This window comes from Acetivibrio mesophilus (assembly GCF_004102745.1).
GTDB lineage: Bacteria > Bacillota > Clostridia > Acetivibrionales > Acetivibrionaceae > Hungateiclostridium > Hungateiclostridium mesophilum.
In genome coordinates this window covers 1-57,671 of the sequence record NZ_RLII01000005.1, presented here as the reverse complement: position 1 = coordinate 57,671, position 57,671 = coordinate 1, and the positions used below count along the sequence as shown (strand labels likewise).

The following is a 57,671-nucleotide window of genomic DNA, read 5'->3' as shown; positions in this document are numbered from 1 at the left end:
ATACTATTAGTAATATAATCAAGCACAAAAATCGATGGGAGGGCACAAGAGATGAATTACAGAAAAATGGGACGTACCGGACTTAATATCAGTGAAATCAGCTTAGGGAGTTGGCTGACCTATGGTAATTCCACAGACAAGGAAATAGCAACCAAAGTCATAGACACGGCTTATTCTCTCGGAATCAATTACTTTGACACTGCCAATGTCTATGCCAATGGAAAAGCGGAAGTCATTGTCGGAGAAGCTCTAAAGAAATATCCTCGCGAATCTTATGTACTCGCAACCAAGGCATTCTGGCCAATGGGTACAGGCCCCAACGATAAAGGTCTGTCAAGAAAACACGTCTTTGAACAGGTTCATGCCAGTCTGAAGAGACTGAACGTTAACTATATAGATCTTTTTTATTGTCATAGATACGATCCCGAAACTCCGCTGGAGGAAACCCTAAGAACTATAGATGATCTTTTGCGTCAGGGGAAAATACTTTACGTCGGAGTAAGCGAGTGGACAGCAACTCAGATGGCACAAGCACTGCATATTGCTGACCGTTATCTTTTAGACCGGATAGTTGTAAACCAGCCTCAATACAGTATGCTTTACAGATATATAGAAGAAGAAGTTATTCCCTTCGGAGAAAAGAATGGAATTTCTCAGGTTGTTTTCTCACCCCTTGCCCAAGGAGTGCTTACCGGCAAGTACAAGCCCGGCGGCAATATTCCTTCGGACAGTCGTGCAGCCGACCCCAACTCTAATATGTTTATGGACAATTTACTTAAGGAAGAGAAACTGTTGAAGGTGGAGAAGCTTAAGACATTGGCGGATGAGTTGGGTATTTCTCTTTCCCAGTTGGCTATTGCATGGGTTTTGAGACATCCCAATATTTCAAGTGCCCTAATTGGAGCCAGCAAACCCGAACAGGTTGAAGAAAATGTTAAGGCCTCGGGAATAAAGCTTTCCGATGAAGTACTCGATAAAATCGAGGCTATCCTCGAATAAGCAATAATACCTTAGTATCTTTCCGGCTACAATATAACTTAAGGGCTATTGGAAAACTCCAATAGCCCTTTGTCAATACTCTAATTTGCAACCAGCTTTTTATATACATCGAGATATTCTTTCGCAGACTTTTCCCAACTAAAATCGATGGACATGCCTTTTTTCATCAAATGTGTCCATGTTGCCCTGTGATAGTAGAAATGAACAGCCTCCTTGATGGCATAAAGCATGTCATGGGCATTATATCTTGAAAAAGTAAAGCCATTTCCTTCATGGGTGATATCATTGTAAGGTGCTATAGTGTCCTTAAGTCCCCCTGTCTCCCTGACTATAGGTATTGTACCGTATCTTAAGCTGAACATTTGGCTTAATCCGCAGGGCTCAAAAAGAGAAGGCATAAGGAACATATCCGCGCCTGCATATATCCTTTGAGACAGGAGGGCGTCATATTTCAGGTTTACTGAAATTTTCCCCGGGTACTTTTCCTGATAATACTTGAACATCTGCTCATATCGATATTCTCCTGCCCCAAGCAATACAAATTGAATATCCATCTTTAAAATTTCATCCATTACACAATCAATCAGGTCAAATCCCTTTTGATCAACCAACCTTGATATTAGACCTATCAGCGGAATATCAATTCTTTCCTGGAGTCCCAAGCTTTTTTGAAGCATTTGCTTGTTTGTCAGCTTGCCCTCAAGGTTATCCTTTGAATAGTTTGCGAAGATTCTATCATCAACGGCCGGGTCATTTCTCTCCATGTCTATGCCGTTTAATATCCCATAAAGGTCATTGGACCTTTTGTTCAACACATTGTTTAAATTTTCACCGAAAAAGTCAGACTTTATTTCCTCCGCATAGGTTTTACTTACCGTTGTTATTATATTTGAATAAACAAGACCTGCTTTAAGATAATTCACCTTATCGAAAAACTCTATTCCGTCAGCATGGAAATATTCCCAAGAGACTCCTAAAACTTCCCCTAAAACCTCCTTTGGGAATACTCCCTGATATTTCAGGTTGTGTATTGTAAATACCGTCTTTATATCCCTATAAAAATCTGAATTCCTATACCATGCATTAAGGAAAAGACTCACCACTCCGGTCTGCCAATCATTGCAATGAATTATATCCGGCTTAAAATCAATTACAGGCAGTATCTCCAGCAGAGCTTTACAAAAGAATGCAAAACGTTCTGCTTCATCGAAGTACCCGTAATAACCGTCTCTTCCGAAATAGTACTCATTATCGATAAAATAATATGTAACTTTGTCCATTTCCAGCTTTAAAATTCCGCAGTATTGCTGTCTCCAAGATACATAAATACCTATTTCACCTATCTTCTCCATTTTCTCAACATACTGCATGGGTATATTCTTGTATTTTGGCATTATAACCCTTACATCATGCCCAAGACCGCATAGAGCCTTTGGCAAAGAAGCTGCCACATCCGCAAGGCCTCCAGTTTTTGCAAAAGGTTCTACTTCCGAAGATGCAAAAAGAACTTTTGTTTTTTTCATAGTATCCTCCCATAATAATTTGGTATAATTATTGGTGCACAAAAAGATCCTTTATTGCTTTTAATATATTATATTATTTATCCATCGATACGGTAAACAATACACATAATAGATAATTGTCTCAAAAATACAGGTCCAAATTTGGTAAAAAAGTCAAAGGGAAATATATTCCTTCACCTTTTTAGCAGTAATCAAATCAGTTTACATCAAACCAATTCCATGGTTCACTTCCGGGAGTTTCGCATGTGAAAACCATCTCTTCTTTTAATACCGGATGTACAAGGGCAATCTCATTTGACCACAAAGCTATCTGCTGTCCGGGTTTGTTTACGCTCTGCCCATATTTCTGGTCACCGTATAAAGGGTGTCCGGCATTTGCCAGTTGGACTCTAATCTGGTGGGAACGCCCCGTGTGCAAATTGACCTTAATCAAACTAAAATCATTATGCATCCCCAGAACCTTGTAATCCAAAATCGCCAACTTACTGCCCGGTGTACCTTCCTTGACAACGCTCACCACATTATTCCTGGTATCCTTTAGCAGATAATCCTCCAGCCTTCCTTCAGACTTATTGAGAATACCATGAACTACTGCCAGATACACTTTTTTAAATTGTCTTGTGCGCACCTGGTCCGAAAGTCTTGATGCAGCCTTTGACGTTTTGGCGAAGACCATTACTCCTCCCACCGGACGGTCAAGCCTGTGAACAAGACCAAGGTAGACATTTCCGGGCTTGTTGTATCTACACTTTATGTCTTCTTTAAGCAGGGTGAGCATGTCGCTGTCGTTGGACTCATCCTTCTGGGTCGGAATATTAACCGGCTTTTTTACCACTAGTAGATGATTGTCCTCAAAAATTACAACAATGCCTTTATCTTCGCCGCAACTCATTTCTTCTCTGCCTCCCAACGACCATAAATGCCACATGGAAGAACAATACCGGAGGCTGAAGCAGGTATCCCAACTTCACCGCAGCTAACCACACCTCCAAATTTTTTGCCCACCGTCATTTTCAGTATATTGGAGACAACCGTAGGTGAAAAACCTGTGGTATATGAATTTATGAGGAAAAATAGAGGTTTAGGCGACAGGACATCAATGCACTCCTCGACAAATCCGTAAAGTGCATCTTCTATCTTCCATATTTCTCCCCGAGGACCTCTGCCATAGGATGGAGGATCCATAATTATGGCATCGTACTGATGCCCCCGGCGTTTTTCCCTCTGCACAAACTTTATTACATCATCAGTAATAAATCTAACACTTCTATCCCCCAGTCCTGATAAAGAAAGGTTCTCCTTCGCCCACTGTACCATCCCTTTTGCAGCATCGACGTGACACACCGAAGCATTTGCATAGGCACAAGCAACGGTAGCACCTCCGGTATAGGCAAAAAGGTTCAGCACGTTAATCTTTCTAGATGCAGAACGTATTTTATCAATCATCCATTTCCAGTTGACTGCCTGTTCCGGGAAAAGGCCCGTATGCTTAAATCCTGTAGGTTCAATGTAAAAGGACAAGCCTTGGTAAGATATTTCCCACCTTTCGGGGAGCTTCTTTTTGAACTCCCAATTGCCGCCTCCGCTTTGACTTCTGTGATAATGGGCATCTGCCTTTTTCCAAAGACCCTTTTCATCCCTGATAGGCCATATAATCTGCGGATCAGGTCTTCTTAGTACATACTTCCCCCATCTTTCAAGCTTTTCCCCATTGCCTGTATCTATAAGTTCATAATCCTTCCAGTCATCTGCCAGTAACATCATATAAAAACCTCCGTTTGTAAAATCAATTATATATATTTTGGCTTAATTTATATTAAATCCGCTAATAGCAATACTTGAAATATTATACCACACTGTTTGCTTTTTTAAATAAAAAACATGGACTTAAGTATAGATAATAGTATTTAATTTCAAATAGTAACAAATTGCTTAAGGCATGAATATTATATATTGACCTGTAAAAAGGAGGCTATACTATCTCCAAGTTCTCTGTAGGGGTCTTTGGAGAAAATAGTGAATTTCTGTTTCTCATTCTTGCATTTTTATTTTATTCTGCAAAGGTTATGGTTTTGTCAATATTATCCAAATTTATAACCGACAGAGCATCAGAAAGGAGGATTAATCATGTCAGAAGGAAGAGGCTTTGGATTTTTTGGAGACAATAGCGAAATATTGTTCTTCATACTGGTATTTTTACTTTTGTTCTTTAACGGAAATAATTACAGCTACAGAGATGAATAGTACCGTAAAGACTAAAGAAGCGGCTTCAATCCCGAAGCTGCTTCTTTTCTTTTGGCCTCTTGAAATGAAATGAAAGAGACAAAAGCAAAGAGACTCGATGTCCCAAGCTTTTATTTGCATATTAGAATTTTTTAAAGCAAAAATATCATTAACATATTCTGTTGCGCTCTTTTTCATGTATAAAGGCCTCAATATTCAATGCTATCTCATCAACAAGTCTTCTTCTTGCTTCAATACTTGCCCACGCAATATGAGGAGTTATAAAGAGCCTATCACTATTCTTTATCTTCAGCAAAGGATTGTCACCATTTATAGGCTCGCTTTCGAGAACATCAAGAGCTGCTCCTCTAATCAAGCCTTCATCCAATGCCCTCGCCAGATCGTCCTCCTTTATGATGCCTCCGCGTCCAAGGTTCAGTATTATGGCTCTTTTTTTCATTAGCCCCATGCGCGTATAGTCAATCAACCCCTTTGTTTCATTGTTTAAAGGTGCATGAATGGATACAATGTCGGACTCCTCTAGCAAGCTATCCAGTTCAACCCTTTCATACTGCGTATTATTGTTTTTCCCCGAGGTTGAATAGTAAACAACCCTGCATCCAAAAGCCTCTGCCGCATTGGCCACGGTTTTCCCAATAGCCCCCAATCCTATGATACCCCAAGTCTTACCGGAGAGCTCATGAAAGGGTCTTCCGTGATGAGTAAAAATACTGCTCTTTGCATATTCTCCTGACTTTACATACTTATCGTAATAAGGGAGGCTTTCCATTAGATAAAACAGCATCGCAAAAGTATGCTGCAAAACACTCATAGTTGAGTAACCGGCTACATTTGTTACGGCAATCTGCTTCTTTGCAGCATAGTCAAGATCAATGTTATTGGTTCCTGTTGCAGCTACGCAAATCAGCTTCAGTTTTTGGGCATGATTAAGGGTTTCTTCCTTGAGCACAACTTTGTTTGTAATAACAATATCAACATCATTAATCCTTTCAATTACTTCATAAGGCTTTGTTTCCGCATAAATCTCCACTGAACCGAACTGTTTAAACACCGACAAATCAACATCTTCCCCAAGAGTCTTTGCATCTAAAATACATATTTTCATCACTTTTCATCTCTCCTGTCTAGATATGTTGCACAGCATAAATTCTAGGTACATTAGAACCTACGCCGCTTTGGGCCTTTGTATAATGTTTGCTCTCTCTGCATAAAAGAATACATCTATCTTAAGCCGTTTTTATTACCAAGCATTATATCATTTTGATATTTTTTCGTAAAGGATACAGGGTTATGGTGCCAATTTACAACTTCATCTTTTTATCTGTCACAAAGCAAGAATCTCACCCACTATTTACAAAATATAATTATGAAACTATAATAATATCATAAAATAATAGAGCTAATAGGAAAAGGAGACAGAGATGGAGATAAAATCATTAAAAAAACTTAAATTATACGGATTCAACAATCTTACAAAGACACTGAGTTTTAATATATATGATATCTGCTATGCCAAAACAGCAGAGCACCGTAAGGGCTATATAGAATATATTGACGAGCAGTATAATGCCGAAAGACTTACCAACATATTAACAAATGTTTCTTCTATAATCGGAGCCAATATATTAAACATTTCCAGCCAAGATTATGAACCTCAGGGAGCAAGTGTTACCATGCTCATTTCCGAAGGAAAAATTAACCCGTCGATGGAGGACGACTCTTCGCAAACTGAGACTCCAGGGCCATTGCCGGAGACTGTTCTTGCCCATCTGGACAAAAGTCACATAACAGTCCATACTTATCCTGAAAGTCATCCCGATGACGGTATTAGCACCTTCAGGGCAGATATCGATGTTTCTACTTGCGGCAAGATCTCGCCTCTTAAGGCGCTAAACTATTTGATACACAGCTTTGATTCAGATATCATTACCATTGACTACAGAGTCAGGGGCTTCACCAGAGACGTTGAAGGCCGAAAACTCTTTATCGACCATAAAATCAACTCAATACAAAACTATATATCTAACGATACCAAGGAATTATACCATATGATTGATGTCAACGTGTATCAGGATCACATTTTCCATACAAAAATGCTCATTAAGGACTTCGACCTTGACAACTACCTTTTCGGTATCACAAAAAAGGAATTATTACCCGGTGAAAAGAGGAAGATAAAGCAAAAACTCAAAAAGGAAATGTACGAAATATTTTACGGTAAAAACATGCCAAAGCTCTAAATCTCTATCAAAAAAAGAAGCTATCCAAAACTTCGGATAACTTCTTTTTTCTTATACCTTATACAGTTTTTTATCCCATAATTACTTCAACATTGTGAGTTTTTCCGTCATTAAATACCGGAAGAATAGTTCCGCTAATTTCGTTGCCGTCAACAGTAATTTTAGCCACACCTTTTGATACATGGTTTGGATTCTTTATTGAGATATCGTAAGTTGAACCTCTATAATATCTTGTTACCTTATATCCATCCCATGCTTTAGGGATACATGGATCAATTTTCAATCCTTCGAATTCAGGCTTTATACCCAAAATCCACTGTGAAATTGCAACAAAGTTCCATGCTGCTGTACCGGTCAACCATGAGTTCTTTGCTTCTCCATGGCGTTTTGCATCCTTACCGGCAATCATCTGTGCATAAACATATGGCTCAAGTTTGTGTATTTCACTTATATCCTCAGTATAAGCAGGAGCTATTTTGGAGTAGTATTCAAAAGCCATGTCTCCTCTTCCAATAGCTGCTTCAGCACATATTATCCATGCATTGTTGTGGCAGAATATACCTGCATTTTCCTTGTATCCGGCAGGATATGTTGAGATTTCACCATACTCAATATAATATTTTGTGAATGCCGGATTTTGAAGTACAAGACCGTATGGAGTGTCAAGATATTTCTTAACCGAATCCATAGCCTTTAATGCCTTGCCGTCTTCAACGCCAACTTCAGCCATTACGCAGAAGCCTTGGGATTCAATAAAGATTTTACCTTCTTCATTTTCGTTGCTTCCGATCTTTCTTCCAAAGTCATCGTATGCTCTTAAGAACCATTCACCGTCATAACCGTGCTTGATGATGGTTTCCTTCATTGTATCAATATGCTGCTGAGCTTTCTTAGCTTCTTCTTCAAGACCCATGTATTTACAAAGCTCGACATAGTCTTTTCCGATAAATACAAACATACCGGCAATCATAACTGACTCTGCAACTTTTCCATCCTTGCTTGTTGTAGTCTGGAATGGCTCGTCCGGAACATTAGAGAAGCAGTTTAAGTTGAGGCAGTCATTCCAGTCTGCTCTACCTATAAGCGGCAACCCATGAGGTCCAAGGTTGTTTACTACATGATAGAAGGAACGAGTCAAATGCTCAAACATAGTGTCGGCTTTGGACGGATCATTGTTGAACGGTACTTGCTCCTTCAGTATTGTATAGTCTCCTGTTTCTTTGATATAGGCAGCAGTTGCAAGAATCAGCCACAATGGGTCATCGTTGAAGTCTCCTCCAATTTCATTGTTACCCTTTTTGGTAAGAGGCTGATACTGGTGGTATGCGCCACCGTCTTCAAGCTGAGTTGCTGCGAGGTCAAGAAGTCTTTCTCTTCCTCTTTCGGGTATCTGGTGTACAAATCCCAATAAATCCTGGTTTGAATCTCTAAAGCCCATACCTCTTCCTATACCGGATTCAAAGTATGAAGCACTTCTTGACATATTGAATGTAACCATACACTGGTACTGATTCCATATATTAACCATACGGTTGAGTTTTTCATCGTGGCTTTCAACCGAGTATTTTGAAAGAAGGGAGTTCCAGTAGTTTTTCAGCTCCTCAAAAGCACTGTCAACCTTTGAAACAGTGTTGAATTGCTCTATCATTTCATAAGCCTTTTTCTTGTTGATAACACCCTTTGATTCCCACTTTTCTTCGTCTTTGTTTTCTACATAACCTAAAACAAATACAAATTCCTTTTGCTCTCCCGGATTCAATTCCATTTCTATGCTGTGGGATGCAACTGGCGACCATCCGTCAGCAACAGAATTGTTTGACTTGCCGTTTACAACAGCCTGAGGAGCTTCAAATCCGTTATAGAGTCCTATGAAGCTGTCTCTGTCACTATCAAAGCCAGTGATTTCTGCGTTCACCGAGTAGAATGCATAATGATTTCTGCGCTCCTTGTACTCGGTCTTGTGATAAATCACCGAACCTTCTATCTCAACTTCTCCAGTGCTGAAGTTTCTCTGGAAATTAGTCATATCGTCATAAGCATTCCATAAGCAGAACTCAAGGAAGGAGAAGAGAGTTATTTTCTTCTTGTCCTGTCCTTCATTTTTTACTACAACCTTCTGAACTTCGCCGTTGTAGTTCTGTGGAACAAAGAAGGTAACTTCTGTGTTTATTCCGTTTCTTTTTCCGGTAATCTTTGTATATCCCAAGCCATGTCTGCATTCATAGCTTTCAAGGTCCCTCTTTACCGGTGACCATCCCGGTGACCAGAAATCTCCGTTATCATATATGTAGAAATAACGTCCTCCCATGTCAATCGGAACATTGTTGTATCTGTATCTTGTTATACGTCTTAGTCTTGCATCCCTGTAAAAGCAATAACCACCTGCTGTGTTAGAAATCAGTGAGAAGAAATTTTCTGTACCCAGATAGTTTATCCATGGATACGGTGTTGTAGGTACGTTAATAACGTATTCCTTGTTTACATCATCAAAAAAACCGAATTTCATCCTTAGTCCTCCTTAAAATTTTCGTTTATTTGTATTCTATAAATCGTGCTAAAAAGCACCATCTCGTACATTCGTGCATGTATCCCTTATTATTAACTGATCGGGGATACTTTCATAATGGAATTTTCTAACTTTGCTTTCAATTTTGCTTATGACTAGCTCCGTTATATGCCCGACCATTTCATATCCAGGAACCTTTACTGTAGAAAGAGCCGGCTTTATATGAGCAGCCAGTGGAATATCATCAAAGCCAATAATTGAAATATCTTCGGGAATTCTAATACCGTTTTCGGAAAAAACCTCCATGGCAGCCAATGCCATATCATCATTGCATGCAAACAGCGCTGTCGGAAGCTTTTTTGAATCCACAAGATTTCTTACCTCGTCATAGGTTTTCTTCTTATGAAATTCGCCCTTAAGTACAAATTCGGGTTTAATCTCTATTCCATTTGATTCAAGCACATTTATATATGCTTCATATCTCTGCCTTCCCGAGTATGTCTCCATTCTCCCGGTGATAATACCTATTTCCCTGTGTCCTAGTCCAATAAGGTAGTTTAAAGCATCTGTGGTGCCCTCATAATCCTTTGAGTTTACTACTATCAAATTAGAGTCATCAAGGTCATATTTTTCTATATCTTCCGGATCGTAGTCTACAATACCTATGGGATAACCCATCCGGCTTATTTCTTTCAGCGCACTGGATAGTTTCTCATTTCCAACCAAAATTCCAGCACATATTCTCTTCTGTAGAAATGACTGCTTCACTTTTGAATAATCTTTTTCCGAATAGATAGTATGTACCAGAACATAATATCCGTTGTCATTTGCCACATCAACCACTGCATTTATAAATGATGAATAGTACGCATTCTGATATATTCGTCTTTCCTTTTCCGAAACGCTGATAACAAATAAACCTATAGTATTGTTGGATTTGCCCGCCAGTATCCTTGCCGATGTGTTTGGTTCGTAGTTGTACTTTTCTATAACCGCCAATACCTTTGCTCGTGTAGCTTCAGGAACATTTGCGTAGTTGTTTATAACTCTCGATACAGTGCTCCTGGATACACCCGCTAATCGGGCAATATCTTCACTATTCATATTCACCTCCATGAACGCGTGTTTACCAAAATATTATATCTGCTTTGTCTCATTAATTCAAGTAGTCATTTTCACATTTTACCTCTTAAAAATTTTTAATCTACTATCCTTGATAATTTAACAAAAACCTTCAATTACAAGAACAGTTATGATATAATTTAAGTAGAAAAACTACTACCTTATTATTTGAAAGTTAATAGAAAATAATAATAAAATCGGAAAAACTTTTTATCAAATTTAATATATAAGCTAAAAGAACAAAATATTTCAATATGTAAATCAATGTCCTATTGTACCGATAAGATTTTATACCAATGGATGCCACATATATTGGTAAGCGGCATCGTATCTTTAATTAAAATAGGAATTGATTTTTTTATTTGTTAACAATAAATAGTTTTCATATCAATTTTCTGAAAGGGGAAAAAACATGAAAAAAACTGCAGTATTACTAATTATTTTCACATTTTTAATGACATCCTTATTTGCAACATCAAATTCATCGGCAGCTGCAAGTCACGATTACGCTACCGCTCTTAGGTACTCAATACAGTTTTACGATGCCAACAAGTGCGGTCCGGATGCAAGCATTGACAATGTTTTTGATTGGAGAGGAGCATGCCACACAAGTGACGGGAGCGAGATAGGCTTAGATTTAAATGGTGGATATCATGATGCAGGAGACCATGTCAAATTCGGCTTGCCTCAAGCCTATACGGCAGCGGTACTGGGCTGGTCGCTTTACGAATATAAAGATGTGTTTGATTCAACCGGCAACACCGCCAAAATGCTCAGTACTCTCAAATATTTCACCGATTATCTTCTAAAGTGTCATCCCGACCCGGATACCTTCTACTATCAAGTAGGTGATGGTCAGGAAGACCATACATACTGGGGTGCACCGGAAACCCAGCCAGGTTCAAGACCTATCCCTTACGTTGCAAATGCTTCAAATCCGGCTTCAGATGTATGCGGTTTGACATCCGCTGCCCTTACAATAATGTACTTAAATTATAAAGATATAGATTCAAGCTATGCCAATAAGTGTTTACAGGCTGCAAAAGAGCTTTATACAATGGCAAAAACCAATCTGGGTTACTACGATGAGAATGCTTTCTATATTTCCCATTCCTATTGGGATGATTTGTCTTTTGCCGCTGCATGGCTCTATGCTGTAGAAAACGACGCAAATTATTTAAAAGAAATAGACAACTATCTTTCATATAAAACCCTCTGGGGAGATAGTCCTTTCCAGAACAAGTGGACAATGTGCTGGGATGATATGTACATGGCTGTTTTCTGCAAGCTTGCAGAGTTAACAGGCGAGCAAAAATACATCGATGCAATGAACTTCAATCTCGATTACTGGATGAATTCCCTTGCAAAAACACCCGGGGGCCTCAGGTATCTGGACAACTGGGGAGCTTTAAGATATGCATCCGCCGAGGCTTTTATTGCTATGAGATACTATGAGCTTACCGGAAATGAATCGCTAAAATCTTTTGCAAAGTCACAGATAGATTATATCCTTGGCAGCAATCCCCTTAATATGTCCTATGTCATAGGTTATGGATCCAATTATCCAAAATGTCCTCACCATAGGGCTGCCAATGGCTATACTTACGCAAACGGAGATAATGCAAAACCCGCCAAAAACCTTCTATTGGGTGCTTTGGTCGGTGGTCCGAATTTATCTGACGGTTTCACCGATGATGTTAACCTCTATCAGCATACAGAGGTAGCAATCGATTATAATGCTGCTTTTGTGGGCGCTCTTGCAGCTGTAGAGAAATTCTCCGGTAATATCATAATACCAACTCCTTCTCCAACTAAGCCTTCCCCATCTCCCACATCAATGCCTTTAGTATGGTGTGATGTTGGAGACTTAAATGCTGACGGCTCAGTAAACTCAACAGACATTACATATATGAAAAGATATCTTCTGCGCATTATTAATCGTCTTCCATACCAAAATAAGGAGGAAATTCGTATACCGGCAGGAGACCTCAACGGCGATGGTTCGATCAATTCAAGTGACATGACTCTGTTGAAAAGATATGTTCTTCGCATAATTGACCAATTTCCTGTTAAGTATGACATTTACGGAAATATTATAAATTAGTGTTTTTACTAACAAAAACTACATCTACCCTTCCATTACCTTACTAAATGCAGCCTCTAAATATAAGAGGCTGTTTTCTTATAAAAAATTTAATTGCCTTAAAATGCTTATTTAATGCCAGAAAACATATTTTACATATTGATAGTTTGCATTTTTTTGTATAAACTTATATTAGGAAACACAATATGTTCTTTCATTTGATTATCTATTATATATATATAAATATTAATTTGATTATTATAGTTTAAATTGTTTTAATGGGGAGTTTTATGAAATGCAGTATAAAGGAAAGAAAATTAAGATTATAGATTTTTTTAATAAACATATTCTTAATGCATTATTTACATTTTTAGTTGTTATATTGTCGATATATATGACCTATGAAACAGGTCATATTTTCCCGACCATACTTTATATGAGCGGATTTGCAACAATGATGCTTGTGGCTAAATTTTTTGTTAAACATAAGCCGGTTCAGTATATACTTGCAATAATGTCATATCTGGTGTTTATTTTTGTTGTGGATCTTTATTCTTTACCCTATACATACAATACAGTAATCAACAGATGGAGTGTACTCACCGCCTGCTATGTACTTCTTCTGGATAGTATTTTTTTCCCGCTCATTGCAGGGCTTTATCCTGCATTAAGGATATTTATGCTGTTGCCCCAATCCAAGGAAGGATTTTACCCTACTGACAAAATAATCGGAACAGCCAACGGTCAAATCTGCTTTACATTTACAATTGTACTTATTTATCAATTGTTTGCAAAGGTTATTATTGAGCGCAACAAGTATAAAAAGATGAGTATTACAGATTCCCTTACCGGTGTTGCGACTTTTGCCCATACGATTGAAACTGCAAAGAAAATGATTCAGAGCAGTGACATTTCAATTTTAATTACCGATATGGATCGCTTCAAACAGATTAATGACACTTTCGGACATGTAGCGGGAAACAGAGTGCTCATAAAGGTTTCAGAGTTTCTTAAATCAGAAACCGAAGGTCTTGAAAGAATAATTGGCAGACTTGGTGGAGACGAGTTTATTATTGTCGTAAAAAATGATGGAAGAAACGAAAGAGTAAAGAATCTTGGAAAAGAGCTTTCAAAAGCAATAAGAGAAAAAGAGTTTGTTATTGAAGATGGCTTGGATCCAATTAATCTGTCTTTTTCAATCGGTCAGGCAAATTCGTCACCTTCTGATAAGGACACTGATATAGAAAAACTACTGTACAAGGCAGATATAGACATGTATTACAATAAGTGCAAGAACCATAGATTGGATATCTTTACAAATAGACAAAAGCCTCTCCTTCCCAAAGAAGGATTTGAACTTTTAAATGTCCTGGCAGAAAAAGATATGTATACCTATGTCCATTCCAGGTATACTGCCCAATATGCCGCTGCCCTTGCGAAAGAGGTCGGTCTTCCGGATAGCCAGGTTGACCATATCTACGCTGCAGGTTGGCTTCACGATATTGGTAAAATCCTAATATCCAGTGATATAATAAGGAAGAACACTACCCTGACCCCGGAGGAATATGATCTTATAAAAGGACATGTGAATTATGGGCTTAACATCATTAATGATTTATCCCTTCCAATCGAAATTGTTAATTGTATAGCATATCATCATGAAAACTGGGATGGCACCGGGTATCCCCATGGATTATCGGGAGAAAGCATACCTTTAGAAGCGCGAATTCTGCAATTGGCAGATTCCTATTCTGCAATGATAGTAAGGAGAGTTTATAGAAAGACCCTTAGCCCTGAGGATGCACTCAATGAGATTAATTCCGGATGCGGAAAACAATTTGACCCCAATCTCGTAAAAATATTTGTACAACTAATACAGAACAAGTTCAAGGCTGCATAGAGAAGATTCTCTTTTCTCTATAAAATACTCCTGTATAGTTAGATTTTACATTTGTCTGGCATGGCGAATTAATGTTAACATAATATCATATAGTGTTATTCTCATATGTATTTATATTCCATTATACGGGAGTGTCATGCAAAATGTATAATTTGAAAGGTTTTCGTCCTCTTGCGGCACTAGCTGCAATCACGTTTTTTGTAATGATGTTTCAAGTAACCTCTTTTGCACAATTTGAGTCCTCCGCCGAATCGGCAATCTTGATTGAAGCCTCTACAGGTCAAATACTGTATGAGAAAAATGCAGACGTGGCAATGCCTCCTGCCAGTATAACAAAAATCATGACTTTATTGCTGGGCTTCGAGGCCTTAGAAAAGGGAATGGTTCAATGGGATGATGAAATAATAATCTCAGAAAAAGCCTGGAGAATGGAAGGCTCAAAAATGTTTCTTCTTGTGGGGGACAAGGTTAAATTTGGTGAGGTAATGACCGGTATTTCTGTTGTCTCGGCCAACGATGGATGTGTTGCCCTTGCAGAACATCTTTATGGGAGTGAAGAAGCCTTTGTCCAAGTTATGAACAATCGTGCTAAAGATCTGGGCATGGTGAACACAAACTTTATGAACTCCAATGGTCTGCCGGCAGAAGGTCATGTTATGAGTGCAAGAGATATTTCCACATTAGCACGTCACCTTATTCAAACCCAGCCTAAGATTCTTGAACTGGAATCCACGACTGAGTATACTTACAACAACATACGCCAGTATAACCGTAATCCTCTTCTTGGAGTTTTCCCCGGTGCCGACGGTTTAAAAACCGGCTGGACAGATGAAGCGGGATACTGTATAGTCGGAACAGCCCAACAAAACGGGCAGAGGTTGATAGGTGTTGTACTAAAAACCAATAGCGAAAAAGAACGCTCAAAAGCAATTCAAGAACTCTTAAATTACGGCTTTAAAAACTTTAAGCAGATGACAGTGAAAAATGCAGGTGAAACCGTTGATGCTATTGAGGTTAAAAATAGCAAGAAGGCCTCAGTTCCTTTGAAGCTCGACAGCGATATTTCTGTTATCATACCTGTTGGCCGGGAAGATGATCTTCAGATTGTGATCTCAAAGAATACGGAGTTTCTGAGTGCACCGGTATCTGCCGATATTCCTGCAGGCACTTTTGAGCTTCAACTTGACGGTAAAACAATTGCGACCTCTAGCATGTCTACTGCTGAAGGCGCAGAACGCATTGGATTTTTTGGCATGATTTTTAGAAGTATAAGCAACTTTTTTAAAGCACTCTTTTAACGGCTTTTCCTCTTTTATTACTTCAAGTGGGGGTTATCCCCCACCTGAAGACCTGTTACTAATGTATTAATAAAACACTTTACGGTTCTTTTCCATATACCAATTTTCCGGATACATAAACCGTAATCTGATCCCAGCTTATAAACCTGTTATTCACCTTATTATAGGAATAGTCATTAAACTGGTTGTATGTGGACCACCCATTTTTAGCAAATGCCACTTTCAATTCCACGCTTTCTCCCGGATTGAGCGATCCTGCTTTATCAAAAAAGCCGATTTTTAGATAATGGTCAGCCTTATCTTTCGGATTATTTAGCTTTACCAAGCTTCCGTACACTTGGGAACTGTCCCTTGTAAATTCATTACACCAGAAAGTCTCACCCTCATCTCCTTCTTTTGTGTAGTAGTATCTGATAACAATATCAGAAAGCTTGACGCTCTCACTTCCATTATTTGTTATCTTGAATATAGGATATATCACACTAACCGAAGATGTAGAATCACCGTTTTTATACTGGACTGTGATATTACTACTTTTATTAGCTGCCTTTTGTGTTGGTGTGGGTTTGGGTGTATTTGTAGGTGTGGAAGTTGGTTTGCGCGTCGGAGTATTAGTTGGTTTAGGTGTTGGAGTAGATGTCTGCTTTGATTTTGGTGTAAATGTTGGTGTAGGTGTTGGTGTAGATGTTGGTGTAGATGTTGGTGTAGATGTTGGTTCAGGTGATGGCTCCAGCGTTGTTTCCGGTGTTGGTGTAATGGTAGCCGTAGAAATTGGCGTGGTTGTATGTTCCGGTGAAACTGTGCCTGAAGGAATAAGGGCTGATGCAGTTGCATCAGGTATAACCGTAGAAATCCCATCCGTAACGGAAGGGCTCGCGACATCGTCCGGAAGAGAACTACCAGTATCCCTTGGCACCACCCTGTTATTTACCAAAAACATATAAATCAATAAAGATGCCAATACCATAACAAAAGGGAAAATTATTAATGATTTTATAACCTGTCTTTTTAATCTCGATTTATAATACCACTTCATAGTAAAGTAATGTAATTATAGGGACTTTACGTTCAACCCTGCTCTACCCTATATACTACAATTTCTAACCTCCTTAAAAAAATATGGGAAATCAATACAACTATTATACTATCTAATCAGCAAATGCTCAAGTGCAGTAAAGGTATCAATTGTATGTATTAACTATTTTCATTGCATCACAATCCACTGTCAATTAATAGGTATACTGTCAATAGTTTTTAATATGTACCTTTTAAGAATGGTATAATCGGTGGAATTTATATTATCATCCCCGTTTAAATCAGCAAGTCTTTTCCCTCCAGGATATGGAAAATCGCTTATAACACGCAGCATGTATCTTTTTAAAAACATAAGGTCGGTTGAATTCACTTTTCCATCCCCATTAACATCGCCATACATTTCATTCTTAGCCGTCACAAAGCTGTCATATATAACAGATGTCAATGTATTGCCTCCACCTTCCGGGTAATCCCCACTCAATTCCCAAATCATAATGCCTCCCAGATTGTTATCCATCACATAATTGCACTTATTTTTAAGGGAAACCTCATCATCATAGCTGTAGAATGTTGCGGTTGCAGGATTCCACAGATATGGAACCATTGCGTCCTCATCCCAGTACCTTACAAACCCCGAGTCCGCTGCTTGAAGCAAACCGTTTATATAGTGGAACTGAGTGCTATTAAGCGTTTTCGACGAAGTTCCAAAAAGTCCGCTTACACCCCCGCTAATTTCTTCCCAACCTGCTGCATAATACGGTACACCCATATTTATTTTGTCCGCAGGAATACCATGCCTTAAGTACTCTTTTATCGTCCAATCGACATTGAATTTTTCTTTTCTTTCAGGATAGGATGGATCGTTTGGATTCATATACAATGGCGACAGATGATTCGCTACATCTTCCCAGGAACCACTATAATCATAGGTCATAACATTGATAAAATCCAGATATTTGTGATACAACTCAGGCTCAGTATTCTTTATATTATAGCTTCCCGCTGGTGCAGCTATTGTAAGAAGATAGCTCTTTCCATCTTCCTCTCCTGCAGCATCAAGCTTCTCCCGAAGGCATTTCAACAGAAGGGTAAAATTTTGCTTGTCTTCAGGTCTTCTTATGTTTGTAGCCACTCCACCACTCACTGGATATTCCCAATCAATATCCACTCCGTCAAACTGGTACGTTCGGATAAATTCAACACAGCTGTCTGCAAATATAGTTCTCGACTCTTCCGTAAGGGCAACATCGGAAAAATATTTGGATTCAGTCCACCCCCCTACCGAAATTAGAGTTTTTACATTGGGAAACTGTTTTTTGTACTTTATCAGTTGGCCAAAATGACCTTTTATCGGCGTATCCCAAGTATCATCACCAAAAGGCTTTTGAATCGCAGCCCATTTGTCAATAATAGCTATTTTTCCATTCTCAATTTTAGCAAACGCATAGTTTATATGCGTTATCTTATCCCATGGAATATCTGAAACTTCATAATAATTATTCTCAATATATATATTCCATTCAGCGAAGTAGCCCACAATTCTTTTTGATGGAAGGGAAGCGTTTTCTGCATACGATGCACCCGTATATGAGGATATGAATACTATTATTGAGAGAATCAGCAGCGTCAGCTTTTTTTTCATAAGAATCCTCCTAAAAACATAGATTTAGTCCTAGAAAAGTATTCGTAAAAAATCAATTTTTTAGGGACTATTTAAACAAAAAGAGCTACTGACCACCAACTTAGTTAGTTTTGCAGTAACTCCTTTTGTGAATCATATTAAGAACCCATCATACTAATAAGGTAGGTAGGGTATTATCTTTAATATATATCTCTTTAATATTGTCAAATCAGTGGAGCTATGTGTTCCATCACGATTAAGATCCGCTGCTTCTTTGTTTATATTGTCATTTATTCTCAACAGATATCTCTTTAATGCTGTCAAGTCGCTAGAATTAACCCTGCCATCGTTATTCACATCACCATACAAAACATGACCAGTTGTTGGTGTAGGAGAATTCTTTATCTGTGTTGGAGTTGGCGTCGGTGAAGGAGCAGATAAATCCTCCAAAGGATTCGGGAAGTTACCTGTTATGTACAATAAAGTAAGCATTCTCAAGCAGTTTCCATAATATCCATACTGTTCTTCATCCTTTACAGCAACGGTTTCTTTATAAAGCTCCTTAGCGAAGTTCAGGTCATATCCAGTCATACTTGCTGCTGCAACAGGTCCAACGAAAGATGCGTTGTGATTGTTGCTGAATTTTGATCCCTGAATTGTATATCCGTCACCAATTCCTTTTACTCCATCCCTGCTAAAGAATTTAGTCATTGCATCGCAGTTTGCTTTCGCTCTAGTATCGCCAAACCATGAATAGTCTATAGCAGTTCTCCAACCATAACGTGTAGCATCATATTTGTAGTCGTAACCCTGACCGCTGGCCGGAGTTCCACCTGCAGTACACCAGTCTGGAACAAGACCGGTTCCGCCGTTGTATTTCTTTACTTCCTCAACAATTTGGTAACACTTGTCCGCTACCTGATTCCATCTGTTGTCACCGGTATACTTGGCATATACCTTGTACCATGCAGGTGCAAAATATGATGGATTTGTTACTGATGAACCACCCCACATATCACCGGGCTTCAATACATAGGAACCATTCTCTACACAGTGGTTGTAAAGATTATTTATTAATGTTCTTGCTTCTTGAGAGTAGTTTATTGAACCGGAAGACCCCCACAACTTGTCTGCATATATAAGAGCCAACGCAATATCTTCGTCTGCATCGGTTGCAGCACCATTACCACCGTCATGAGTCGTAACGTTATTGTTGGCATCAATATGCCAGTGCATAAGTCCATTTCCATTAAAATGAGACTTTACATAGCGATATAAATCGTCAAATAAAGCCTGCTCATCAAAGCAAACAGACAAAAGCAAACCATATCCTAGGCCCTCGGATACCGTGTCATAATTGGTGGACGCATCACGCTGTACCCTTTTATATCCTCCAGCACCATTTGAAGTAATTCTCTTGCTTTTCCAATCTTGCCATTCTGCTTTGAGCATTGCATTTGCTTCTTCCTGATTCTCAGCAAGAGAAGAATAACCATACGGGTACTTTGCATTGAAAGGTACACCCGCCGCTGAAGCACTGTTCATCGGCATAGATAATACATAAGCCCCCAGCACTGCAAGAATCAGCAAAATCACACCTACTCTTTTTTTAACCTTTTTCACATTTTTTCCTCCTTTAAATTTAATAAAATATATATAAGAAAAATTGATTATCAAAATATGTATAATGGTAATAATATTTGAAGACATCAATCTAATATCGTAAACCTTTAAAGCAATTATATCATATTTAAATATGTTTATACAATTAATGCTGAAGGAATATATTCTTGCGTTTTTAATAACCAGTCAATACATTCCCCTTAAATTATTGCGAATTGACATTGTGATTTTGTAGGGTATTATTGACTAATTTTAATTCTTTATTGTTAAATTTAAGATTTTTCATTCAAATCCCCTGAAAAACTATTCCCTTTACGAAATTATTATTTTAGATAAAAAAAAGATTATGTTTTTTTAAGCCCCTTTTTTATAGCAATTTAGTATGTTATAATCATCTATATACTTAAATTATACAGTTCTATTCATTGCAGTTATCACAGCAGATGATTCTTAAACCACATATTGTGGTCAAGGGGTGAATTACTTGATTGATTTATTTTCCCCTAAGGGAAAAAAGGATACTTTTAAAGATAAATCCTCTGAGGACAATATTGTCCTTACTATAAATAGAATAAAGGCTGGAGACAAATTATTAAGAGAAGAGTTTATTAATAGCTATACACCTTATGTTATTAAGACAGTCTCTAATTTGATCGGCAAATATATTGACATTGAAAACAGTGATGAGTTTAGTGTGGGCCTTTCTGCTTTTAACGAAGCTATTGACAGTTTTGATGAAGAAAAGAATTTATTCTTCTTTAAATTCTCCACATTGGTAATAAAAAGAAGGCTTACAGATTACGCTCGCCACAACAAGAAACATTGCCATGTGTATCCTTTTACATATTTTGAAGACAAAAACAATAATTATTTTGAACAAGTACATTTGAAAAGCGAAATTGATTTAGAAAGTAAATTTGAGATTAGCAAAGAAATCGAACTCTACGAACAAAAGCTTCGGGATTTTGGAATCAGCCTTGAAAATCTGGCTAAATCCGCACCAAAGCACAAAGATTCGAAGTATCTATGTATAAAGATTGCGAGAGTAATTGCCGATAACAATGAGCTTTTGAGTAAACTTGAAAGAACTCGCAATATACCGAAAACAGAATTGCTGAAGCTACTAAAGATAAACAAAAAGACAATCGAGAGGAATCGTACATTCATTATAGCTGCTACTTTGATCTTCGGAAATGATTTCAACTTACTTAAGGACTTTCTAGACATCTCAGAGCCAGGAGGTGACAACATTGAACGAAGCACAAAATAATATGTTATATTACACTGGAATCATCTTAAAACTTGAAAATGACAGGGCACTAGTATTGACCGACGGGCTTGATTTTATGGAGCTCAAGCTCAAACCCGGTATGCAACGCGGTCAAAGCGTTATTTTCGACCAATCTGACTTATATTCAGCTGGTCTTTTTGCAAAGTCCAAAAATATTATCAGGCCTTTTTCTGCGTTAGCTGCTGCCGCTGCAATTTTCCTTGTAATCTTTTTCAGCCTGAGATTCGCTTCAATTTCACAGGAGTATGCCTATATAGATCTTGATATAAACCCAAGCATAGAGCTTGTAATTAACAAAAAAGAAGAAGTCATAGACGCAAAAGCTTTAAATAATGATGCAAAATCAATTATTAATGAAGCGGATCCGAAAGACATGTTATTATATGATGCATTATCGAAAATACTGGATATTTCAAAGAAAAAGGGATATATAAATTCTGCTGATAGCATCGTCCTGTTCTCTGCCTCAATTAGCTCCGGTCAGCACACTGTCTCTGAAGATGATAATAGCATCCAAGATATATTGGATACTCTTAAAGTTGCAGCAGAAGATGCTGGAGTGATATTTGAAATTATACCGTCTACCGAAGAAGATAGACAAAAAGCTTTGGAGCAGAGCATCTCAATGGGAAGATATGCCATATATGCTAGAGCTGAAGAAGAAGGTATTAATCTTGATTTGGAAGACGCTAGAAATTTAAGTGTTTCTGAAATTCTTAACAAATTAAACCATAGTACTACCGCTATTTCTAATGTTTCGGAAGACTCTGACATTATGCCTTCGGTTTCCGTTATCCCTGAATCCACGCCCAGCTTAGCACCTGCTTACACCCCTACACCGAAAAATACAGCAACACAGCCTGTTGATATATCAGAATCTCTACCGACACCTACAAGCTTTACTGCACATATTTCGACAGTAATAAAAACTCCATCACCTTCATACACAGCAACGCCCGTTATCATATATACTCCGGCTGCTAATGGAACTACTCCTATTTTCACCCACTCAGCTACACCTGTTCCAACTATCGCAGTTGCACCTACACCATCATCTACACCTACACCATCATCTACACCTACACCATCATCTACACCTACACCATCATCTACACCTACACCATCGTATACTCCTAAGCCATCATCTACTCCTACACCGTCATCTACACCATCGTATACTCCTAAGCCATCATCTACTCCTAAGCCGCAATCTACTCCTAAGCCATCATCTACTCCTATACCGTCATCTACTCCTACACCGTCGTCTACTCCTAAGCCATCATCTACTCCTAAGCCGTCATCTACTCCTACACCGTCGTCTACTCCTAAGCCATCATCTACTCCTACACCGTCATCTACTCCTACACCGTCGTCTACTCCTAAGCCATCATCTACACCTATACCGTCATCTACTCCTACACCGTCGTCTACTCCTATGCCGTCATCTACTCCTACACCGTCGTCTACTCCTATGCCGTCATCTACTCCTACACCGTCGTCTACACCTATGCCATCAACTACTCCTACACCGTCGCCTACACCATCGTCTATACCTACACCTACAGAAACTGTCTTACTAACAAGGGTTGAACTACAAGCGTACAATCACATTTTAACCGCTGAAACCAAAGAGATTCAGCCTAGAATCAAGCTGATAAACACTGGTGATACACCAATAACACTATCTGATGTAAAAATCAGGTATTACTATACAAAGGACAGCGTAATCAACGAGATCTATACATGTGACTGGGCAAACATTACTCCATCTAAAATAACAGGCACTATAGTTGAGATGTCCGATACAAAACCAAACGCTGACAGCTATGTTGAAATAGGATTTATTGACGATGCCGGCATTCTAAATCCAGGCGAAAACGTTGAGATAGTTAGCAGAATCGGAAACAGCTATGCTTTAAGCATGGCAACTCCACCATATTCAGAATGGAATTATATGTACGACCAAGATTCTGACTATTCATTCAATAGCTCTTCTTCGAGCTTTGTAGTGTGGAATAAGATTACAGTATATATATCCGGGAATCTGTACTGGGGAATTGAACCTTAAAAAATAGAAGGGGCTGCCCGCGAATTCGAGCAGCCTCTATTTTATTATCTCAGTATTAAGAATTAGATAGAATGATTGCTTATGACTTTAGTTTGTCAATAATATCACTTATCCTTTGCGATCCTTTCAAGTTCTTCGCTTAATTTCTGAATTTCCTGCATAGATTTAATAATACTCTCTATTTTATCATTCTGCTCCTGCATAGAAGCAGACATCTCTTCGGATGCAGCCGCATGTTCCTCTGAAATTCCGGCTATACTTTCCATTTCTCTTCTTATTTGCGAGAATAGAACCGTGGTATTCTCAATCATTTTTAGTTCATTATCAATATAATTGTCAATATCCTTAAATGACTGGTTCATCCTGTCATAGCTTTCACTCACTTTGCTTACAATGGTCTCTCCTGCTTTGGTTGCCTCGGTTCCGTTATAGACTTTATCCAGTACCATATTAGCTTCATCCTTTATGCGTGTTATAACCTGATGGATAAGTCCTACTGTTTGGGTACTCTGTTCTGCAAGCCTTCTAACTTCATCTGCAACAACAGCAAATCCCTTACCTGATTCTCCAGCTCTTGCCGCCTCGATTGCTGCGTTTAAAGCCAGCATATTAGTTTGCTCAGCAATCTGCGTAATTCCTTCCAAAAATTCATTTACCTTATCCATACTCTCTTGGAGTTTTAATACTGTAGAATAGGACTCACTTACCGCAGTATTAATAATATCCATTTGCCGATTCATTTCTCCTATATTTTCCACACCTTCATTTACAATCTGAACAGTTGAAACAGAAACTTTGGCCATTTCCCTTGAAATTGATGCCGTATCAGCCACAAGTTTATCTGCATCCAGCATCATAACATTAATATTACTGACACTTTCCGCTTCCTCGCCAATACCTTTTGTGACCTCTTCTACTGCCAGCGCAACACCATCCCCAGATTCCTTAATTATCTGTAAAGTTGTGTTACAATTTGCTATATCATGGTGTAAAGATGCGGTGCTTTTCTTTATTAAATTTATGGTATTCTCCAATTTTTCCAATAAGTTCCTCGAACTATTCTCTTTTTCCACTGCATGATGGATTATTTCACTCCCCCACCTGGTAGCAAAGTATAAAACCAACATCACAAAATCAATCTTAACCAAATCTGATATAAATTTCGGCACGCCCATTGCTCCGTTCATTGCCTCAATAATTATACAGAATAAATTAAAGCAACCAGCATAAATTATAAAATTCCTATTGTTTAAATACATGGTCATGGCACATGCGGGTATAACCAATACAAGAATCATTGTATCTTCTACTACAGAATTGGGTGAAAAATAAATGGCTACCAGCGAAACCATAACTGACAAACATAAAATCAGACCTATAATGTCATTATATTTCCTTTTGACAAAGAAAACTGTTGAAGCAATTATCCCAGCCGCAAAAATTCCCAATGGAATACTTTCAACACTAAACAAGGAAGCTGATTTAGACATAGTTATTCCCAAAACAATGCATACCAAAAAATATGGCCAGAAAATAAATAAAAGAACTTTATTTACCCTTCTGGCATGGCTTGCTAGCGTAAATTCCTTCATACCCATTACCTACCTTTTCTTTAAAAATTGGTATAAATAATATAAACTGTTCCATCATGGAAATACTTTTACAAAAATCCCCCAGCCCTTGCGTACAGAAATGCATAAAATACAAAATATGTATTGCTTTACCTTACTCATGATTTGACATTCTTATGTAAAACTATATTCGACATCACTATGAAAAATCCTCTTTCAAAAATGAGAATTGGGCGATGGAACGTATTGGCATGAGCTATACAATTTGCTTTGTAAATCTATATTCAACTTTTCAAAGGTCCTATCCAATGCATCGAGCGTCTTTGAAATCTTATCTTGATAGCAATTTTCTCCCATATGTCCAATTCGTATCACCTTATCTTTCAAAAAACCAAAAGACCCTCCAATTAATATATTGTGTTCATTAAGCATCATGTTGTATATGTCACCAAAGGTTGTTCCGTGAGGTACAAAAAAAGTTGTAACTGTATTTGAAAAACCGTTTTTAGGGTATAACTCCAATCCGCTATTTACCAGAGCTGCTCTTACTGCATTTGCAATGTTTCTGTGTCTCTCTATACGCAGTTGATCCCCAAGTAGCCTGTCGGCAGCCGCTCTTAGTGCATAGATATCACTAACCGGCTGCGTATATGGAAACCATCTGTCCTCATACCAGCTCTTCCATAGGGACAGGTTGCAGTAATAACCTATCACCGGAGACTTTCTTTTTAATATGGCATTCCATGCATCATGGCTTATACTTAAGAAGGTCAGTCCCGGAGGTGCAGAAATACATTTTTGAGATCCTCCCAGCACAATATCAATATTCCATTCATCCGTTTCTAAAGTCTCTCCCCCTACAGCAGAAACCGAATCAACAATGGATAAAATTCCATATCTCTTTAGCATTTTGCAAATATCACCTACAGGATTTGATATACCTGAAGGGGTTTCACAATGCACAAGTGTTGCTGCTTTAAAGTTATGATCCTTCTTAAGAAAATCTTCAACCACATTTACGTCAACAGCTTCCCGATAGTCAAATTTCAGAAATTCAGGTTCTCCCCCATACATTTTTACATAACAACCAAATCCGTTTCCGAATATGCCGTTATCAATACATAAAACCCTGTCTCCCGGTTCAATTATTGAGGCACAGGCAGCTTCCAGCCCCAGAATACCTTCTCCCGACATTATTATTACATCATTCTCTGTTTTCAGAAGCCTCTTAAGTCTTTCACATGTTTCCTTATAAAATTCGAAAAATCTCTCCTCTAAGTCCGGATTTCCAATGTCATTTAGCATAGCTCTTCTTACATCTTCATGAACATATGTAGGCCCCGGAGTCATTATCAATGGTTTACTCATTCACCCCACCTCTTTCTTTTTGATTTAAACCATTATTTCATATTGTATGATTACCAAATACAGATAGACGATAAATCTTTTCATGTGTATCGATACACATGAAAACTGTATCGGTTAATTAAAAGTATTTTAATGTCATGGTAGATTTTTGTCAATAACCAAATTAAATTATTAATATACTATCGGATCCCTTCGCTTTTGCCTGTTTCATTTCATTCCAAGAGGCAAAATGCTAAAGCCCGGGAACAAATCATTCCCGGGCTTTCCTTTAAATAGATTAATTATACTGCGTTGTGTACAAAAGATACAATTGCCGATATAGGGATATCAGTTACCGAACCAACAGTGTATACAGGGTATCCATTCCATCCTCCAGCTGAAATTGCTCCAACTTCGCTGGCAGGCTGTATATAACCATGAGAATATCCACCATGGCCCTTTCCATAACCATGACCACAATCAAATGAACCAAATGGATTTTTATGATCATAGCCATAACCTACATTAAAGTTTGAGCATGCATTACCGAGGGAGCATGCAGGAGGAGGTCCAATTCTTGTAATAAGACGTACAAAGCATTCGTTTACTGCGAGAATAACGCCGGTAAAACCTGCACCGGATTGTCCTCCGCTTTTTGTAAATATAGTTACTGTTTCACCAATATACTTTGATAGTAAAGCGGGAAAATTTCCGTCTCCACAGCATCTGGTTTCTTCAGCCATCTGTGATACCACCTTTCCAGTTTATACTCAATTAATTACCTTGATACATATTATGTTAATCAATTCCTAAAGGTTACATATCAGTTTAATATTATTTTTAGTCACTCTTCGGATATTTCGCTTATTTCTATGCGCAGGGTGTCACCTTTCTCCGTGCTCCTTCTTTTAACATTGGTATACAAATGGATATCGAGACATATATTCTTTGCATCTTCGATTCTTTTTCCATCAAGAGAAACAATCTCATAGCCAATAATATTGTAAATATCAAAGGGTATTACTCTCCCTATGCTGTCCATAAAATTAATCTCAAGCTTTTCTATTTTTGAATCGGCCGGATTCGTCCAATAAGGCTTAAATCCAATGCCCACAATTTTACCCGTAGCTCTATAGGCCGGAACCATAAGTGTACAGCCTTTCTTCATCATATTAGTCAGAGTAGATTTCAGTTCTTCTATCTCCTTATAATTCATATTGCATCCTCCTACAGACTTCCATAAGGATTACATAATACAAAAACGCATGCTATAAAAAGCTGAAAGCCTAATACATTTTATGTATACCCGCCTCCATTTGTTACATCCTATATTAAAAGCATAATCAATCAATAAAAGCTCGGGACATCGAGTCCTTTCGCTTTTGTCTCTTTCATTTCATTCCAAGAGGCCAAATAAAAGGCCCTGCAAACGCCACTTTGAAGTGACTTTGCAGGGCTTATTAATCCACGGAATATCTATAATAACCTATAAAGGAAATTGCTTACTCATCTTATTATGCTTGAAGCTCTTTGCTCTATTTGCATAATCATCTACAATATGTCCATTGCCAATCAGCTTATATTTGTAAATCAACAATCCGTCCAGTCCTACCGGCCCTCTCACATGAATCTTATTGGTACTGATACCAACCTCAGCACCAAACCCATATCGGAACCCATCGCTAAAACGTGTGGAACAGTTCCAGAATACATTACCCGAATCTACAAGTGACATAAAGCTTGCTGCTTTTTCCTTGCTACTTGTGATTATACTATCGGTATGTCCTGAACCATAGGTATTAATATGCTCTACGGCTTCATCCAAATCCCCTACTATCTTAATAGACAGCTTATAGTCAAGATACTCTGTTTTCCAATCCTGCTCCGTTGCCGGGGCAACAGATATAATCTTCTGAGTCTCATCGCAACCTGTCAGCTCCACATTTTTGCTATCCAGAGCTTTTTTGATCTCAGGTAAAACCCTTGGTGCAACCTTTCTATGAACCAGCAAGGTTTCTGTCGCATTGCAGACAGCAACATACTGCGTCTTGGAATCTACAACAATTCGAACTGCCATGTCAACGTCCGCATCCTCATCTATATAGCAATGACATATTCCATCTGCATGACCCATTACAGGGATCCTGGAATTATCCATAATATACCTAACAAAATCATTGGAGCCTCTTGGAATGATAAGGTCAATATATTCGTCCATTTTAAGCATCTCGTTTACATCTGACCTTGTTTCCAAAAGCTTGATCCAATTTGAGGGAATCCCAACCTCATCCGTTGCTGCAGCAATAATTTCAACAAGTATCCGATTGGTCTGTCTTGCCTCAGAACCACCTTTTAAAAGCACACCATTTCCGCTTTTTAGACAGAGGGTAGAAATCTGCACGAGGGCATCCGGCCTCGACTCAAAAATTATTCCTACTACTCCTATGGGGCATGTAACCTTATAAAGCTCAAGTCCATCATCAAGCTCAGTGGAAAGAAGAGTCTTCCCTACCGGATCCTCCATATTTACCAGACTGTTAATACCATCTATAACATCGGCAATCTTGGCATCATCAAATTTCAATCTTTTAAGAAGAGGCCCAGCAAGGTTTTCCTCCTTGCTTCTTTGCAAATCTTCATTGTTTGCCTTTATTATCTCATCTTTTCTCTCCATTAATAACCTAGCTATATTTGTAAGGGCTTTGTTCTTCAATTCAGTCCCCGTTGCTGCCAGCCTAATAGAGGCTTCCTTAACCTGAAAGGCCATTTCATTTATACTCATAAGAATTTCCTCCTATCATCTCAAGGTGCTTTTCAATCTAAATAAAATCATATATTGATTATACCATAAACTATCAATAACTTCATTCCCAAAGCTTTTATTCTTCAAAAATATCCAGCAAGCCACTTAAATCTTTAATTACAGCCCGGGAACTATATTTTAAAAACTCATTCCATTCTGTAGTCCCTGTAAGAACTGCTGCAAAATCTACACCCGCATTTTCTGCAGTCTTTGCATCTACCGTGCTATCGCCTACATAAAGAGTATCTTTCTTTTGACATTCGAGCCTTGAAATCGCCTCCAAAAGACCTTCGGGGTCCGGCTTGTGTGCTACAACATCTTCTCCCCCAATAATTATATCAAAATACTGTAAAAGTCCGTCCCTCTTCAGTATATCCTCGATCCTGTATCTGTATTTTGTTGACACAATGCCTACTTTTACGTTCATGCTCTTAAGCCTCTTTAAAACACTTTCAACAGTATTGTATATTATGGTGCTGTCGCACATAACAACATCCGCTCTTTCTTTAAAGTGTTGGCGGAAGAGTATAGCATTTGAATCGGAGGTATCTTTGCTTAATTGTCTATAGGCATCGGTCAGTGTAAGACCTATTGTTCTGCAAATGCTTTCCGGTGAAGATTTGGGATAACCCATTTTTTGCAGCGCATAATTAATACATTCTATAACACCTTTGGATGAATCTGCCAAAGTATAGTCAAAATCAAAGAATACTGCTTTGTAATTATTCATTATCCACCTCAATAAAACCTGGTTTTCTAATGATTATATCAAAGCAAGTATTCTTTATCAAACAAAACATTATAATAATGATATAACTTTACTTATTGTCCTATTGCTAAATATACTCCTTATTCTCCGTTGAATCACTGATTTTCCATACGCCATTAACCCTTACAAGGCTGCATTCTCCGGTTATTCTGTAATTCTTAAACTCCGGGCCGCTTTCCTTGCTTATTGTATAAACATAACTTACTTTTGCCTGTTCCTCATTTTTAGATGTAACCTTAATACTTTCTATGTTATAAGCAAGATCAAATTTTGAGAATAAAACCTCTAGGTTATCCTTTGTTTCATTTGTATACAATTCATCAATCATGCAGTTAAAATATGCGTTGATATCCTCGTTTTCCAATGCCCTTATTATTTTGTAGACCACAAAATTCAACTCAAATTCACTGTCAAACGCCAGAGTTTTTCTAATAACTTTGATGTTATTCCTTGCAAGTTCCTTCACCCAGTCAACTATATAGTCTGCAGGAATTGCAGAATTCACGTTTTTATTTGAAATCCCGTAGGATGTTATTCCCACAACATTTCCCTTCCTGTCAAGCACAGGTCCTCCGGAGCTTTCGCTTGAAATTGGGGCTGTTAACTCAATTTTATCAGTCTTAAATGCCTTTATACTTCCTTCTGACACAGTATTTGTAAGCCCCTTCGACTTGCCTATTGCCACAATCCAGTCACCTTTGGCCAAAGACGCTTTTGAACCGATTTTAAGTGGCTTCATGCCAGTATCAACTGTGGTCTTTAATACAACCAAATCCCTTGCTTTGTCATATTTCACAATTCCATCGACATTATATACTTTTCCATCCTTCTCCGTTATATTAATAACCACGCCATCCTCAACCAGACGGTAGTTTGTCACAAACAACCCTGTACCAACGCAAAAGCCGCTACCCTGAGAAATAATACTCTTGTTTTGGTCAAAGACCGTTACCGAAACTACACTTTCACTAAATGTCGTTATTTCCTTTGCACTAAGCCCCGGCGAAACTTCCGGGGATTTGCTTATAATCGGTGAATTTGACGGTATCATTTCTGATGCAGTAGGTGTCGGTACTGGAGTCGGCGATGGTTCTGCCGATTTTAAAGGCGTAATTGAAGGCATAGGTGTCGGCTCGGAATCACCCTCTATTCTTTCTATTAATTCAGCAATCTTTGATGATTTTGCTTCATCAATAGTAATATCAACGCCTTTTTCTATTGCTTCCAGGTAAAGGTAATATCTTCCCATTGACAGGTCGTTTTCTAAAGCCTTTTCCCTTTCTTCCAAAGCTACAACCACCGTCTTATAGGTCACACTATCATTATCCAATTCTTCCATACCCTTACCTATACTTTCTTTCAGCTCATTGAGCTTTTTCTCCTTTTTCTCTTCAGTGTTTTTAGAGTTTTTGCCTTCATCATTCAACGCCATTGAAACAAGCACATAATTCTTATCATCATCAGAAATGTAGCCTATCAACTCTGCCTTTTCAACAACCAGAGCCATAGCAGACTTCAGATCTTTTCCTATAAGTTCAAGGCCTTCTAACACCTCTAATGCATCTTGGTTTATTGCAGACGTGTCAGTTACTTTATGTTTACTGTTTATCACAAATTCTATGCTTGGATTTATATCAACACCAACGTAGGCGTATTCACTGCGCGAACCATTGTTCAACATCGTGTTGCGGCCAAACAGGAATATCAGCATAAAAGCAGCTGCAACTGATGCTATTCTGGAGAAATTCTTGATACCGCTTATGCGTGAGAAATTCTTTATTTCGGATTTCTTACTATTTGACACCCGTGAAAAGTCCACTACTCGAGAAAAGTCCACCACTTTCGACTCCTGTGAGGATTCCTTGCTTCCCGATATGCGTGAGAAATTCTTAATATTATTAACACGGGAAAAACCCTTAATATTGCTTATCCTTGAAAAACCTTTAATCCCATTGATTCTGGAAAAATTTTCTATACGTTTGCTTGAAGGTGCATACTTATATACCTTACGTTCCGGTTTATACACATCACTTTCGTCAATGCTTATTGTTTTGCCTACCACCATACCATCGCGTTTTTTTACGGCAATCAATTTTTCATCGTCTGTCTGAATAATCGCCTTATCGTCTTGTATTTCCACTATTATTCCGGTTATTTTCATATGCTACCCCTCACTTACCCTCTTTTTTAAAATCCTCTTCCGACTTTAAGGTCGCTCGTTAAGGCCATAAATATATTTATCTTCGACAGCTCCCGGGTTACTTTACAGAAAAACTTCTATTATTAATTAATATCGGAAAAATAGTGTGAAACTATTATAGTTATATTGTTAATGGTCAATAATAAATGAATTTAGACAAGAAAAATAGTTGCAATAAAGCCGCCCAAACTCTCAATCAGGCGGCCAAGAAGCAAATAAACCTATATTTTTCATTACCTATAACTAGTAAGACGTCTTTTGTGCCCATCTGAAACCAAATACACTTCCGCAAACTCCCCCGAGCAAATGGGTCAGCTGCGAAATGTTATCCCTAACAAAAATACCATTCATAACCTCTCCCCCCAGATAAATCACAACAACAAGTATGAAGGTTATTGGTATTCTTCCTTTTTCAAAATTAACAAAGGAACTTAGCAGAATAAACATGAAGACAACACCGCTTGCCCCCAAAAGGGCTGTATTAGGGAAAAGAAGTATATTTAGAAATCCTGTAACCAGGGCTGTTATCGCTATCATAAAAACCATTTTCTTTGAGCCGTATTTCTCTTCAAGCATCGGACCAAGGAGCAAAATCAAGAGAAAGTTATTCATATAATGTTCCCAGTTCGCATGCCCCAGTATATGTCCGAAAATCCTGAAATAAAAAAATATATCGAAGGGACTGCTGCGATAGACTGAGAACAGCAGCGAAGTTGTATACCCGTTCGTAAGCTTCTGAAGTACCAATGCTCCCAGCGACAAAAGCGTCATTGTAAGTATTACCGGTGAATTATAATGCAAACCCTTGAATCTATTTTGTAAACTCACTTATGTAATTCCTCCCCTTTTCAGTATCTCCATTGATATCACCTAAAATCAGGCTTTCATTGTCGATTTCCAAAATCGTGATACAAGAAGATACAAATGTAACAAAACACAAATTAATATATTCCCTAAACATTCCAATCCAATAATACTACATATATTGTAAAATTGCAATTATGAAAATCCCATCAAGTTCTTTCTAGGATATCACTACCCAATGTATCTTTTAAGAAGCTCCCTATCGACACAATACTCATATGCATCCTCTTTTGATATTCTCCCCTGCTCATAGAGCTCGGCTATAGATTTGTCCAGGAGCTTCATCCCCATGGTTCCCCCTGTCTGAATCATTGAGGTAATTCCCGTACCTCTACCTTCTCGAATAAGATTGCTGATAGCCGGAGTAACCAGCATTATTTCTAGAGCTGCAACTCTTCCTTTATGCTCAATATCAGGAATCAATCTCTGAGATATAACTGCCTTCAGTGCACTGGATACCTGAACCCTTATCTGCTGCTGTTGGTGAGGTGGAAAAACGTCAATAAGCCTGTCCAGAGTTTTTGCCGCACCCAAGGTATGCAGGGTTGAAAGAACCAAATGCCCGGTCTCTGCCGCTGTGACTGCTATGCTTATCGACTCGTTATCCCTCATTTCCCCTATAAATATTACATCGGGGTCCTCTCTCAAGGCAGCTCTGAGGGCACTAGCATAGGACTTACTGTCCTGGGAAATTTCCCTCTGATTCACAATACATTTATCGTGCTTAAATATGTATTCGATAGGGTCCTCAAGAGTAAGTATATGCCCCTCCTTTGTTGAATTTATCTCATTAATAATTGAGGCCATGGTAGTAGATTTGCCGCTTCCCGTAGGACCGGTTACCAGTATCAGACCCTCTTTAATCTTGCAAATCTCCTTGATTACGTCAGGAAAATTCAGAGAATCCAGAGTAGGTATTGTTGAAGCAAGTACCCTGAACACAATTGCTACTGATCCTCTTTGAAAGAATACATTCACTCTAAACCTTGAAATGCCCGGAATTGTCATCGAAAAGTCGACTTCTCCCACAGCCATAAGCTGCTCAAGCTTTTCTTTGTCCAGACATGCCTTGGCATAATTCATTGTGTCCTCTGCAGACAGTGGATTATCATTAAGCGTTTTCATTTTTCCATTTATTCTGAAAGAAGGCGCCCTACCTACGGTTAAATGTATATCGGATGCTTTATTATCAACACCTATTTTTAAAAGCTCTTTCAATTCCATGATAATGATCATCTCCTAACAAGTATAGTATATAATACGATGACCTGCTATTATTTTTTCGACATAAAGCGCAAAGTTTTTTACCTTATACTTTTTCTAAATCCAGTCAATATATCAGCTCTTATTGGCTATAGGTATTGTTATATAAAACGTAGTTCCAGCATTCTCCTTTGACTCTACCCACAATTCACCTCCGAATCTGCCCTTTATTGTAGAATAGGATAATAACAGACTTAGCCCTGTTCCATCTTTTCCTTTTGTGGTTACCATACGTCGAAACAGCTTATCTTGAATATCCTCGGGTATGCCTTTACCATAATCTCTGATAACATATTTAACCATATTTCCGTCTTCTAATATATGAAAATCAATAACAATATTATCATTCTGCATACTCTCATATGACTGCACTGCATTAATGAAAAGATTTTCAATTATCTGCACGAGATTGGATATATCTCCTGCAATTGTTGTTTTACAATCGATATCAACTTTATAGTTTATAATGGCTCTTCTCATCTTTTGATTATTATTCTTTATAAATTCTATCCGGTTTATAAGCTCTTCGATTGTAAACTCATTAATGGTATCGGAATTCAGTTGAACAGCCTGAGATTTGACTGTTGCAATAACATTTGACATGTACGAATTGTATTCTTTTAGTTTATCTATCCAATCTTGCATATCCTTAGCAATATCCTTATGATCCTGCACCGTAACAGATGGGTCTTCTATAGATGTCCTGTACTCATTTATAAGGTCTTCCAATCCAAAGCATGCACCGGATATGGACATTATAGGAGTCATAAGATTGTGGGAAATCCCCCCGATAAGCTGTCCCAATGAAGCAAGGCGTTCAGTTTCTCTAAAGCTTTCCTCAATCTTTGACCTTTCCATAAGCATTAGCGCACTATTTAAGGTGTTGCTTATCTGCCCCCTAATAGGTTCAAAGTTTAGCACATCATCATTTACTACTTCAAAACACACAAAACCAAAATGCTCATTATTAAAAAACAGCGGATTGACAAGATAAGTATATCGTCTATCTTCCCTAAAAAACTGATCCGGCACGATATTTTTCGTCTTTATATATCTTGAACTGTCTTCTATAGCTACTCTCTTGTCGTCATAGTAGGCATATATCATTTCTGAATTTTCAGGAAGGGTAAAATTGTCACGAAAAACAGAATCATTATCATACAACAAAGTTCCACCACAGTATTTGAAAATAAGGCAGCTTCTAATATAGCACAATTTTAATGCTCTGGTGACACAATCAAATAATTCTTCAAGGGAGTATGTCTGTATATATTCATGTATCCTTTGACCGGGAACAAGTCTTAAGCTGCTGTCACTCACAGAACTTGCCTCACTACTGCCTTTGCATCCACAGGACTCTCTCTTAACCAAAACAGAAGATAGTCTGATTACATCATCAACCTTCTCCCCCTCTATTTTTTTCAACAGGTTCTCAACTGCGCAAAAACACATTTCCTCAATCGGCTGCCTCACAGTAGTCAGAGAAGGCTTAACCAGACGAGATGTTACGGTGTCATCGAATCCGCATATTATACTCTTTTTAGTTAAATCCAGATTATAGGCGTCCTTTAAGTCCCTTATACATTTTACTGCTCCTAAAGCCATCTCATCATTTGCACAAACTACTGCATCATACTCAATGCCGTTCTTTATTATTTCTTTCATAACATCATATCCGGATTGTGCTAGAAAATCTCCATTAAATATTAGACTTGTGTCAACATCAATATTATTTTCAGCCAACACTTCGTAGTAAGCTTCCATGCGTTCAATGGAATCCATATTTGTGGGGGGACCGGATATATAAATAACTTTTCTAAAGCCGTGATCCTTTATTAGATGCGCTATCAGGCTTTTCATTCCCTGCTTGTTATCTATAATAATACTAGTAGTATGTGGGACAACAATTCCCAATGACACTAAAGGTATGCCTTCATAACGTTTGCAAAACCCTATAAACTCCTCATCGCTAATGTAGCTTGCAATTGGAGCACTGGTCATTAATATGCCATCCAGCCTGCTGCTATCCACAAAGCCATAAGATATTTGATGCTGACTATCTGCCCTGGAAGAATTATTAAAGGACCTGCCTTCATATATAATAAGATTACAGTCATATTTCTCCGCAGCTTTTTTCGTCATCAGATAGACTAGATTAGAATAGCTTACATCTATATCGTTAATCAAAAAACCGATAGTTCTGCGTTTCTTCATGACGCTTCTCCCTTAAAATATATTTTTAGATAAAGCTGTTCCAATTTCCTTATTCGCTTGTTTCATGAGCATAATTACCTATTGAAGTATAAGTAATTTCACATTATGTATATGAAATATTATAATGATACGAATTGATTGCATAAGACTTCCAAGACCATTCCGAGTACAATGCATACTCGAAAAAACGCAAAAAGAGACTTTTATTTAATTATACCATAAATATTGAAAAACATATATATTTTTTGCATCAAATATTATTTCTTTATCCACCTTCTGTACAAATACAGTACACATCCCACAACAAGTAGGATACCCGTTGCCACCATAATAATTACAGTCGGCCATGATGCTTTTATTTGGGGTACTATAAAGCCTAAAGCAATAAGAACAAGTCCACTTAAGAAAACTACAGCAAGAAAAACGGAATACACCTTAATACTGTTAAGGGTTATTAAGTTTATATCAGCCTCCAGTGCACCACCGGATATCATTTCATCATACTGTCTATCAAGCTTTTCAAGTCTGTTTGCTGCCAGCAAAAGTACAATAGCTGTCAAAAATAGAAGAGCAGTTAAATGAGGTTTAAAGTATTGTGCATACTTTAGACGCGACGACATACTTGTGAATAGTTTTGAATGAGCCATCACAGAAGGCGCCGCAAAAATCATACATATTATACCAACAGCCTTTTCAAACTTCTTGCGGCAGAGTCCAATTATAATTAGGGCTACAATATTTATTATTATAAAGGCTCTTGTTTGAGTTTCAAACAAAACTACAAACTCCCTATAAATAGATGAATAATACAAAAGTATATACGACAATACATAGGCCGCAATTGAAGACGCAATTCTAGCTGACAATGTCCATGTTTTCAAGCTTTAAGTCACCACCTGTTTTAATAATGCCCCTGTAAGGCTTTCCTTGTTCGGATCCCAGTCAATCCATATGCAGCTTTTCCTTATCTCTGCCGAAACCACCTTATTCATAGCTTCAAGAACATCGGCCGCCAGCACTTCATTCTGATTTTCTGCCATGAGACCGTACCCCATTATATTCACTAACATTATGCTGGGAACATAGCCCTTTCGAAGCATTGTATATCTTGACATAAGGTTTATGCCCTTTTGAATTTCTTCGGCGTTATTTCTGCAGAACCTTGTAACAATTACAAACATTGGCCTTAACCCGCTAAAGTAACTTCTGCATGCTTGCACAGTCTCCTCAAGCGTTTTTGGTTGCGCGGAAGATTTTGAGGATACTCCGGTGAAATTTCTAATTTTCATAAGCTCCCTCAAAATCCTATAATGGTGCTGTCTTCCGGACCCGGGATTTACAAATATCTCACTTCCCCCAAAGGTATGGAAGGATACGCTGCAGTTATGATTTATATAATAATCACTGAGGCTGTTTACAGCCTCAACGGAATACTCCTTAACATTCTTTATGTTAGAACCGAAGGCCATTATTCTGGATGTATCCAGAAATATCCAAACAGACTTCTTTCCTTCCTTTTCAAACTCATTTACCACAGGCCAGACATTTCCCCTTACAAGATTTCTGGATGTGACCTTCCAGTTTATTGACTTGAAGGGATCTCCGGGAGAATATAGCCTAAGTTCCTTAAATTCTTGGGTCGTCATTCCCATACTTGCCAGAGCCCCCTCCGGCATTGGCACCTTACATGCCGTAGACATACCTCTGACTTTCTTAAGCTCAATAAACCTTGGTGTCACCTCCACAGTTAAATCCGTCTCATATTTTCTGTTTACCGAAAAAACTCCCATAGCATGTCTGGATTTCCAACTGGTGGTCTTAACTGAGTAAGTCCCCGATGCAGTACATCGAATGGTATAATTTAACAATAGCTCCTTTAGCTCAAATCCTTTCCATACTGCACAGTAATTACTTCCTTCCACCAGTTCAAAATGCTGCGGTATAACGTCACATATCTCTATAGAGCCAAATCCTGACTCTATTAATATTTTCACAGACACATCCAGCAGCTCCCCCACCGCAACCCTGTTCTTTGATATGGTCTTCTTAACCCTAACATTGTCGGGCATTTTGAGATAATACCCAAAAGCCATTAAGGTAAAGGGAATAATGGAAACAAGTATCAGTATGTTGTTGGCAAAAAGAAAGCCTATAGAAATCAGTATTAGAAATATAATACTTACTTTTGTGACACTCCCCGGCATTTACAAAAGTCCTCCTGCATTTTCCCTCGTATAGCTCTTTGGAACATCTATTTTGCTTACAATGCTTCTTACTACTGCCGAAGCAACCCTTCCTTCCATTATGTGCTCAACATGCAAAATAACACGATGAGCAAGAGCATCCACAGCCATAAGCTTTACATCATCCGGTATTACATAATCCCTGCCGCTGATAAGAGCATGGGCTCTGGACAACTTCAACAAAGCTAAAGCTCCCCTCGGGCTTGCACCCAATCTTATATTTAGGTTGATTCTGGTATTTCTCACTATCTCCGTTATATACATCAGAATATTGTCATCTACATAAACCTTTTCCACTTCACTTTGAAGCATCAATAGCTGATTCATCGACACTACAGCCTTTATATCGTTGGTAGGGTCATCCTTGCCCCACTCAATCCTTCTTTTTAATACATCACACTCTTTTTGGGCACTTTCCAAATATCCAAGGGACAACTTCATTATAAACCTGTCCATCTGTGCTTCGGGAAGGGGATATGTACCCTCCATCTCTATCGGGTTTTGCGTAGCCATAACAGTAAAAGGAGGCTTTAGCAAATAGGTTGTACCTTCTATTGAAACCTGGCGCTCTTCCATAGCTTCAAGCAGCGCAGACTGTGTCTTAGGCATTGCCCTGTTGATTTCATCCGCCAGAAGGAAGTTGGTAAATACTGGACCCTTCTCAAGTTCAAAAGAAGAAGAGTTGCTCTTCCATATCTTTGTACCCAAAATATCTGAAGGCATAAGGTCGGGAGTAAACTGTATCCTCTTCCATTCACAACCCGTAACCTTTGCAAAAACCTTTACAAGCAAGGTTTTCCCAAGTCCGGGATTATCCTCAAAAAGTATATGTCCTCCCGCGAGAAAACCACAAAGTATTTTTCTTAAAATCGTGTCATTGTCTGCAACAAAAACCTTTCCTACCTCATCAATTATTTCTTTGCATAGTGTTTGAAGCTGTTCCGAAACCATTATAATTTCCCCTTCCATATACCTCTAAATTTTTAATAACATATTCAATAATCTTTATCCTTTTCTGTTTGTTTCTTTCCTCGATAACCTTGTAGTCTTTTCTGGTCATAAAAGAAGGCATTTCAAGATCCTTGTGGTCTACAATGGGCGCAATCATTCTTCTCGCTGTCCAAATTGGGACTCCTGTTTTGCTGGTCATTAGAAAAATGCATGCTATAAGCCCGCTTTTGCTTCCATTATATACAAAGTCATTAATATACGATGTTATCTCAGAAATATCCTTTATCTTGTCAAAGTTTATCTTTTGAAGATGCTTATTGAGCCTTTCCTCCCGACTGTTATTGGCAGCAGTCAAAAGCTTAATGGTAAGTATAATAAAAGCAATAAGAATAACCACAAATATAATTATCCATGCACCCAAAATTGAACCTCGCATTATAATCCTCCTTAAATCCACTATTGTAAATAAGGTAATAAAAATAGCAATAAACTTGTTTACATGATTGAACCTGAGCCAATCAGCTATCCCATAGGCTTTTTCATTTCCGCACAATTCTATAAGTGACGCCAGTTCAAATACAGAAAGTACAATAAAAGAATAGAGAGTTAATTTGCCTAGTGAGAATCCGAAGCCTAAATATGAACTGCCTTGGGGCCAAAGTACATAACACATAACAAAAACAGAAAATCCAGCCACTAAATATGATATTGTTTTAATGATTTCACCTTTAAACAACCTATTATCATAAATACCTGAGATCCTATAGAGAATAATCGAAACCGTCACTGGTATTATTCCGCAGCTTGCCAACCTCAGCTGGATGTCTGACGAAACTAAAAACCAAAATAGAAACACAGAAATGCCATTTCCCAATATCAGGCATGATCTGCTTAGTACTTGAGCCCATTTTCCTTTAAAAAAATAGTCAACAAAGTGCATGGCTGTCAGCCCTACAAGAAACATCTCTAAAGGAAATATCAAAAAATAGAGACTCTCTCTGATGTTATATGCCGGCCCCACTGGAATAAAGAATACCAGCACCACAAACACCATATAAAGTACAGTAACTACAGGATAAACCATCAATTTATTTAAAGGTAAATCTGCATTCAACCTGTTCCTCACCTGCATTCAATTCCTCCAAAAAACTTAAATCGAATTGTTTTGCTTTAGCTCTTTAATAAAAACATAGAACCTCTCATAATCGTTTCTTACTATATCTTCATCACTATATACAGCCTTTTCAAACACCGAGAAAGCGTTCTCCAAAACCCAATGCCTTTCAGTAGTTGTCTTCGGCTTTACTATATCAAGTATCTCTCTTAGGGTCATAACGTCCGTAATGCCTAAAATCCTTTCGGACATTTCTTTTAAATAGCTCTTTCCAATTGCAATTATCTCTTCTCTGTAGTCAACTATCCGTATGTTTCTTTCTCCTGATATATCATCATCCCTAGATATCTTAATTCTGTATTCCCCTTTTTTATGGAATACACCCTTAAGCTCTCCTCTGTTGCCTTCACTGTGGTGAAAAACGATAGCTAAACTGTCATCAACTCCCCACACATCGGGCAAACCTTCCCCTATCTGGGGAAACTCTATATAACAGTTGCCACCCTTTTTCTTTATCAATTGAGGACTGACATCAGTTGTCATAACGACCCCTGGGCCATCGGCTGCCAAGATTGGCAACTCTTCCTTCTCTCTCTTAAACATTCCTTTTTTTCTCAATACAATTATGATGCAGAAAATTATACCGGACAAAAGTAAAACCGTAATCAATACATTTATCCAGTATATATCCCATACATATACTCCCCCCAATGTATAATAGGGAGAATAGATATCAGTTCCTGTAAATTCAGCATCGTAAAGCAAAAAATATCTGCCCGCAAAAAAAAAGTTTTGATAATAACGATAGTCTTCAGGAACATCAATTTCAATCTCCTTAGAGAATTCTCCGTCCTCTCCTGATACAGCCGTATCGGCTATATCCAAGTAATGGAAGGATACATTGACATCAAGTCCTTTAACTCCTTCGAAGGAAAAATCGTCAAGAATTCTTCCTGTAAAATTGAATTTATTACCAAAAATATTATTGGGAGAATTTAATTCAAGAAAAGTATCAGTAACAATCTTCAACTCTGGATCACTTGAAGACGTCCTGTAGATATCATTTTCCAGTAGATCTGCCACAACTTGATATTTTCCTGCATTTGTATCCCCAGTTATATTGAAAACAGATTCAAAATTGCCCATTGTTACTTTGCTTTTTGCGTAAGATAGACATGGCTCTTCTTTATCTTTCTTAAGATAGATAAGAACCGTCATATCATCAAGGGGATTGCCAACAGAATCCGTAACAGTTCCCTTCACCGTAATACTATTTCCTCTCCTTGCAGTATTATCGGCAAAGGTAATCTCAGTTACCGTTTCCTCCGGCGGATAGTAAAAAACATCGTAAGAGAAAACATCCATCGGAACCCATCCATAATCCTCAAACTTTATCTCGGGATAAACATAAACTTGATCGGCATACACCACCTGATACGAAACATTAGGCATAAGCTTGTAGCCCAATGCAAGTCTGCACGGTATACCCGCAGCCCTCAAAATAATGGTGTATGCAGACACAAAGTCAAGGTAGTTTCCAACTCTGTCTTCTCCCCAAAGAAAAGAACTAATCCCTTCCTTATTTCCGTAATTATTCACAACACTATTATCATAAATGTAGTTTTCTAAAAGGAATTCTTCAACAAATTTTATTGCTTCATAATCACTGTTGCAATTTTCAATTACTTCGTCGACTATTAATTCAACTGCTTTAGGTATATAAACATCATAGGTATAATCGCCGTCAGTTTTGGCATTCATGAGCTTCGTTTCTGTCGGAGGAGTCTCGTACTCCATTTCATAAAAATTCTCGACAAGCTCCTCAGAGTAAAAAGTCCCTGACTCTTTATACTCCAAAAGGCTAAAATCATATTTCATTTCAATACTGCCTGACAGTACAGGGATATAACCTTTTGAAGGCTCCACAGGCTTTACCTTGACAGAATTTTCGGAGAACTCCCTATTCATTTTCACACCAAATAAAAACTTCTCCTCCGGGTCTTCATTTGCCATGATCCAATGATTTTGCTGGTAGTTTTCCATAACCATAACCTTCATGAAAGGATAATTGGGAACACCCAAAACCTCAAACGCAGGTATGTGGGGATTCTTGCCATCTCCAAAAACTATTGAATTTCCACCCATTCCAAAAGGCATGTCGGGCAAAGCTTCATTTCCGGATATATCAATATTGGGCATTTGTTCAGGCGCAATTCCTCCATAGCCTCCATAGCCTCCACCTTGTCTCGGAACCATGCTTTCAGGCTCTTGACCATACGCATATTCCGGGTCTATGTAGCCTCTTCCTTCATCACGCCTCTTTTGTGCCCTTTCTTTCCAGTCATATTCACTGTTATTTCTGTCCGAACTGTTTCCTTTATTCCTTTCGTTATCACGTTTGTTGTCTCTTCTATCATTTTGCGAAGATCTGTTATTATTATTTTCACCCCCGAAAGAATTAAGACCCGGCAAATCCAGCATATTTATGGCGGCCATGATAAGAAGCATCGATAACAAAGCAATAAAAAGAAACACCGCTAAGTTTATTAAGTTTTTTCTATTATTCACATTTATTCTCTCCATATACAGTTATATATTATATAGGATTTTTTCATATTTGTACATTAGAAATACTATTTTTCAGTAATCTTCCTATTAAACCCAAAAGCATTCCTATGCTGTTCTTCATGTCGAAGCCTTCTGTTGCAGCCGAAGCTGCAAGCCTCGACTATTCAGCAGCCTTAAAGTTATATATTGGCTTAATAGTATCTGTGATTTCAACAGTATCCCGGATATTTTCAATAATTTCTTCCATTGGCTTGTAGGCCATAGGACATTCGTCAAGGGTAGATCTGTTGACCGTTGTTGAGTAGATTCCTTCCATAGACGCTTCAAACTCTTTAAGTGTTATGACTTCCTTCGCCTTAGATCTGCTCATCAATCTGCCCGCACCATGGGGAGCAGAATAGTTCCAATCCTTATTACCCTTTCCGATACATATAAGGCTTCCATCCCTCATATTAATCGGAATCAGCACTTTCTCTCCTTGTCGTGCAGAAATCGCGCCTTTTCTGAGTATCATACTATCCATATCAATATAATTATGAATAGTGGTAAACTGCTCTTCAATTTTGAAATCCATACGTCTAACAATCTCATCTACAATTGCCTTACGGTTTAATACCGCAAATTTCTGAACCAATTTCATATCGGCAAGATAGTCCTCATAGCTTTTACCCTGGACATAGGCAAGCTGCTTGTTAATCTTAGGAGGCTTAACCTTTTTTATTTCCTTTTCGATCTCTTTCTGGCGTCCTTCAGCTTTCAGCCTTTCTATAATTGCTTTAACCTCTTCACTGTTATTTACAAGTTCCCTGTAGCCCAAGTCCTGATAATATTCTGCAACCTGCTTTCCAAGGTGTCTGCTACCCGAATGCACCACAAGATACAAGTTTCCCTCGTTGTCTTTGTTTACCTCTATAAAATGATTGCCTCCCCCTAGCGTGCCAACACTCAGCTTTGCCCGGTTTATATTTACATTCTTTCTGCATGCCAGCCCTTCAAAATCAATATTTGTGACATATGGATGCTCTTTTTTGCGAATGTCAAAACCCGATGGAATATATTCATGAATAATTTTATCCAACTTGCTTAATTCAATATTTTTATTTTTCAGCTTTATGGTTTCCATCCCACACCCTATGTCAACACCTACCAGATTCGGAACAATCTTATCATTAATTGTCATAGTTGTGCCAATTGTGCATCCTGCTCCCGCATGGGTGTCAGGCATAATTCTTATTATACTGTCTTTGACAAACTCTTGGTTGCAAAGCTCCATTATCTGGGCAATTGCCTCTTGTTCAACGTTGTCGGTGAAAACCTTTGCCGTATTATATTTTCCTCTAATCTCTATCATAAACTCACCACATTTACTGCTTTTTTAGTATTGCTAATTTGTAATAGACGGTGTCCAGTACTTATTGTCGTATATATCCGTTATACGGTAAGTCATCTTATAATCTCTATCCCCAAGGTGCAAATTTTCTATTTCCCACTTTCCGGTTGCCGTATACTGCTCCCCAAGGAAAAAAGTATCTATGTATTCACCTTCATAAGTGTAGTAATCACAAAGAAAGTCAATTTTATCTCCGGCAGCAATATCTATTAGTCCCTTTGCCAAAGTCTCGGTCTCAGTCTTTGTGTCATATCTTATCTGAGCTCCCAGTACCTTGCCATAAGGATTTTCATTATCAAACACTACAATAATATCAACGAGCTGACCGTTTAACAACGCAGGTATTCTCCCTTTGGTTGAATAAGTATCTCCGCTACGGTCATCACTCACCATATAGTAGCTTACAATATTACCATTTAACGCAAGCCAAGTTCCGTCGAATTCCATTATAAGGTCCCCGTCATCGTCAAATTCGTAAACATTATCAAGACCAAGGTCAATAAATCCTTCACCGTCATCTATGAAAACATTCAGCTTCATCTGCTGGACAAGTCCCCATTGCTCTTCAGACAGCGACAGAACCCTCTGTCCATCCTTATTTGTTATCTTAAGAGCTGCAGGATCAAATCTATTGTCATTGTAATATTCTATGGATGACCTCATAAGGTCGATGTCAAGCCATCCCAAAGAATTATCTTCCGCACCTGTAATCCTGCCGTAATTTCCGGACTTCAAAAATTCCTCCAGTAGAAGCTCCAGAGCCGCCGAACCTGTGGATTGGTTGGAATTCGAGTATCCATCCAGGAAACTGTCAAGCAAAACATCAAGCATGTTATTGCTTCCGCTTGATACAATTTGCCCTCCGGCCGACACACTTGCAAAACTTTTTATACATTTGCTGTACTCTTTGTCCATGCCTATCTCTTCATAGGTATCAAGCATCGAGTTCATCTTTGAAAGATTCCCATAGGGAAAGAATATTGACAAACCATAGGCATTTGTTATGTTCTTCGATGTACGGTTATATTTAATACAGCCGCGCAATGCCTTCGCAAGGGCTTTGCCCTCGTCCGTACCAAGGTTGTCAGCAAAGTGAATAAGATCAATCTGATTTATCTTTGATGACTTTGCGAACTCCTTTGTATTGGCCCGCGCATTGGATACCGTCTTATATTCATTTTTATTGACAAGGGTGCCTATCGACTTTGCAAACTTTGAAAAGGACGGTGGTATAGTACCCTTGAGCTCCGCCAAGTCAATAAGCGATAGTGTGGCCTGACTGCTAGGTGTTTTTACTTTTACTTCTTTTACATAATCATCAATCAGCTTTTTCCCAAGGTCAATTGTTTCAATTGAGGTGTTCTTGGAAAGAGACGTAATCCACCCCGTATAATACCACCCAATCCCCGGCTCAACCTCTTCCGAAGCAATCATATAGTCTGCATAAGGTTCCAATACTATGGCTGTTTCAAGCGTAGCCATAAGGCAAGCATCAAAACCTATCAGGTCAAAAACACATCCTCCCTTTTTAAGAGCAGTGGCAATTTCATCAAGCTTCATTGTATTATTGGGATAGTGCTGATCATAGCCATAGCCGCTAATCGAACCACCGCCGTGATCCCACAGGATAAGCATATAGCGATCCGCCGGATAATTTGCCTTGCAATACTTAATAAAGTCCGAAAGGGTGTCCGGATCTACCATCGACTTTTTCCCCAGATTATCTTCAATCAGCTTAAGCCCATTCTTTGTCACTTTATAGCGTTGATTTGTTTTACTGTTTATTGTTTTATTTTGCCATTTTAAAGTTCCGCCGGTCTCCACAATAATATTCACATTATCGGAAATCTCAGCATTCAGCATTTCCTGCAAATCAGCGGTAGCCATACCCCATTTTGACTCAAGGTCGGTGCCGCACATGTATACCATTACAGTTGCTGTATCTTCGCCATTGCCTTTTAAGACGGTTCTTTTCTCACGGGCAAGCTCCGATACAGTGGTGACAACCGGATATTCACCTTTGTCAATGTAATTGGAACTCGATGACATTCCTGTCTGGAGATTGTTGGCTGGAGTCGAATTTCCGGATCCACCTCCAAAATTATTGTATATGTAGAATCCAATTGCCAGAATAAATATCAATATAGTTAAGTATTTTGAGCAACCGGAAGACTTACCTCGTCCACCGGACGAATACCCTCCAAAACTCCCATAACCACCACTGCTTCCATAGCTTCGGCCCGAGCCACTTTTCCTATTTGCTCCGGCTCCTTTAGCCCTGTCGGAATATCCTCCGGATTTACCTACAGGTCCTGTATTTAAACCTCTGCCTCGTCGGTTCACATTCCCGGTACCTGTTCCTATACGTTTCTGCCTTCCCGTAGGCCTGTTATTTTCATTCATTGAATAATGCACCCCATAAAATAGAAATAATTTATTTAATTATAGCATCCGGTTTTTTTAGGGTCAACCAAGTAGAATATAACCCTCATCATATGTAAATACCATGCACCTAACAGGTATGCTATGGTGATAATAGCAATTTCACATATATATTTATGATATATCGCATCTATTCTATAAGTCCATCTTTTCTATAGTTAGCAATTTCTTCTCTCCCCCTGTCGGTGAGCCTATACACTCCCCGAGACACCCTTTCAAACCAGGCATAATAATTATCCTGAAGTATCGCTGCTGCCTTGTCCGGGTCTGCTCCCATATCCTTTAATTGCTTGATACTCAAAGGACCGTTGGCTTCAAGGAAAACCGCAATCTGCAAAGCTTTCTCCCTGTATACGGTAATTAGCTTTTTTCTAGTGCAGCCACCAACGTTATAATCCCCATGTCGCTTTGAGAATTCTTCAAGAACCAACTTCCTTTTTCTAGACGATAGATTTATGCTCTTTTCCCTGCTAAAAGGCTCAGGCCTTATCGCTTCTTCCACAAAGGCCTTGTCTTGCCGGAAGGAGACCAAAAGCAGGCCAAGCTCTAAACGCCTCAACAGGTGGCATATATTTTTCCACCGCCGGGTAAACAAAGCTTTGCCTTTTTTTGGAACCGCAATATATACAATATCAGCTATTCTCTGCCTTAATACTGCCTGTAAGATGACATCAAGATTTAAGGTGGTTTTCATTTCCACAACAAGAAAAATGTCTCCCTTTACAGCGGAAACATCACAATGGCGAACCTCACCTTTCACATCATACCCCAGCCCAACAAGATAATCCTTAACGGGCTTATAGAGATCTTCCTCCAACAGCTTTTTCCCTTTTTCGGCCATAACTATTCTTTATCCCTTCACTTCAATATTCGCCGTTAAATCCATAAAGCATATACAAATATCATAATACCAAGAACATCAATTTTCCACGGCAAAACAAAGTCCCATGAGCTCTATTCCCCAAAAAAATCCTACTCATCCAAAAGCTCTATCCCGACCATTTTCATTAAATATCTGGCATTGGTGGTTTTGCACTGTCCATGCCTTAAGACATAGTCAAATTTTATTTCGTTGTTGGTGTAGGTTTCTGTAAAGTGATAGTTGACAATCCTTCCACCGTGCCCCTTCTCCAAGCTACAGAGCTCAAAATCGTGGGTTGAAATCATTCCGACAACCCAGTCCTTATCAAGATTCAATAAAACATTTCTTGCACCTGTAATTCTATCGGAAGAATTAGTTCCCCGGAATACTTCGTCAATAAGAAATATCATTGGCTTCTTTTTTCTCGAGTGCTCTACTATCATTTTAATTCTCAAAAGTTCTGCATAAAAAGTAGATATTCCCTCACTCAAATCGTCGGTAATCCTCATTGAGGTGCATATATCCATTAATGAACATGTCATCTTTTTTGCACATACAGCAGTTCCTGCATAAGCAAGCAAAAGATTAATTCCCGTAGTCCTCAAAAGGGTGGTTTTTCCGGACATATTCGACCCTGTAACTATACAGATTTTATTATCCATATTGATGCTGTTGCACACACGTTTACTCTCATTTATCAATGGATGGCCCATTTCAACGGCGTTAAAGGAAACCCCTTGGTGAGATATCTCAGGGAAAGCCCATTCAGGATTCATCTGCGCAACAAGAGCCAAGCTTGATAGAGCCTCAAAATCTCCTATAGTTCGAAGCCAGTTTCTTATTGATTTACCGGACTTTCTCTTCCACTTTTCCAAAGCAAACACGCAGTGAATATTCCAGAACAAAAAAAGATTTAAAATAATCTCAACTATGTAGCCCTTTCCAGCGTCAACGGCATCTACAATTTTCTCCAAGTCCTTTATTTGCTGCGATGCCGGCCTTTTTCCGTCAAACAGCCGAGATTTTAGTTCATTTAGGTATTCATCCTTAAACTCTTCCTTCTCAATCACTTCAATCATTTTTTGAAATGCCTTTATCTCATTCCTGTATCCGCTTACAGGGCTTAGAATATTACTTGCTCTGCCATGCCATACAACATTTATTACAGCCTGCATACCAAGAAGGAAAAGAGGTATATATAGCGAAACCGAAGAATCAAACCAGCATATAATTGTAAATATAATCGTCAGCTCAGGAAGGATATAAAACAATTGCTCTGCCAACTTATGTCGAAAAAGCTTTGCGCTGTCCTCAGAGAAATCGAGCAGCCTATCCGGCTTTTTTGAGACTTTTGGGGCACTCATTCCCTCACACTGCAAACTCTGGCAAAAGTCAATTTTTTGAGAGAGCTCTTTTATGGCATTCTGCCTTTTCCTTATTTGCTCCTCCTTCTTTTCAGGCGACTCCAGCAAACTCCTTAAGGTCTCTCTGCCAAAAAACGTATTGGTCGTATTGATCCATTGAAAAAGGGAACTATGTCCAAACACATCAAGGTCATTGGCATACATATGCTCAGGGTTGGCATATTCCGTTCCCTTATCCGCAAACTCTGTCCATGTGCCTTCCATTCTCCCTATGCATCTTTTGTTTATTTCAGCGAGAATACGATATTTGGAAGCCTCATCAATTATTTTTTGATGCCTCAGAACAAGAGAAATAAACAATGCAAGAAAGACTCCCATACAAATGAATCCATAGGTGCTGTTTAAATATATAAAAGCAAGAACCGTAAGAAATGTACCCACTACAAATGTTATAAGCCTCAATGTACTGTACATTCCCGAACGCCTTTCAAGCTTGCCTGCATTATCTTCATACTCATTTCTGCGCTTTGAATATATTTCCTTTATATCCATTTTTCCTCCTCGTCGCATATGTCGTTTTAATAATATTACACCATATCAGTAGTTTTTTCAAAAGTTTCCTAGTGAATTCACCTTACTCCTACTAATTTTTTGACATTTAAATTCTTTGGCATAAGAGTACAAAAGGAGCTGCGCACAGCAATTTATTCAACTGCTTGTGCGACAGCTCCCTGACTTATTTCCATATTGTCGTAAATGTTATCATGGTACAAGGTAAATATTCGGTTTTGGTGGTTCTGCCATACCGTCTCCGATAAAGAAACTTGTGTGAGGCGGCTGATTGTAGGCCACATTCTGCCATGCTATACCCAATCTATAAACCGGATCGTGCATTAGTGTGTAAATACGCCTATTAGTTGTTGCTGTTGTTGTATATATTCTCAAATACTTGTTGTCGGATGTTCTAAAGATTACCTCTTCTCTCCAGTCTCCGAGAATATCTGCCTGCAGACACGGAGTTGATTTTGTACCGTTATTGGAAGCGCATCCGCTGGCAGAGAGTAATGTTCCACCACCGTATTTGCTTATCGTAGTACCGTCAAGAAGCTCCCTGAGCTCATCTCCATCCCACCATATTGCAAAATTCACTTGCTTTGGAGCACTTCCTATATTTTTACCGGTACTGCTGAACAGTGAAGACCCTGAGGCCCACAATTCTGCGCCTGGAGATGATGCGGTTATATCAGCTGCACAAGCCCTGCCTGTATCACCTGATGCATTCCATCTAAATATTACCTGCCCTGTCTTCGCATCACGCAAAGCAGCACCGCCGGAACTTTCAAAACAGCTCCAAATCTCAAGCCCCGGTCTGTTAGGATTAAGGTCACTCACATGCATTGCATCCCCATGACCCAGTCCTGAAGTATACAATCCTTTTCCATTGTCATCAATAGTACATGCTCCGTAAATAATCTCATCTTTTCCGTCGCCATCAACATCGGCCACACTCAAGTTATGATTACCCTGCCCGTTATATCCGCTATTATTGTTGCCGTCAAATACCCATCTCTTTGTGAGCTTTCCGTTTCTGAAATCCCATGCCACAAGCACGCTTCTTGTATAGTATCCGCGACACATAACAAGGCTCGGTCTTTCGCCATCCAGATAAGCTATGCAGGCTAAGAAGCGGTCTACCCTGTTTCCGTAATTGTCACCCCATGAGGAGACAGTTCCCCTCGGAGGATCATAATCTACCGTTGTAATAGCAGCTCCCGTCTGCCCGTTAAAGACTGTAAGATATTCAGGTCCCGATAGTATGTACCCGCTTGCGTTGCGATAATCTGCATTTGCATTGCCTATAACATTACCTTTTCCATCCTTTGTTCCATCAGCCGTCTTGCACGCAACCTCTGCCTTTCCATCGCCATCCAGATCATAAACCATAAACTGGGTATAGTGTGCGCCGGCACGAATATTTCTTCCAAGATCTATTCTCCATAAGCGTCTGCCATCCAGCTTATAAGCATCCAAATACACATTGTCGGTAGTTCCGGATTGGGAATTATCCTTTGCATTATCCGGCTCCCACTTTAGTACAATTTCATATTCTCCATCTCCGTCAAGGTCCGCGGCACTGCAATCATTGGCCGAATATGCACTCGATGGCGCCTGAATAGGAATCTGCAGATAATTTTGTCCCCACACACTTGCCGCCTTTGATGCCGGCTGTTCCTGTCCGTTAATAACCGGACGTACCGTATATGTTGAGCTTGTGCTTCCGCTGGTATCCACATAGTTTGTCGCCCCTGTTATCGGCGAAGAGTTTACCTTTGTTCCGTTACGATATAGATTGAAGGCAATATTGGAAGGATCTGTCCCCAACATTCTCCAGCTTACAAAAACTCCATTATTAACTTTTACAGCCACTACACCTCTATCCAGATTTTCCATCTGACGTGCACCTTTGGGTGGTGTAATCGGCGCATAGGTTGGTGTAGGTGTTGATTTCGGTGTTGGCGTAGGTGTTGGAAGAGGTGTTTCATTTGTCGAAGATACCTCAAGGTAGTCCACATTTGGTCCCCCATCAGCGGCAATTCCTGTTGCTCTAATAACGTTATTTCCCGCATTAAGAGTTACAACTATACTTTGATCATTCCATATAGTCCACGCTGAAGTTGGATTAAAGTCGAGATTGCTTACAACCACATTCGAATTTACTCTTACTTCCATTTGCCTATTATTACTTGCTCCGTTTGCGTATCTAAAGGTAAGCTTATACGCACCCGAATTGGATACAGTTACGTTCCACTCAATATATCCCCCAGGTTCATTATCGTAATTTACATAACTCCTGCCAGCATAACCTGCATTTACTGTTTCCTCGAACGCCTTGTATAATGTCGCATCCTCAGCTTGATATATCGCCTTTTGCACTCCGGAGTTTATATCTGTTCCAACAGGAATTTTGTCAATAATATTCAACAAATACCTCTTTAGCACAGTGAGATCCGTTGAATCATTCTTTGAATCACCATTAAGATCAAAGGCTACCGATCCATTTGAAATAGGAAACTCCGAAATGATTTTCAGCAGGTATCTCTTACCCAAGGTGTAATCTGTCGAATTTACCTTTCCATCGGCATTGAGATCCCCATACTTAGTTGAAGCCGGCCCAGCTGATAAACAATAATTTGCAGATAGACTGATTATCAGACACAAGGCCATTAAGAACACCAGTGTTTTTTTCATCATACATCCTCCCTTAAAAAAATGCTCTCTTTATTTGTCCCTCATTTTAAAAATACGTAATTCTTATTTTTTTGGGGGTAGCTTTTCCTTTCTAAATAAATATTTTTTATTGGTACTTTTTTGCTGCAAAAATATTGACAGCATTATCTAGTTGGCATATAATATGAATATAACATATGAATATATATTCATATGTTCAATCCATCAATTATATTAGGAGGAATTTGATGTTGGACGAAAGACGAGACTCATGTGAATGCAGTGTAATACACGAAGATATAGTAAACATGGCGAGGAAAAACATGCCTAAGGAAGAGCATCTTTACGACTTGGCAGAACTTTTTAAGGTTTTTGGCGATACCACCAGGATAAAAATTCTATACGCATTGTTTACCTCAGAAATGTGTGTTTGCGATATTGCTTCCCTTATAAATATGACACAGTCGGCAGTTTCTCATCAGCTTAGAGTATTAAAGCAGGCTAGACTTGTAAAGTATAGAAAAGAAGGCAAAGTCGTGTATTACTCTCTTGATGATGACCATATAAAGCAAATATTTGACCAAGGATTTATGCATATTACAGAATAATGAATCGTGAAAGAAGGGGTAGAATGAAACAGACAGGAAAAAAAGAGCTGATACTTGAAGGTTTAAATTGTGCCCATTGTGCGCTAAAAATAGAAGCAAAGGTAAAGGAGATCGAAGGTGTAAATAATGCCTCAATTAATTTTGTGTCAAAGAAAATGACTCTGGAACTAAATGACATGCTCCAATCAGCAGATATTATAAAGCAAGCATCTTTGATTGCCAAAAGTATAGAAGAAGATATAGAGGTCGTAGAGGAACAGGGCAAAAATAATGAAAAAGATAATGATGGTGATTTCAACAAAAAAGATTTTGCCAAACTTGGCCTCGGAATACTTTTATTTACCGCTGCATTAGCACTGAAATTAAATTACTGGGTTGAATTCAGCTTGTTTTTTGCAAGCTATATAATCATTGGAGGAGAGGTATTACTAAAAGCCCTGCGCAATATATCAAAAGGCAGAATATTCGATGAAAACTTTCTGATGTGCATAGCTACAGTTGGGGCATTTCTAATTGGCGAATTTCCTGAAGGCGTGGCTGTAATGCTCTTTTACCAAATAGGTGAATCCTTGCAGGATATGGCAGTAAACCGTTCAAGAAAGTCCATCGCTGCTCTTATGGATATTCGTCCCGATTATGCCAACCTCAAGACCAGCGACAGCATAAAAAAGGTATCTGTAGAGGACGTCAAAGTCGGAGACACAATAGTGGTAAAGCCCGGTGAAAGAATACCTTTGGACGGTAAGGTTACTGAAGGCAGAACAATGCTGGATACCTCGGCACTGACCGGTGAATCGGTCCCACGGGAAGTTTACCCCGGTGAAACTGTCCTATCCGGTTCGGTAAATCAAACCAGCCTTATTAGCATTGAAGTCACAAAATTGTTTGGTGAATCCACAGTATCAAAAATACTGGACATGGTACAAAACGCCAGCAGCAGAAAAGCACCAACCGAAAACTTTATCACAAAGTTTGCCCGATATTATACCCCGGCAGTAGTTTTTATCTCTGCAGCTTTAGCAGTAATTCCTCCATTGGTTATTCCCGGTGCCGAATTTTTTGATTGGGTTTATAGGGCGCTCATATTCCTCGTAATCTCATGTCCTTGCGCTCTGGTAATATCCATACCCCTCGGATTCTTCGGCGGAATTGGAGGGGCATCCAAAAACGGCATTCTCATTAAAGGCAGTAACTATCTTGAGGCATTAAACAGCGTTGATACCGTAGTGTTCGACAAGACCGGCACACTTACAAGGGGTGTATTTAATGTAACTGAGGTGAATCCATCGTCAGGCTTCACAAAAGAGAATTTGCTAAAATATGCAGCCTATGCGGAAAGCTTTTCAAATCACCCCATTGCATTGTCAATCACAAAGGCTTTTGGCGAAACTATTGATAAAAACAAGATAGAAAGCTATGAAGAAATCGCCGGTCATGGAATAAAGGCTATCTCCCATGGCAAAGAGATACTAGCAGGAAATGCCAGCCTGATGACAAAAGCATCCATTCCTTTTACCAATATTGATAGCATAGGTACTATCGTTCATGTAGCCGTTGATGGAAACTACACGGGTAATATTGTAATCTCGGATGAGATAAAGTCAGATTCAAAAAAAGCTTTAAAAGAGCTGAAGGAAATCGGTGTAAGAAAGCTGGTAATGCTTACCGGAGATAATAATAACACTGCTCATAAGATAGCAAGCGAATTGGGAATCGATGAAGTACATGCTGAGCTTTTGCCTCATCAAAAGGTAGAAAAAGTGGAACTTTTAGATAGTAGTAAATCCCGGGGAGGTAAGCTGGTGTTTGTTGGAGACGGCCTGAATGACGCGCCTGTGCTGGCACGGTCCGATATCGGTGTTGCAATGGGGGGCTTAGGCTCAGATGCGGCAATTGAAGCTGCTGATGTGGTGTTGATGACCGATGAACCCTCGAAGCTGGTAAGTGCTATTAAAATTGCCAAAAGGACTAAATCCATTGTATGGGAAAACATCATTTTCGCCTTTGCCGTAAAAGCTCTGGTATTGCTGCTCGGTGCTGGAGGCATAGCCACCATGTGGGAGGCAGTTTTCGCCGATGTGGGCGTTGCACTGTTGGCAGTACTGAATGCCATGAGGGTAATGAGAGTGAAGAATATATAATTTATCATATAAAGACGCAAAAAACAGGTACTCTATTTAGTTAGTACCTGTTTTTTATACCTTTATAATATCTTTGTTTTAGTTGTAAAAGTACTCGCCCTCTATTTTCTTATAGAAAGAACCGCTTCTTGATGTAAACGGTCTATTATTAAAATACAGACAAGTCCCAATGTTGTTAACACCTTCTAATGCCATCTTTGCAGCAACAATGCACTCATCTGGAGGTACCAACTCCTTAAAGCCGCTTTTGTACGCCGGAGGAAATTGGCCTCTCTGAAAAATAACATCATACACAGTATTGGGAAATGAAGGACTCTTTACTCTGTTTAATACCACATTTGCAACTGCAACTTTTCCCTCAAGAGACATTCCCCTTGCTTCAACAGTTACTATTCTGGCAAGCCACATTAAATCGTCATCTGTATAACTTCTCTTGTATACACATTCTTCAGGCACCTTAATGCCTTCTTTGTTTATTGAAACTGTATATGTTGTCTGATTCCAATCCACTGAACAGTCGAGAGTTTCCGACACAAACCTTAACGGTACCATTGTGCGTCCATTTGATATTTCAGGAGATGCGTCCATTACTTGCTTTACTGCGTTAATATAAGATTCATTGCTTCCGATAAATAGCTCAATATAATTGTAGTCATCTTTTATTACAACTTTTTTCTTTTCTTCATTCCATTCTACTTTTGCTCCAAGGGCTTCAGCGATAAACCGTACTGATACAAATGTCCTGCCGTCCTTAATGTAGGGCCAGTTATCCATTTTAATATAGTTGCCGTTTACCTTTACAGTTATGTAAGTCTCTTTAGTAAGTGCACTTACCTCAAAGCATCCGATAAAACTTACAAGAAGCACGATAAGTACCACTAATGCGACTTTACACCTTCCTTTACTATTCATACAACACCACCTATAATAAATTGTAAATAAATATGACGGCAACATTTTATCATAAAACGCTCATTATTGAAAGTTAAAATTGCATATTGGTACAGATTGGCAAATTTTAATTCCATCACACTTTCCAATATGGCCGATTGCACACTTCTTCGTAAGCGTCAAATAAACTTGCACATGGGCTAATAAAATCATAAATAGAACTGGTTTAAAAAGCAAGAAAACTTTTCCAACTACAAGCATAAGCTTTTAACGCTACCATTTATTAAATCTAAAATAAGTCCAGTCTCTTTGGGCCGACCATTCATTGAAAGCATTGGCAATTTCCATCCTGAACTCTTCATCTGACAGACCAATAGCATTTCCACGTTCATATGCCCGGTCTACAGTATGAGCAAATCTGTCCGCTAATTCGCTGTTCTCAAACTCCATATAGGGAAAATGCTCTATTACATAAGCAGAATAATCCAAATCAAAAAAATAACGTTCTATTTCTCCCTTGATAAATTTTGAGATAAAATTAATCATAAATGTCGTATGCTCTCCAGCTCTCATTCGTCTTCCTCCCACGCATATTTTTCAGGCTCTGTTCTTTGAAACTTCGGTATAAACACGTTAGGTGGTATTTTCGTGCTGCCGGGCAGCAAATCAGCAAATGAATTTACATACCCCAACTTCCCAAGATTGGGGGCTTGAGTAAATATCCACGCCAAATATTCAAACGGGTTTAATCCATTCTCTTTTGCAGTTTCAACAAGACTGTAATAAACCGCACTCGCTCTCGCTCCACTTGGCGTATTGCTGAAAAGCCAGTTCTTGCGTCCGATTACGAATGGCTTAATACTACGCTCAGCTCGGTTATTTGATATCTCCAACCGCCCATCCGTTATATACCTCTCAAGATATTTACGCTGGGACTGAGCATATTGTACTGCTTTACCCAGATGGGTTTTGGGCAGTGCATTTAATTTCCCTATCCAATCGTAAAATTCATCTATGAGAGGCTTAGACTGCTTTTCTCGTTCTTTTAACCGGTTTTCAGGGCACAGCAATGCAAACTGCTTCTCTAAATGAAACAGTTTATCGCAATATGCTACTCCCTTTGCAGCATTAGATGTTGGTTGCTTATCTTTTGGTAGGGCTTCCATTGCGTCAAAAAATTTTCGTCGTACATGTGCCCAGCAACCTACTACAGTAATATTTTCGGGCAGCTTGTGATACCCCTTATATCCGTCTGCATGCACATATCCTGAGAATCCTTTTAGAA

At 38.7% G+C, this 57,671-nt stretch carries 42 protein-coding genes; 10 read left to right on the top strand and 32 right to left on the bottom strand.

The window, feature by feature from the left end; genetic code table 11:
• The first annotated feature begins 51 nt into the window (after nucleotides 1-51).
• Nucleotides 52-999 carry an aldo/keto reductase family protein gene (locus tag EFD62_RS06180; RefSeq protein ID WP_128705869.1) on the top strand — a complete coding sequence of 316 codons (948 nt, stop codon included), beginning with the start codon at nucleotides 52-54 and terminating at the stop codon, nucleotides 997-999.
• An 80-nt stretch (nucleotides 1,000-1,079) separates the two neighbouring features.
• Here EFD62_RS06180 and glgA read toward each other — a convergent pair whose 3' ends face one another.
• The 4 genes from glgA to EFD62_RS06160 all read right to left on the bottom strand — a co-directional run bounded on the left by glgA (nucleotide 1,080) and on the right by EFD62_RS06160 (nucleotide 5,874).
• Nucleotides 1,080-2,522, bottom strand: a complete 1,443-nt coding sequence (gene glgA, locus EFD62_RS06175; protein ID WP_069194191.1) for a glycogen synthase GlgA — start codon at nucleotides 2,520-2,522, stop codon at nucleotides 1,080-1,082.
• A 196-nt stretch (nucleotides 2,523-2,718) separates the two neighbouring features.
• The gene (locus EFD62_RS06170; protein WP_128705868.1) at nucleotides 2,719-3,414 is read right to left on the bottom strand and encodes an RluA family pseudouridine synthase; all 696 of its coding nucleotides are present in this window, start codon (nucleotides 3,412-3,414) and stop codon (nucleotides 2,719-2,721) included.
• A complete protein-coding gene (locus tag EFD62_RS06165; protein WP_069196288.1) occupies nucleotides 3,411-4,283 on the bottom strand; it encodes a class I SAM-dependent methyltransferase in 873 nt (290 codons plus the stop codon). The genes EFD62_RS06170 and EFD62_RS06165 overlap by 4 nt, the downstream gene beginning before the upstream one ends.
• Nucleotides 4,284-4,914: 631 nt before the next feature.
• The gene (locus EFD62_RS06160; protein WP_069194193.1) at nucleotides 4,915-5,874 is read right to left on the bottom strand and encodes a D-2-hydroxyacid dehydrogenase; all 960 of its coding nucleotides are present in this window, start codon (nucleotides 5,872-5,874) and stop codon (nucleotides 4,915-4,917) included.
• Nucleotides 5,875-6,187: 313 nt separating this feature from the next.
• On the opposite strand from EFD62_RS06160, the gene speD reads away from it, so the two are divergent.
• Nucleotides 6,188-7,006: an adenosylmethionine decarboxylase gene (speD, locus tag EFD62_RS06155; protein ID WP_069194194.1), complete on the top strand. Its 819-nt coding sequence runs from the start codon at nucleotides 6,188-6,190 to the stop codon at nucleotides 7,004-7,006.
• A gap of 70 nt (nucleotides 7,007-7,076) precedes the next feature.
• Here the strand turns inward: speD and EFD62_RS06150 are convergent, their stop codons facing one another.
• Together EFD62_RS06150 and EFD62_RS06145 are read right to left on the bottom strand one after the other, a co-directional pair.
• Nucleotides 7,077-9,512, bottom strand: coding sequence for a GH36-type glycosyl hydrolase domain-containing protein (locus tag EFD62_RS06150; protein ID WP_069194195.1), 2,436 nt, complete (start codon nucleotides 9,510-9,512; stop codon nucleotides 7,077-7,079).
• 48 nt (nucleotides 9,513-9,560) lie between these two features.
• The gene (locus tag EFD62_RS06145) at nucleotides 9,561-10,616 is read right to left on the bottom strand and encodes a LacI family DNA-binding transcriptional regulator (protein ID WP_069194196.1); all 1,056 of its coding nucleotides are present in this window, start codon (nucleotides 10,614-10,616) and stop codon (nucleotides 9,561-9,563) included.
• Between the two features lie 430 nt (nucleotides 10,617-11,046).
• On the opposite strand from EFD62_RS06145, the gene EFD62_RS06140 reads away from it, so the two are divergent.
• From EFD62_RS06140 to EFD62_RS06130, 3 genes are all read left to right on the top strand, one after another.
• Nucleotides 11,047-12,738, top strand: coding sequence for a glycoside hydrolase family 9 protein (locus tag EFD62_RS06140; RefSeq protein ID WP_069194197.1), 1,692 nt, complete (start codon nucleotides 11,047-11,049; stop codon nucleotides 12,736-12,738).
• A gap of 274 nt (nucleotides 12,739-13,012) precedes the next feature.
• Nucleotides 13,013-14,617, top strand: a complete 1,605-nt coding sequence (locus EFD62_RS06135) for a bifunctional diguanylate cyclase/phosphohydrolase (protein WP_128705867.1) — start codon at nucleotides 13,013-13,015, stop codon at nucleotides 14,615-14,617.
• Nucleotides 14,618-14,760: 143 nt separating this feature from the next.
• Nucleotides 14,761-15,915: a D-alanyl-D-alanine carboxypeptidase family protein gene (locus EFD62_RS06130; protein WP_128705866.1), complete on the top strand. Its 1,155-nt coding sequence runs from the start codon at nucleotides 14,761-14,763 to the stop codon at nucleotides 15,913-15,915.
• A 79-nt stretch (nucleotides 15,916-15,994) separates the two neighbouring features.
• Here the strand turns inward: EFD62_RS06130 and EFD62_RS06125 are convergent, their stop codons facing one another.
• The 3 genes from EFD62_RS06125 to EFD62_RS06115 all read right to left on the bottom strand — a co-directional run bounded on the left by EFD62_RS06125 (nucleotide 15,995) and on the right by EFD62_RS06115 (nucleotide 20,194).
• Nucleotides 15,995-16,831, bottom strand: a complete 837-nt coding sequence (locus EFD62_RS06125) for a cellulose binding domain-containing protein (RefSeq protein WP_235832579.1) — start codon at nucleotides 16,829-16,831, stop codon at nucleotides 15,995-15,997.
• Between the two features lie 309 nt (nucleotides 16,832-17,140).
• Entirely contained in the window at nucleotides 17,141-18,592 is a 1,452-nt protein-coding gene (locus tag EFD62_RS06120; RefSeq protein WP_069194201.1) for a glycosyl hydrolase family 18 protein, read from the bottom strand.
• Nucleotides 18,593-18,745: 153 nt separating this feature from the next.
• The gene (locus EFD62_RS06115) at nucleotides 18,746-20,194 is read right to left on the bottom strand and encodes a glycosyl hydrolase family 8 (protein WP_069194202.1); all 1,449 of its coding nucleotides are present in this window, start codon (nucleotides 20,192-20,194) and stop codon (nucleotides 18,746-18,748) included.
• A gap of 484 nt (nucleotides 20,195-20,678) precedes the next feature.
• On the opposite strand from EFD62_RS06115, the gene sigI reads away from it, so the two are divergent.
• Nucleotides 20,679-21,464, top strand: coding sequence for an RNA polymerase sigma-I factor (sigI, locus tag EFD62_RS06110; RefSeq protein WP_128705864.1), 786 nt, complete (start codon nucleotides 20,679-20,681; stop codon nucleotides 21,462-21,464).
• Nucleotides 21,445-23,553: an anti-sigma-I factor RsgI family protein gene (locus tag EFD62_RS06105; RefSeq protein ID WP_128705863.1), complete on the top strand. Its 2,109-nt coding sequence runs from the start codon at nucleotides 21,445-21,447 to the stop codon at nucleotides 23,551-23,553. The genes sigI and EFD62_RS06105 overlap by 20 nt, the downstream gene beginning before the upstream one ends.
• 104 nt (nucleotides 23,554-23,657) lie before the next feature.
• On the opposite strand, the gene EFD62_RS06100 is transcribed toward EFD62_RS06105, so the two are convergent.
• On the bottom strand, nucleotides 23,658-24,851 hold the full coding sequence (locus EFD62_RS06100) for a methyl-accepting chemotaxis protein (RefSeq protein ID WP_235832578.1): 1,194 nt from the start codon (nucleotides 24,849-24,851) through the stop codon (nucleotides 23,658-23,660).
• Between the two features lie 34 nt (nucleotides 24,852-24,885).
• On the opposite strand from EFD62_RS06100, the gene EFD62_RS18025 reads away from it, so the two are divergent.
• Nucleotides 24,886-25,185 carry a hypothetical protein gene (locus EFD62_RS18025; RefSeq protein ID WP_235832577.1) on the top strand — a complete coding sequence of 100 codons (300 nt, stop codon included), beginning with the start codon at nucleotides 24,886-24,888 and terminating at the stop codon, nucleotides 25,183-25,185.
• 155 nt (nucleotides 25,186-25,340) lie between these two features.
• Here the strand turns inward: EFD62_RS18025 and EFD62_RS06095 are convergent, their stop codons facing one another.
• The 19 genes from EFD62_RS06095 to EFD62_RS06005 all read right to left on the bottom strand — a co-directional run bounded on the left by EFD62_RS06095 (nucleotide 25,341) and on the right by EFD62_RS06005 (nucleotide 52,767).
• A complete protein-coding gene (locus EFD62_RS06095) occupies nucleotides 25,341-26,492 on the bottom strand; it encodes a pyridoxal-phosphate-dependent aminotransferase family protein (RefSeq protein WP_069194205.1) in 1,152 nt (383 codons plus the stop codon).
• Between the two features lie 281 nt (nucleotides 26,493-26,773).
• Nucleotides 26,774-27,214, bottom strand: coding sequence for a hypothetical protein (locus EFD62_RS06090; RefSeq protein WP_069194206.1), 441 nt, complete (start codon nucleotides 27,212-27,214; stop codon nucleotides 26,774-26,776).
• A 101-nt stretch (nucleotides 27,215-27,315) separates the two neighbouring features.
• Nucleotides 27,316-27,687 carry a hypothetical protein gene (locus EFD62_RS06085; protein ID WP_069194207.1) on the bottom strand — a complete coding sequence of 124 codons (372 nt, stop codon included), beginning with the start codon at nucleotides 27,685-27,687 and terminating at the stop codon, nucleotides 27,316-27,318.
• A gap of 270 nt (nucleotides 27,688-27,957) precedes the next feature.
• Nucleotides 27,958-29,253, bottom strand: a complete 1,296-nt coding sequence (locus tag EFD62_RS06080) for a glutamate-5-semialdehyde dehydrogenase (protein WP_069194208.1) — start codon at nucleotides 29,251-29,253, stop codon at nucleotides 27,958-27,960.
• A gap of 97 nt (nucleotides 29,254-29,350) precedes the next feature.
• Nucleotides 29,351-30,004: an HAD family hydrolase gene (locus EFD62_RS06075; protein ID WP_069194209.1), complete on the bottom strand. Its 654-nt coding sequence runs from the start codon at nucleotides 30,002-30,004 to the stop codon at nucleotides 29,351-29,353.
• A gap of 106 nt (nucleotides 30,005-30,110) precedes the next feature.
• Nucleotides 30,111-32,204: an anti-sigma-I factor RsgI family protein gene (locus tag EFD62_RS06070; RefSeq protein ID WP_128705861.1), complete on the bottom strand. Its 2,094-nt coding sequence runs from the start codon at nucleotides 32,202-32,204 to the stop codon at nucleotides 30,111-30,113.
• 282 nt (nucleotides 32,205-32,486) lie between these two features.
• Nucleotides 32,487-33,071 carry a rhomboid family intramembrane serine protease gene (locus EFD62_RS06065; protein WP_069194211.1) on the bottom strand — a complete coding sequence of 195 codons (585 nt, stop codon included), beginning with the start codon at nucleotides 33,069-33,071 and terminating at the stop codon, nucleotides 32,487-32,489.
• Between the two features lie 207 nt (nucleotides 33,072-33,278).
• Complete coding sequence (locus EFD62_RS06060; RefSeq protein WP_083225126.1) at nucleotides 33,279-34,331, bottom strand: type IV pilus twitching motility protein PilT; 1,053 nt, start codon at nucleotides 34,329-34,331, stop codon at nucleotides 33,279-33,281.
• A 114-nt stretch (nucleotides 34,332-34,445) separates the two neighbouring features.
• The gene (locus EFD62_RS06055; protein ID WP_069194212.1) at nucleotides 34,446-36,584 is read right to left on the bottom strand and encodes a substrate-binding domain-containing protein; all 2,139 of its coding nucleotides are present in this window, start codon (nucleotides 36,582-36,584) and stop codon (nucleotides 34,446-34,448) included.
• A 257-nt stretch (nucleotides 36,585-36,841) separates the two neighbouring features.
• Nucleotides 36,842-37,465, bottom strand: coding sequence for a hypothetical protein (locus EFD62_RS06050; RefSeq protein ID WP_128705860.1), 624 nt, complete (start codon nucleotides 37,463-37,465; stop codon nucleotides 36,842-36,844).
• 3 nt (nucleotides 37,466-37,468) lie between these two features.
• The gene (locus tag EFD62_RS06045; protein WP_128705859.1) at nucleotides 37,469-38,788 is read right to left on the bottom strand and encodes a DUF58 domain-containing protein; all 1,320 of its coding nucleotides are present in this window, start codon (nucleotides 38,786-38,788) and stop codon (nucleotides 37,469-37,471) included.
• On the bottom strand, nucleotides 38,789-39,778 hold the full coding sequence (locus EFD62_RS06040) for an AAA family ATPase (RefSeq protein ID WP_128705858.1): 990 nt from the start codon (nucleotides 39,776-39,778) through the stop codon (nucleotides 38,789-38,791).
• On the bottom strand, nucleotides 39,735-40,910 hold the full coding sequence (locus EFD62_RS06035; RefSeq protein ID WP_128705857.1) for a hypothetical protein: 1,176 nt from the start codon (nucleotides 40,908-40,910) through the stop codon (nucleotides 39,735-39,737). Before EFD62_RS06035 ends, EFD62_RS06040 begins: the two co-directional genes overlap by 44 nt.
• Nucleotides 40,911-40,928: 18 nt before the next feature.
• Nucleotides 40,929-43,460, bottom strand: a complete 2,532-nt coding sequence (locus EFD62_RS06030; protein WP_069194217.1) for a transglutaminase domain-containing protein — start codon at nucleotides 43,458-43,460, stop codon at nucleotides 40,929-40,931.
• A 160-nt stretch (nucleotides 43,461-43,620) separates the two neighbouring features.
• Nucleotides 43,621-44,811, bottom strand: coding sequence for an RtcB family protein (locus tag EFD62_RS06025; protein ID WP_069194218.1), 1,191 nt, complete (start codon nucleotides 44,809-44,811; stop codon nucleotides 43,621-43,623).
• A 33-nt stretch (nucleotides 44,812-44,844) separates the two neighbouring features.
• A complete protein-coding gene (locus EFD62_RS06020) occupies nucleotides 44,845-47,253 on the bottom strand; it encodes a clostripain-related cysteine peptidase (RefSeq protein WP_128705856.1) in 2,409 nt (802 codons plus the stop codon).
• A 169-nt stretch (nucleotides 47,254-47,422) separates the two neighbouring features.
• A complete protein-coding gene (locus tag EFD62_RS06015; protein ID WP_128705855.1) occupies nucleotides 47,423-48,133 on the bottom strand; it encodes a DUF2161 family putative PD-(D/E)XK-type phosphodiesterase in 711 nt (236 codons plus the stop codon).
• Between the two features lie 131 nt (nucleotides 48,134-48,264).
• Complete coding sequence (locus EFD62_RS06010; RefSeq protein WP_069194221.1) at nucleotides 48,265-50,070, bottom strand: MutS family DNA mismatch repair protein; 1,806 nt, start codon at nucleotides 50,068-50,070, stop codon at nucleotides 48,265-48,267.
• A gap of 210 nt (nucleotides 50,071-50,280) precedes the next feature.
• Nucleotides 50,281-52,767 (bottom strand): rhamnogalacturonan lyase family protein, encoded by a 2,487-nt coding sequence (locus EFD62_RS06005; RefSeq protein WP_128705890.1) that lies wholly within the window; start codon nucleotides 52,765-52,767, stop codon nucleotides 50,281-50,283.
• Between the two features lie 227 nt (nucleotides 52,768-52,994).
• Between EFD62_RS06005 and EFD62_RS06000 the strand changes: the two genes are divergently transcribed.
• A complete protein-coding gene (locus EFD62_RS06000; RefSeq protein ID WP_328590672.1) occupies nucleotides 52,995-53,354 on the top strand; it encodes an ArsR/SmtB family transcription factor in 360 nt (119 codons plus the stop codon).
• 23 nt (nucleotides 53,355-53,377) lie between these two features.
• Nucleotides 53,378-55,495 carry a heavy metal translocating P-type ATPase gene (locus EFD62_RS05995; protein WP_128705854.1) on the top strand — a complete coding sequence of 706 codons (2,118 nt, stop codon included), beginning with the start codon at nucleotides 53,378-53,380 and terminating at the stop codon, nucleotides 55,493-55,495.
• Between the two features lie 78 nt (nucleotides 55,496-55,573).
• Here EFD62_RS05995 and EFD62_RS05990 read toward each other — a convergent pair whose 3' ends face one another.
• The 3 genes from EFD62_RS05990 to tnpC form a co-directional block, all read right to left on the bottom strand.
• Entirely contained in the window at nucleotides 55,574-56,407 is an 834-nt protein-coding gene (locus EFD62_RS05990) for a stalk domain-containing protein (RefSeq protein WP_069194224.1), read from the bottom strand.
• 252 nt (nucleotides 56,408-56,659) lie between these two features.
• Nucleotides 56,660-56,959, bottom strand: coding sequence for a hypothetical protein (locus tag EFD62_RS05985; RefSeq protein ID WP_128705853.1), 300 nt, complete (start codon nucleotides 56,957-56,959; stop codon nucleotides 56,660-56,662).
• A partial coding sequence (gene tnpC / locus EFD62_RS05980) for an IS66 family transposase (RefSeq protein WP_128705852.1) occupies nucleotides 56,956-57,671 on the bottom strand: 716 nt, incomplete at its 5' end. The genes EFD62_RS05985 and tnpC, both read right to left, overlap by 4 nt.

Excerpts from the sequence above, each read along its gene's own strand:
- EFD62_RS06070 (WP_128705861.1), bottom strand. The coding sequence starts at position 32,204 with ATGAAAATAACCGGAATAATAGTGGAAATACAAGACGATAAGGCGATT.
- EFD62_RS06025 (WP_069194218.1), bottom strand. The coding sequence starts at position 44,811 with ATGATAGAGATTAGAGGAAAATATAATACGGCAAAGGTTTTCACCGAC.
- speD (WP_069194194.1), top strand. The coding sequence starts at position 6,188 with ATGGAGATAAAATCATTAAAAAAACTTAAATTATACGGATTCAACAAT.
- EFD62_RS06180 (WP_128705869.1), top strand. The coding sequence starts at position 52 with ATGAATTACAGAAAAATGGGACGTACCGGACTTAATATCAGTGAAATC.
- EFD62_RS06045 (WP_128705859.1), bottom strand. The coding sequence starts at position 38,788 with ATGCCGGGGAGTGTCACAAAAGTAAGTATTATATTTCTAATACTGATT.
- EFD62_RS06015 (WP_128705855.1), bottom strand. The coding sequence starts at position 48,133 with ATGGCCGAAAAAGGGAAAAAGCTGTTGGAGGAAGATCTCTATAAGCCC.
- EFD62_RS06140 (WP_069194197.1), top strand. The coding sequence starts at position 11,047 with ATGAAAAAAACTGCAGTATTACTAATTATTTTCACATTTTTAATGACA.
- glgA (WP_069194191.1), bottom strand. The coding sequence starts at position 2,522 with ATGAAAAAAACAAAAGTTCTTTTTGCATCTTCGGAAGTAGAACCTTTT.
- EFD62_RS06090 (WP_069194206.1), bottom strand. The coding sequence starts at position 27,214 with ATGGCTGAAGAAACCAGATGCTGTGGAGACGGAAATTTTCCCGCTTTA.
- EFD62_RS06080 (WP_069194208.1), bottom strand. The coding sequence starts at position 29,253 with ATGAGTATAAATGAAATGGCCTTTCAGGTTAAGGAAGCCTCTATTAGG.
- EFD62_RS06150 (WP_069194195.1), bottom strand. The coding sequence starts at position 9,512 with ATGAAATTCGGTTTTTTTGATGATGTAAACAAGGAATACGTTATTAAC.
- EFD62_RS05995 (WP_128705854.1), top strand. The coding sequence starts at position 53,378 with ATGAAACAGACAGGAAAAAAAGAGCTGATACTTGAAGGTTTAAATTGT.
- EFD62_RS06145 (WP_069194196.1), bottom strand. The coding sequence starts at position 10,616 with ATGAATAGTGAAGATATTGCCCGATTAGCGGGTGTATCCAGGAGCACT.
- EFD62_RS06130 (WP_128705866.1), top strand. The coding sequence starts at position 14,761 with ATGTATAATTTGAAAGGTTTTCGTCCTCTTGCGGCACTAGCTGCAATC.
- EFD62_RS06120 (WP_069194201.1), bottom strand. The coding sequence starts at position 18,592 with ATGAAAAAAAAGCTGACGCTGCTGATTCTCTCAATAATAGTATTCATA.
- EFD62_RS06135 (WP_128705867.1), top strand. The coding sequence starts at position 13,013 with ATGCAGTATAAAGGAAAGAAAATTAAGATTATAGATTTTTTTAATAAA.
- EFD62_RS06040 (WP_128705858.1), bottom strand. The coding sequence starts at position 39,778 with ATGGTTTCGGAACAGCTTCAAACACTATGCAAAGAAATAATTGATGAG.
- EFD62_RS06020 (WP_128705856.1), bottom strand. The coding sequence starts at position 47,253 with ATGAATGAAAATAACAGGCCTACGGGAAGGCAGAAACGTATAGGAACA.
- EFD62_RS06170 (WP_128705868.1), bottom strand. The coding sequence starts at position 3,414 with ATGAGTTGCGGCGAAGATAAAGGCATTGTTGTAATTTTTGAGGACAAT.
- EFD62_RS06055 (WP_069194212.1), bottom strand. The coding sequence starts at position 36,584 with ATGAAGAAACGCAGAACTATCGGTTTTTTGATTAACGATATAGATGTA.
- EFD62_RS06000 (WP_328590672.1), top strand. The coding sequence starts at position 52,995 with ATGTTGGACGAAAGACGAGACTCATGTGAATGCAGTGTAATACACGAA.
- EFD62_RS06060 (WP_083225126.1), bottom strand. The coding sequence starts at position 34,331 with ATGGAATTGAAAGAGCTTTTAAAAATAGGTGTTGATAATAAAGCATCC.
- EFD62_RS05990 (WP_069194224.1), bottom strand. The coding sequence starts at position 56,407 with ATGAATAGTAAAGGAAGGTGTAAAGTCGCATTAGTGGTACTTATCGTG.
- EFD62_RS06100 (WP_235832578.1), bottom strand. The coding sequence starts at position 24,851 with ATGATTCTTGTATTGGTTATACCCGCATGTGCCATGACCATGTATTTA.
- EFD62_RS18025 (WP_235832577.1), top strand. The coding sequence starts at position 24,886 with ATGGCTACCAGCGAAACCATAACTGACAAACATAAAATCAGACCTATA.
- EFD62_RS06075 (WP_069194209.1), bottom strand. The coding sequence starts at position 30,004 with ATGAATAATTACAAAGCAGTATTCTTTGATTTTGACTATACTTTGGCA.
- EFD62_RS06035 (WP_128705857.1), bottom strand. The coding sequence starts at position 40,910 with ATGCAGGTGAGGAACAGGTTGAATGCAGATTTACCTTTAAATAAATTG.
- EFD62_RS06165 (WP_069196288.1), bottom strand. The coding sequence starts at position 4,283 with ATGTTACTGGCAGATGACTGGAAGGATTATGAACTTATAGATACAGGC.
- EFD62_RS06095 (WP_069194205.1), bottom strand. The coding sequence starts at position 26,492 with ATGAGTAAACCATTGATAATGACTCCGGGGCCTACATATGTTCATGAA.
- EFD62_RS06010 (WP_069194221.1), bottom strand. The coding sequence starts at position 50,070 with ATGGATATAAAGGAAATATATTCAAAGCGCAGAAATGAGTATGAAGAT.
- EFD62_RS06085 (WP_069194207.1), bottom strand. The coding sequence starts at position 27,687 with ATGAATTATAAGGAGATAGAAGAACTGAAATCTACTCTGACTAATATG.
- EFD62_RS05985 (WP_128705853.1), bottom strand. The coding sequence starts at position 56,959 with ATGAGAGCTGGAGAGCATACGACATTTATGATTAATTTTATCTCAAAA.
- EFD62_RS06005 (WP_128705890.1), bottom strand. The coding sequence starts at position 52,767 with ATGAAAAAAACACTGGTGTTCTTAATGGCCTTGTGTCTGATAATCAGT.